The following is a 57,122-nucleotide window of genomic DNA, read 5'->3' as shown; positions in this document are numbered from 1 at the left end:
GGCCGTGAATCTCACATGGAACAAAACCACGGGCGCAACGGCAACCCCGCAGGTCGGCGATCGCACCGACGACCCCGACGTGCTTTTCGCACGGGCTATTTCGCAGCTTGCCGCTGCACAACGACGACTTTCAACGAGCAGGTAGGACGACATGGCAATCACAGGATCTGGTTTCGACGGCACCATGAACGAGGCGCAGTTCGCCAAGCTGATGAACCTCGCCGGGGTGCGGTCTGCGGTGAGTAGCACGGCCGATTTTGCGGCGACTCAGGTAACAGGCATCCGCTCTGTTTCAATTTCTGCCGGTGACGCATATGTGCCGGGGGTTGTGGCTACCTCTACCGCTGCGGAAGTGGTGGCATTCTCGGCGCCAGCAGCAGGACAGTGGCACCTGATCGTGCTGCGCCGCACGTGGGCGACGAACGTGTGTGAACTGGTTGCGGTTACCGGTGGAGCCACCTCGTCCACAACTCCGAGTAAGCCGCCGACCACTTACCCAGCGATCAACTCCACCCCCGGCGTGATCGATGATCAGCCATTGTGGTGGGCGTGGGTCAACGTTACGAATACGAACGTCGCACTTTACGACCTGCGGGAGATGGGAATTGACGCGCGACTCGCTGTCACAACTGCTGTAATCACGGAGATTGCATCCAGTTGGAGCATTGCTAGCCAGGACGTTACACGACAAAACGGATTAGTCACGGCGTGGATCATCGCTACCAAGTCCTCGGCGTTCTTGGGCGGAGACGTGATGTTCACTATGCCGATCGGATTTCGACCGCACATCGACTCAGCCACCGGAGCATGGTCGGGCATCGGCGGCGCACCTGGACCGTGCGCTGTGGCATTCAGCCCATCAGGCGACGTGGCAGTGTTCGGGCAGAGTGGCAGTAACACGCAGGTCCGCATGACGCTCGTGTACCGGGACGCCTAATGCCCCGCATAATCCTCGCCGCACGTGGCCGCATAACTACCCACTTCCGGCAGGACATCGGCCGCGGATTCCTGCACAACGGCATCGACCAGGGCCACGGCAATCAGACCGCCGCCGACCTTAAGATTCGCGCGCCTGCTGCTGGTGTTGTCGTGTCGGTCGGCAGGCAGGGCAGCTACGGGTTGCGCATCGTCATTCGGCATGACGACGGATGGCGCACCCTACTCGCTCACCACGAGAAGCAATTCGTGACGGTCGGGCAGCGAGTCGAACAGCGCGAACTTATCGCCGAGATGGGCAACACCGGCACCAAGTACATCCACAGCCACCAAGAGCTCTGGGACGCTGACGGCACACAGCTCGACCCGCTTGAACACCTCGGCTCTGCGCTCGCATCCGCAACCCGCATCGCCCTCGCACAGCCGGTCACACGGCAGATCGGATCATCAACCATGAAGGTCATTCTCCACACCACGCACGCCTCGGACGGCTCAGGCAAGGTCACCGGGATCATGCACTACAAGGTGGGCGAGTTGACCGTGCGCCCGCTTCCTACGCAGGCCGAGCTTGACGTTGCAATCGCCGTCTACGGCCCCGCAACGGCGGTAGACGATGCCCGCTTCGACTCGTTTGTCTCGACGGTAAACGACAACCTCGCCGCCATTCGCGCATGAGTTGCCGGCATAATCCGGCGAACACCTGCCCGTGCGGTCCGAGCTGCGACTACTGCCGCCATGCCTGAGTGGCTACTGACGGCGATCGTCGCCGCCATTGCCGCATCGGGCGCATGGTTCACATCTCGCGTCACCGGTCGCGCCGGATCGTACGGCCGCATCCGTGACCTAGAGGGCCGCGTCGATCTGGTCGAACGGCGCAACCAGATCCTATGGAACTACAACCGGCAGCTGATCGATCACATCTACCAGGGCTCACCGCCCCCACCGCCCGTAATGCCCGACGGCATCATCTAAGGAGACCTCATGACCGCCACACCTACACAGGTAGCCCGCCCGTGGACCGCTACGGCCCGAACAGTTCTTCAGGCAGTAGCTGGTGCCATCCTCGGTGCAGCAGCCCTAGTCGCCGCTGTAGCCGTTCTCGCGCCGCAGTTCCTCGAGGCGGTCGCTGCGATCCTGCCGCCTGAATGGCTCGCATGGGCCACTGGTGCTGTGGCAACCATCGGCGCGGTTGCTGGTGCGTTCGCTCGCATCATGGCGATCCCCGGCGTGAACGAATGGCTCACGAAGATCAAGCTCGCCGCGTAAGACCTAGTACGACAATGCCCCGCTGCTCAGTCCTTTGGATTGGGTGGCGGGGCGTTTTCTTGGTGTGACCAGTTCGGGGAATGTAGAAAAAGTTCGATCGAGAAGGGATTGAGCGCTAATGGCTGAGGTAATGGCTTGACTACCCGATATTTTCGACCTGTTTTAGCCAGCATCCGAAGCCCTTGCATCCCATATAAACACTAGCAAGCAGAGAAAGAGCCGCCTGTCAGAATCGAACTGACGACCTTCTCATTACGAGTGAGATGCTCTACCAACTGAGCTAAGGCGGCGTTACCAGAACGCCCCATAAGGCACTCGGTGACACAGCAGTCAAGCCTAGTCGTTTCTGCGGGTGATTCTGTACACCTCGGCGAATGACGCATCCACGCGGTCCGTCAGCGGGCTCGCTCCAGCGCCTGCTCACCAGCACCGCCAGGCTAGACAAATGGCAGCCAGGACCACAGGGTGAACACCAGGGCGCGCTAATATCGCGCGGTCTGGTCCGGGCGAGCGCCGGCGCATCCGCCGTACGACGTGGCTTGCTGGTCTGCTGTACGTGGTCTTGAGGTCGCGCAGATTCGCCGTGCGCCTGCCGAAGAGGTTATTTCACAGCATGCAAATCTGCTCGGGTCAGCACTGCGGGTCGGATGCCGGCACGATGCCGTCGACGAGATAGGAGTCAACGGCATCGTTCACGCAAGAATTCGACTTGTTGTAGGCGGTGTGCCCCTCACCCGTGTAGGTCACCAGGCTGCCACTGTCGAGCTGTTCGGCCAGTTGCTGCGCCCAGACGTACGGGGTTGCCGGATCGTTGGTGGTGCCGACAACCAGAATGGGTGCCGCCCCGGACGCGTGAATTTCGGTGCGTTCGCCGGTGAACTTGTAGGGCCAATTGGCGCAGCCGATGTCGCCGAAGCTCATGAACGGGCCGATCACCGGTGCCGCGGCTTCGAGTTCGGCGGCCTGGGCGCGCATCACGGTCGGGTCGGCGTTGTACGAATAGTCGATGCAGTTGATGGCCATGAACGATTCGGTCGAGTTGTCGGTGTAGTTGCCGTCGGCGTCGCGGCCGTTGTAGGCATCCGCGAATTGAAACGCGCCCTCGGCGCTGCCGTGCAGCACGGTATCCAACATTGTGCTCAGTTGTGGCCAGGCTGTGTCCTGGTAGAGCGGGTAGATGATCGCCGTGAGTAGCGCGTTTCCGCCGAGTTGACGGCCGTCCTTGGCGGTGATGGGGCTCGCGTCCACCGAATTCAGCAATGCGCCGATCGTCGTCATCGCGCTGTCTACGCTTCCTCGGAAGGGGCAGTCCTTGCCCGCGAGACAGTCAGTGAGGTAGGCACGCAGGGCGTTTTCGAAACCCACCGCCTGGGTCTTGGTCACCTCGAAATTGCTGGTCGACGGGTCGACAGCCCCGTCAAGCACAAGACGGCCGACCTTCTCGGGAAAGAGTTCGGCATAAGTGGCGCCGAGAAAAGTGCCATAGGAATAACCGAGGTAGTTCAGGTGGGTATCGCCAAGCACCGCGCGCAGCAGATCCAGGTCGCGGGCGGCGCTCTTCGTGTCGACCGTTCCGAGCAGCGGCCCGGTCTGCTGGGCACATGCCGCCGCGAAGGCATCCGAGGAGGCCGTGAGCTCGGCAATCCAAGCATCCGTACCGCGCTCTGCGGTCGTCAGCCCATAGACGTACTCATCCATCGCCGCGGAGTCGTAACAGGAGACCGCCGAGGAGCGCCCGACGCCGCGGGGGTCGAAACCCACGATGTCAAAGCTCGCCTGCAGGGTGGCGTCCGTCGCATAGTCGAGGGAATCCTTGATGAAGTCATAGCCGGAGCCACCGGGCCCGCCTGGATTCACCAACAGCGAGCCGATTCGCTCGTTGCCGGTGGCGACGTGACGTACCAGGGCGAGCGATATATCCCCGGCGGTCGGGTCGGTGTAGTCGAGCGGCGCAGTGGCCTTGGTGCACTGCAGTTTCTCGCCACAGTCCTTCCACTGCAGCACTTGGCTGTAAAACGGCTCAAGGGTGTCCTTCACCTGCTCGCCGGTGGGGGTGGATTCGGTGGGTGCGGAATTCGTCGCGAAGAGGGTGGTGCATCCGCTGAGAGCGAGTGTAAGGGCCAGGGCGGCGGCCGCGATACTGGTAGCGCGATTGCGTCGGTTCAACGTGTTCCTTTTCCTAGCGTGAAGCGGATGCTGCGGTTCAGGCTACCGAAAGCGGCTGGGAGTGGCTGTGGATGAGGTCACTGCGGGTGACATTACTGTGGGCGACGGATCGCCGACACGAGCATCGCCTCGAGGGCGAGGGCCGGGGCGACGTTGGATTGAATACGCTGGCGTGCCACAGCAATCGCGTCCATCGTGGCGACCGTGGCTGCTGGAGCGCTGGACACACTCGCCGTACGCAGCTCGGCGAGCAACTCACGGTTGATCACAGCTTGTTCCCGGACCAGCTGCACCATACAGATGTCCCGGTACAGCGAAGCAAGGTCAACCAGAATGCGGTCGATGCCGTCATGCAGGCTGCGTTTTGCCCGCCGCTTTTGGTCGTCTTCGAGATCTTTGATCTGGCCGCGCAGCCCCGGTGGTACGGATTGCCCTGTTTCGATTCCGAGCGAGCGCAGCATCCCGTCGCGCTCCGCGGCATCCAGCTCGAGGGTGATCGCCTTCGCATCGTCACCCGCGATCGCGAGCAACCGGGCAGCCGTATTGACGGCCGACGACACCGAACGGATACCGAGGGCCGCGCGCAGGGTCTCCTCACGTCGTGCCCGCGCATCCGCATTGGTGGCAAGCCGCCGGGCCATGCCGATGTGGCTTTGGGCGAGCCGGGCACTGAGCTCTGCAATGGCCGGGTCGACTCCGTTGCGGCGCACGAGCAGGTCGGCGACATCAGCAACACTCGGGACGCGCAGGCGCACGGTGCGCACGCGGGACCGAATAGTGGGAAGCAAGTCTGCCTCGCTGGGCGCGCACAAAATCCACACCGTGCGTTCGGGTGGCTCTTCGAGAGCCTTGAGGAGCACGTTCGACGTGCGCTCGACCATGCGGTCGGCATCTTCGACGACGACGACCCGGTACCGACCGACCGACGGCGAGTACTGTGAGCGGGCGACGGCCTCCTTGACGGTCTTCATCGGGATGATGACGCCCTCAGTACTGAGCACACTGAGGTCGGGGTGGGTGCGCGCGTCGACCTGGCGGGCCGCCGCACGGTCGCCGTCAGGGGTACCAGGGCTCAGCAGTGCCGCCGCGAAAGCAAAGGCAAGGTTGGAGCGACCGGAACCCGGCGGGCCGGTGATGAGCCAGGCGTGCGTCATGGAAGTCGATTCGGCCGTGGCGGAACCGGTACCGGACGGTGCCCGCTGCGCCGCTGCCCGAAAGATGGCGATCGCGTCGGCCTGTCCCGTTAGGTTGTCCCACACTGCCATGAGTCAAGGGTAACCCGCCCCGCCGACACCGCCGCCGACGCGCCTCCCCCGCCTCCCGGGCCGGAACGCGGACCCGTGGCGATGGATCATGGTTCCGGTCGCGCAGGGCAGTAGTCGGCTCCGACGGTTACAGGAGGGGCGCCACCCGTGCGCGGATGCTCGCGGCGATATCTGCGGCGGGGGCTGCGGCATCCAGCACCAGGAACCGGTCGGGTTCGGCGGCTGCCAATTCGAGGAACGCAGCGCGCACACGGGCATGAAAGTCGTTCTTCTCAGCCTCGAGCCGGTCGAAGACTTTATCGTCGGCATCGAGCCGGGCCCGGGCTGCGCGCGAGTCGAGGTCGAGCAGCACGGTCAGGTCGGGAAGCAGACCTTCGGCCGCCCAGAGCGACAGGTCTCGCACCTCAGTGGCGCCGAGAACTCGCCCGGCCCCCTGGTAGGCAACCGAGGAATCCAGATAACGGTCCTGCACGATCACGTCACCGCGGGCGAGCGCCGGACGCAGCTTGGTACCCACGTGCTGGGCCCGATCTGCTGCATAGAGCAGCGCCTCAGCGCGCGGGTCCACTTCGCCGCGGTGGTGCAGCACGATCTCGCGAATCCGGGTACCGACATCCGTTCCCCCAGGCTCGCGGGTGCGCACGACAGTGCGCCCCCGCTCTTCGAGCCAGTCGGAGAGCAGCTGCGCCTGCGTAGTTTTACCGGAGCCGTCGCCGCCCTCGAGGGTGATGAACAGACCGGTCACGACGCCGTCGGCGTGACCGTCGTCGTGGCAGCGGATTCAGCGGCCGAACTGGCCGATTGCCTCACGGCCGCTTTCTTGACGGCCGGCTTCTTCAGGGCCGGTTTTTTGACCAGGGGCGTGCCGTTCAACGCGGCCTTGGCTGCCGCGTTTGCGGCCCGAGTCGCGGCCGCCTTCTTCGCGGTAGCCGCCTTCGCCGCTGCGGTCGGTGCCTTCTTGACTGCTGGCTTCTTGACGGCAGCTTTCTTGGCCGGTGCCTTCGTGCGCGGCGCGGCCGGACCTTTGGCCCGCTTGTCGGCGAGCAGCTCAACGGCCCGGTCGAAGTCGATCTCCTCGATATCCTCCGACTTGGGAATGGTCGCGTTGGTGACCCCATCGGTCACGTACGCGCCGAACCGGCCGTCCTTGATCTTGATCGCCTTGCCACTTTCGGGGTCGGGTGCTTCGAATTCCTTCAGCGCACTCGACGCCCGGCGGGCACCGTACTTCGGCTGCGCGTAAAGCTCGATCGCGCCCGGCAGGTCGATGTCGAAGATCTGGTCTTCGCTCGTGAGCGACCGGGTATCTATGCCCTTCTTCAGGTACGGCCCGAACTTGCCGTTCTGGGCCATAATCTCGGCGCCGGTCTCCGGGTCGAGCCCGACCATGCGCGGCAGGGCGAGTAGGCGCAGCGCCGTTTCGAGGTCGACGGTGGCCAGGTCCATGGATTTGAAAATGGATGCTGTACGCGGCTTGTCGGCGGCGGCCACCTTTTTTGCAGCCGGCTTGCGCTTAGGCTTCGCGACGCTGACCTCGCCGGTGGCGGGGTCGATCGTTTCGACGGGGGCAGCCACAACGACCGGAACATCGGATTCTGCTGCTGCCGGCGTGAGCTCTGTGACGTACGGCCCGAATCGGCCGTCTTTCGCGACGATTTCCTTTCCGTTCTCAGGGTTGAGTCCGATCACCCGGTCCGTGACGACGGGGGCATCGATGAGCTCACGAGCTTTGGTCGCGGTCAGTTCGTCGGGGGCGAGTTCCGGCGGAATATTGACTCGGCGAGGCGGGGCATCCGCTGCCGCGTCGGGGTCGATGACCTCGAGATAGGGACCGTACTTGCCGATACGCAGGGTGATGTCGTTGCTGATGGTGACCGAGTTGATCACGCGCGGGTCGATTTCGCCGAGGTTGTCGATGACCTGGCGGAGGCCCCGGTGCTTGTCGCTGCCGAAGTAGAAACTGGTGAGCCAATCCAGGCGGTTGGCTTCGCCGCCGGCGATACGGTCGAGGTCGTCCTCCATCTCGGCGGTGAAGTCGTATTCGACCAGATCGCCGAAAAACTCTTCAAGCAGGCGCACGACCGAGAACGCGATCCAGTTGGGAACGAGCGACTGCCCCCGCGGCGTGACGTAGCCACGCTCGGTGATGGTCGAGATGATCGAGGCGAACGTCGACGGGCGGCCGATGCCGAGCTCTTCGAGCTTCTTCACCAGGCTGGCCTCGGTGTAACGAGCGGCAGGGGTCGTTTCGTGACCCTTGGCCTCGAGGCTCTGCAGGGTCAGGTTCTGGCCCTCTTCGAGCGGCGGCAGCTTGGACTCGGTCGCGTCCGTCGAAGCGTTACGCTCCTCGTCCTTCGACTCCTCGTAGGCGAGCATGAACCCGCGAAACGTGATGACGGTTCCACTGGCCGAGAATTCGGCGAGCGCGCCCGACGCGGAGGCGTGCTCCGATGTGCCGGTCGGGCCGGCCGCGATAGTGACGGAAGCGGTCGAGCCGGTGGCGTCCTTCATCTGCGAAGCGACGGTGCGCTTCCAGATCAGGTCGTACAGCTTGAAATCATTGCCACGCAGGCTCGACGCGAGCGACGCCGGGGTACGAAAAGTGTCGCCGGACGGGCGAATGGCCTCGTGCGCCTCTTGGGCGTTCTTGCTCTTGCCCTTGTAGGCGCGCGGGGCCTCCGGAACCGTCTCGGCGCCGTAGAGCGTCGCGGCCTGGGTGCGGGCGGCGGTGAGAGCCTGTTGTCCGAGTGATGGCGAGTCGGTACGCATGTAGGTGATATACCCGTTTTCGTACAGCGACTGGGCAACGCTCATGGTCTGGCGGGCGGTAAAGCGCAGCTTGCGCGCCGCTTCCTGCTGCAGGGTCGACGTCGTGAACGGTGCGGCGGGGCTGCGACGATAGGGCTTGGAGGTGACCTTGGTCACCTCCAGCTTCACGCCGGGGCTTTTCAGAGCGATCGTCAGGGCCTGCGCGGCGGAGGCGTCGAGGGTGACGGCCTTCACGCTGGGCTTCAGCACACCGGAGTCATCGAAGTCGCCGCCGGTAGCAATTCGCTCACCGTTCAGTCGTACGAGCTTCGCATCGAACGCCTGGTCATCCTGCGAAGCGGATGCCGCCAGTCGCGCGAGCAGATCCCAGTAGCCAGCGGAGACGAACGCGAGGCGCTCCTTCTCCCGGTCGACGACGAGGCGGGTCGCGGCGCTCTGCACACGGCCGGCGGACAGGCCGGGGCCGACCTTGCGCCACAGCACCGGGGAAATCTCGTAGCCGTAGATGCGGTCGAGGATGCGGCGAGTCTCCTGCGCGTCGACGAGGGCGGTGTCGAGGTCGCGGGTGTTGTCTTTGGCAGCGAGGATAGCGTCTTTTGTGATCTCGTGGAAAACCATGCGCTTGACCGGAACCTTGGGCTGCAGCACCTGCAGCAGGTGCCAGGCAATGGCCTCGCCCTCGCGGTCCTCATCAGTTGCGAGCAAGAGTTCGTTCGCATTCTTGAGGGCCCGTTTGAGCTCACTGACGGTCTTCTTCTTGGCGTCGGAGACCACGTAGTACGGTTCAAAGCCGTTCTCCACGTCGACCGAGAAGCGTCCGAGGGCACCCTTTTTGAGCTCAGGCGGCAGGTTTTTCGGCTCGATCAGATCGCGAATGTGACCGACCGAAGACAACACCTCATAGCCGTCGCCGAGATACGCGGCGATCGACTTCATCTTGGTCGGTGATTCAACAATGACCAGCTTCTTAGTGCCTGGCACCAGACTCCTCTTTATACGTGGTGACCACATGATGGGCCAAGGCACACCATACACACCGGAATGGAGTGCCCGCCTAATCGACGGGCACGTCTCGGCGCGTCACGTTCGCGCACACGGCGCTCCCAGCCACCGCCCAGTTCGCTCTGAGCGAGGTGCAGAGCAACCCCAAACCCTTGCTGTTTGCCTGGCTCAGTGCAGAATAGTCCTATGGGTACAATGACGGCCACATACACCGCGAAGTTGACAGATGGCCCCCTGCAGGGCAAAACAATCACCACGACCTTCCTCGACTCGGGCGATCCTCGGCCCCGCATCGAAATCCCGGCCGACTCCGGCAAACGCTATCTCTACGCGCGCGGCGCCGGCCTGGAGTTTGAGGATTCCGATTCCCCCGGTCGCCCGAGCGCGGTCGAGTACCGTTACCTCGAAGCGCTCCTCTCCTAATTCGTCCCGGCCCGGCTTACCGGGCGTCTCATCAGGGCGGCGGCCCGGCCCGGGCACTCGCGACGATATCTATGCCCTGCACCCGCCGCCCCACCGAAACGGATGCGATCAGCCCCGTCACCGTGCAGCGCGTCACGGTAGTCCCATTCAGCGCGGCCACTGCCTGCGCGGCCTCGCACGGGTACCCCGCGATCGCGCCGGAAGCGGTATCGGCGGCGGCGAGCGCGGCGGCATCGGCCGCGCTCGCGACGGACCGGCCGACCGTGAGCAGTCCGAGTATTAAGATGACGAACGTCGTCAGCAACACGGTGGCAGCGAGTACCGCGAGGGCGAGGATCGACCCCGCTCCCCGCTCGAGCACCTTCCCGGCGGGGTCTGGCGCGTTCGTCGTGTCGTCGCGCGCGGTCATTGGCCGCCGGCCAGGGCGCACGAGTGTGCCTCGAGGGTTAGCCCGGCAAAAATCCCCGGCAGGCTGTGCGCGGTAACTCGAGCACAGACGAAATCGCCGCGGCGCTGCGAAGCCAGGCTGGCCCCCGGCACGCTTTGGAGCACGAGGCCGGTGGCGCGCGCTGCCGTGTCGCCACGGGCCAGCGCACGCGCGGCGCTGGCAGCGGCATCCGTCAGCCGCACTTGCACGCCGACCACCTGCACAGCACCGAGGCAGCAGGCCAGAACGAGCACGACCGCTGGCAGCGCCGTGGCGAATTCGGCGGTCGTGCTGCCCCTGCTACGTGCGCTACCCAATGCTGAGGGCACGTCGCACCAGATCGGTGAGCATTCCCCGCACCTCGTCGCTGCGCAGAATAACGATGAGCAGCCCAGCGAACCCGACCGCGGCCATCGTGGCGACAACGTATTCCGCCGTCGCGGCTCCGGCTTCGTCAGCCAGGGTTTTCAGGGTGGTCTTTGTATACACAGACTCGTCTCCTTCGGCGTCCATCGACGCGGGTTGGGCGGCACGAGCATTTTCACTCTGCTCCCATCCGTCGGCGCACGCCTCGGTATTCGCTCATTTGTGGAGAGTTTCAGAATGTCATCAGGGTGGAGGAGAGCACGCTGAGCAGCAACGGCACCACGCCCACCAGCATGAACGCGGGCAGCACACAGAGGCCGAGCGGCAGCATGAGCGTCACCGAAAGAGTCGCGGCCCGTCGTTGTCCCGCGCTGCGGGCATCGCGACGCAGCTGTTCGGCCTCGCTGCGCAGCAGCTCTGCTGCGGGAACTCCCGCACGCGTCGACAGGCCCAGTATCCGGTCAGCGGAACCACCATCAGCGCCGGGGGCAATGCCGTATCGCTCGGCGGCTGCCTGCACTAACGCCCGCGAACGGTCGATCGACCCGCCACCGGACATGGCAATTGCCATGAGTTCCAGCCGCAGCCCCGGCGTCAGGTCGGGAGGCCCCGCCCGGCGCACCAGGGCACGATTCCAGCCTGCTGCGGCGAGCATCAGGAGAGCGCCGCCACCTAGACAGACCAGCCCCGGCACGGTTAAGAACAGGGTGTGCACGGAATTGAAACCCATCAAACTGCCGAAGACGACGCCGATCACCGGCAGCACCATCACCAGTCGTGCCGTGGCCCGCGGCGCGGCCAGCGCCACTTCCAGATCGCGCTGCACCTGGGCGAGTTCGCGCAACGACCCAGCGAGCTCACGCAGGCACCCGGCCAGAGGCGCACCAGCCTGTGTGGCCACCTGCCAGGCCGCGGCGAGTCCGAGCCAGGCGCTCTCGGCCTGGCCCGCCGCATCGCCATGTCCCCGCGCAGGCCGCCCAGCGGATGCCCGCGCGTCGACGATCCTCGACGCAATCTCCCGGCGTTGCCGGCGCGCCTGGCCGGCGATCGCATCGGCCACGCTGTCACCCCGAGCCGCGGCGCGCGCTGCAGCACAAAGGATAGGTGCGGTACCCGTACCCGCGTGCTTCGAATCGGCCGCCCGGGGCGTGATCGTTGCGGCAACCGGAACCGCCGTCGCGTCCTTGGCGGGCAAGGACCCCTGCTTTCCTCTAACCTCCCGACGAACTGCCCTCACCCGTCTACCCAGCTCCGGCGGCAAGTCGACACTCTGCCGGTCAGCACGAGGCGCTCCAGCCGCAGCCACGTCGTGCACCGGTAACAGATAACCCCAGGCCGACACCGGGGAAACACCGGCCGACAGCAGCACGGCCAGCCGCTGTGTGACCGCGGCGACCTCCTCGATCGGCGGTACCGCATCAGCCCGGCGCATCGTCACACGTTCCCTGAATCGTGGCTGATCGATCTCGGAGCATCAGATCGCTTCGATCGAGAGACGGTCACGGCCGTCGAGGGCGAATCGGCCGACCGCGTCAAGCCTGCGCACCCCGTCGGTGCGTTCCAGGTGCAGCACCAGCCCGATGGCGCTCACCGTCTGCCGAGCAACTGCCGAAGCGCTCATTCCGGCGAGTGAACCGAGCGCCTCCAGTCTGGCCGGAACGTCTTCGAGCGAATTCGCGTGCAGCGTGCCCGCTCCCCCGTCGTGCCCGGTGTTGAGCGCGGCAAGCAGCTCGCGAATCTCCGACCCGCGGCACTCGCCGAGCACGAGCCGATCCGGACGCATACGCAGTGCCTCCCGCACCAGCGACTCCAAGCCGATACGCCCGGCCCCCTCCAGGTTGGCCTGCCGGGCCTCGAGGGCCACAACGTGCGGATGCCGAATACGCAGCTCCGCCACGTCTTCGATCGCCACGATGCGTTCGTCGGCGGGCGCTTCGCCCAACAAGGCCGCCAGCAGCGTAGTCTTTCCACTCCCTGCTGCACCGGTGATGAGCAGGTTCTGGCGGCCGTGCACCGCAGCACGCAGCCGATTCAGCCGGGCAGCACATTCCTCTCCCTCGCCAAACAGGCCGGCGTCAGCGAGTGCGCTGAGGCTGCGGTCGGCAGCGTGCGGCAGCCGAATTGACAGCAGTGTTCCCGTGCTCGATACCGGCGGGAGCACGGCGTGTACCCGAATCCCATCGGCCAACCGCACGTCGACGCATGGACTCGCCTCATCGATGTGCCGCCCGCCAAGTGCAATCAGGCGCACAGCCAGCTCACGTACCTCGGCCTCGCCGAGGTGCCAGGCCGGCACGAAGGCGAGACCGTGTCCGGCGTCGATCCAGAGCCCGGAATCCCCATTGACAAACAGGTCCGTGATGTTCGGGGCTGAGGCATAGCCAGCCAGCGGACCCAGCGCGCGCACGTTCGGGCGATCATTGCCGACCACTGCCGAGACTGCGGTCGAGGCTGCTGCCGCAGCGCCGACCCGCGACATGGTGCCAACGGCATCCGTTGTCGTCGTGCGATGCCGAGCGAAATTCGATGATGGCCGTGCAACGATCGAATGTGAAGTGTTCGACCGCGCTGCCCAGGGATCGTCCACGGCGGTCGAGGATGGCGCAGCAGATGCCGGTACCACGTAGGACCGCACGGCAGAACCCGGCACTGCAGAAACCGGCCCGGCAGCAACCGGCACGGTAGAGGCCGGTATGGCGTAGGACGGTACGGCAACGAAAGGCTGACCCATGCCTCGACGGTAGGGCAAGCCGGCCCGATGACAGTTCCCTCGGCACTATCCGTGGACAGCCGGTGGGCCGACGCATCTGGGGAGGAGCCACACCAGTGTGAATCCCTGAGCACAAGCTGAATTGCTCAATCGCTTAAAAAAAGGGGCGGCACCTATTGGGGGGAACAGGTGCCGCCTAGCACCACGCAGATTGGGGGGAACCGTACGCGATGCCGGTCAAAACTTTCGTTCAGACGTGATTTAGTTTACGCAGACGTGCCCAGATTGCAAGTCCAATGTCCTCATTTGTGCTGACACTCGACCGGGGGGTACAAAATCACCCTAAACCGAGGGTTCATTTCTCCGTATCTCGTTTGTGTATACAGAGATTGACCGGAAACCGGTAGGGTTCACTTGAGCTGGCAATGTCCTGCATGCACGTACCGCAAAGGAGCGAATTACACATATGACGGTTAAAATTGACACCCTCCTGCACGAATCGCGTCGATTCGCGCCCACTGCCGAGTTCGCCGCACAGACGACAGCGACACAAGACCTGTACACAGTCTCGCAGAAGGACCCGGCCACGTTTTGGGCTGATCAGGCCCGTAATCTACTGCACTGGCACAAGCCATTCACCAAGACTCTCGACTGGACCAATCCGCCATTTGCGAAGTGGTTCGAAGACGGCGAACTCAACGTCGCGTACAACTGCCTCGATCGTCACGTTCTCGCCGGCAACGGCGACCGTGTTGCGCTGTATTTCGAGGGCGAGCCCGGTGATGCCCGCAGCTACACCTACTCCGAATTGACTACCGAGGTCAAAAAAGCCGCCAATGTGCTGATCGGGCTCGGCGTCACCGCCGGCGACCGTGTGGCCGTTTATCTGCCGATGATCCCCGAGGCTGTCATCTCTATGCTCGCCATCGCCCGCATCGGAGCCGTGCACTCGGTCATTTTCGGCGGGTTCAGCGCTGAAAGCCTGCGTTCCCGCATCGATGACGCCAACGCTGTGCTCGTCATCACGGCCGACGGCGGCTACCGCAAGGGCAAGATCAGCGCCCTCAAGCCGGCCGTCGACGCCGCCCTGCAGACCAACGATTCCTCGGTGAAGAACGTGCTCGTGGTCAAGCGCACCGGCCAGGACGTGCAGTGGAACAACCGCGACATCTGGTGGTCCGATGCCATGGAAACAGCCTCTCCCGAGCACGAGGCGGAGGCTTTCCCCGCCGAGAACCCGTTGTTCATTCTGTATACATCGGGCACGACCGGCGCGCCCAAGGGTATCCTGCACACGAGCGGCGGCTACCTGACCCAGAATGCGTTCACCCACCAGAACGTGTTCGACCTCAAACCCGAAACGGATGTCTACTGGTGCACCGCCGACGTCGGCTGGATCACCGGACACAGCTACGTGGTGTACGGCCCCCTCGCCAATGGCGCGACCCAGGTGCTCTACGAAGGCACCCCCGATTCTCCGCACACCGGTCGCTGGTGGGAAATCATCGAAAAGTACAAGGTCTCGATTCTGTATACAGCGCCGACCGCCATTCGTACGTTCATGAAGCTGGGACGCCAGATTCCCCAGAAGTTCGACCTGTCGAGCCTGCGCGTGCTCGGCTCGGTAGGCGAGCCCATCAACCCCGAAGCGTGGATGTGGTACCGCGAGGTCATCGGCAGCAGCCTGACTCCGATTGTCGACACCTGGTGGCAGACCGAGACCGGATCGATCATGGTTTCGGCTCTCGCGGGGCTCACCGAGACAAAGCCGGGCGCGGCGCAGGTGCCGGTGCCCGGAATCACGATCGACGTGCTCGATGACGACGGCATGCACGTTGGCTACGGAAACGGCGGACTCCTCGTGGTCACGCAGCCGTGGCCGGCCATGCTCCGCGGCATCTGGGGCGACCCGGAGCGCTTCAAGGAAACCTACTGGGACAAGTTTGAGGGCACCCTCGGCGCAAAAGACGGTCCACTGTACTTCGCTGGCGACGGCGCCCGACTTGACCACGACGGTGATATCTGGTTGCTCGGCCGCGTCGACGACGTGATGAACATTTCGGGACACCGCCTGTCCACCGCCGAAATCGAGTCCTCCCTCGTGGCGCATTCCCTCACGGCTGAAGCCGCCGTGGTCGGTGCCGCCGACGAGACCACCGGTCAGGCGGTCGTCGCGTTCGTGGTGATCAAGTTCAGCCAGGCCGAGATCGCATCGCACGAGGACATCGTCAGCATTCTGCGGGCCCACGTCGCCCAGCAGATCGGGGCGATCGCCCGCCCGCGTGACATCTACATCGTCGACGAGCTGCCGAAGACCCGTTCCGGCAAGATCATGCGCCGCCTGTTGCGCGACGCGGCTGAGGGGCGCGACGTCGGGGATGTGACGACCCTCGCCGACACCATGGTGATGAACACCATCACCGCGCAAATGAAAAAATAGCCAACCACTACCTGCACAACCAACGACGGCCGTCTTCCATTGGCACAAGGCGGCCGTCACGCTTTCCCTCCCGAGATCATAACTCCTGCAATTCCCAGCAGCAGTTCGCCAGTTCCCCAATTTTGCAGGGGCTGTTTTGAGCAGTGCGCTCATTGTGCAGGAGTTATGCACGTTCCCGCCCTGAAACCAGCCAGGGGTCCTACTGTGTGGGCATGACCGAAGCAGCGGCACCCGTGCGCGGTCGCCTGGGCCGGCTCGATGCGCTGCGGGGAGTGGCCGCCCTCGTCGTTCTGGCGCACCATGTGTCCATGACGGTGCCGCAGATCGCCGCAGCCTACGAGTCGAGCGTCGGCGTCACGCTCTTTTCCGCTGGGTGGTGGGCCACGCTGTCCCCGCTGAAGGTTTTGCTCGCCGGGCCCGAGTTCGTATTGGTGTTCTTTGTGCTGAGCGGTTTCGTCCTCGTGCGTTCCCCGCTGGCCGCCCGCGAGTCCGGCCCCCGCTATGACTGGAGCGCCTATTACGTGCGCCGCGTCATCCGTTTGACCGTCCCCGTCGTGGTGTCAGTGGGCCTGGCGGTCGTCTGGATTGTTTTGGTGCCGCGCACGGTCGGCGCGGCGGGCGGGCCCTGGCTGGCCCGGCAGGACACGCCAGACCTGGGCCTCGGCAACCTGCTGCGGGAAGTCAGCCTAATTGGCGAAACCCGGCGGCCCGACATCAATCCGCCGCTGTGGTCCTTGGTCTGGGAAATGTGGTTCTCCCTGCTGCTCCCGGTGTTCGTAGCCCTCGCAGCGTTCACCCGCAAACCGGTCAGTCGCCCGATTCGCCGCATTCTGCTCTGGGTTGCTGTGCTGTGTGCACTGGCCAGCATCGGCTATGTCACGACGACCCAGCCGCTCATGTACCTGCCGCCGTTCGCTCTCGGCGCCCTTCTGGCGGCAAACTACGACGAACTGCGAGGCTGCAGCGACCGCCTGGTCGCGAGCGCCACTGGACGGGTACTCGGGTGGACGCTGACCGCACTCGGCCCGTCTCTGCTCGTGGCCTACTGGATGCTGCGCCCGCTGACCAGCGGAGTGTGGAGCGACGCTACTCTCTCGCTGCGGGTGACCGGGGCGTTTATGATCGTGGCAACGGTGGCTTTCTGGCCCGCCTCAGTGTCGGAGCGCGGCCGGGTTCGTGCGCCGAGGGCGCGCCCAGCACTCGACTGGCTGGGATCCATCAGCTTCAGCCTGTACCTCGTGCACTTTCCCATCGTGGTGGCTTTCGCAGTGCTCGCCGGACCCGGCCGCTGGTGGCTTGGCGCTCTCCTGTCGGTGCCGCTCAGCCTGGTCATCGCCCAGCTGATGACCCGGTTTGTCGAGCAACCGGCGCAGGTCCATGGCACGCGAGCCGGGGCATCCGTTTCCGGGCGAATGTCCCGGCTCGCGAACCGTCCGTAGGCGCGGGTCAGCTACGCAAACGCAACAATGAGCTCGACCTCGACCGGGGCGTCGAGCGGCAGCACCGCAACACCCACGGCGGAACGGGCGTGGCGGCCGATGTCTCCGAAAATCTCGACGAGCACGTCAGAGGCACCGTTGACGACGGTCGGCTGACCGGTGAACGCAGTGTCGGACGCGACGAAGCCCGTGACTTTGATCACTTGGGTGATGCGGTCGAGCGACCCGATCACGCTCTTGATGGCGGCGAGGCCGTTGAGCGCGCAGGTGCGGGCATACTCCTGGGCGTCGGCAGCCGGAACGAGGCCGTGGCCGTCGCCGACCTTGCCAGTGGCGGGCAGCGCGCCAGAGACCATGGGCAGCTGGCCGGCGGTGTAGACGAAACCATTGCTGATCACGGCGGGCAGGTACGCGGCGACCGGCGGAACGACGCTCGGCAGTTCGATGCCCAGTTCGGCCAGGCGTGCTTCGATATGCGACATGATTATGCGTCTTCCTTGGGGGCGAGCGGGCGTTTCAGGTACGCAACCAGGCCGCCTTCAGGGCCGGTGACGACCTGCACGAGCTCCCACCCGTCAGAGCCCCAGTTGTTCAAAATGGCGGCCGTGTTGTGGATCATCAACGGCGTTGTGAGGTACTCCCAGGCGGGCATGTGACTCCTATTGAGGCGGGTATTCAGATTTGTCGCTTACGCTCAAGTGTATGTCTGCCAAAAATCGAACCGTGAGCGGGGCTCTGGGGGGGTTCCTGGGTCTCGTCGGAATGAGTGCCGTTGCCGGCATTCTCGTGACCGCCGCCGTCGCCCCAGCTGTCGCCCTGTCCGGCATGGCCGCTACGAACACCATCAACGTGTTCGACAGTCTGCCGGAGTACCTGTCCATCGATCGGCTCGCCCAGAAGAGCAACATCTACGCGTCCACCAACGCCGAGGATCCGGTAGGCACCCGCGTGCTCCTCGCCTCGTTCTACGAGCAGAACCGGGTCGATGTCCCCTCCGACGCGATCAGCCAGTTCGCCAAGGACGCTGCGATCGCCGGTGAAGACCCGCGGTTCATGGAGCACGGCGGCGTAGATATCCAGTCCAGCTTCAACGGTGCCGTGCAGACCCTGGCCGGCGGTGAGACCCGCGGTGGTTCGTCGATCACCCAGCAGTATGTCAAGAACGTGCTCATTCAAAAGTGCGCGGTCATGACCGATGCCGACGAGGCAGCTGCGTGCTACGACGATGCCACCAAGCCCACCGCTGACCGCAAGCTGCGCGAAATGCGCCTGGCCATCGGTATAGAGAAGAAGTACGAAAAAGCAGATATTCTGCGCGGCTACCTCAATATCGCCGGCTATGGCGGAACGGTTTATGGTATCGAAGCCGCCGCGAGCTACTACTTCAATACCACCGCGCTGGCCCTGACGCTGCCGCAGGCGGCGAGCCTGGTATCGATTGTGAATAACCCGGTCAAGTTTCAGCTCGACCGCCCCGCCAGCGAGACCAACGGCGCGGCCAACGGCTACGCCAACAATAAATCTCGGCGCGACTATATTCTCAAGGAAATGCTCAAGTACGACAAGATCGCTCAAGCCGACTACGACGCGGCCGTCGCGACGCCGGTCGAGCCCGTCATCACCGTTCCGAGCACCGGCTGCCAGACCGCCGGCGATAACGCGTTTTTCTGCGACTATGTGATCAAGATCCTCAAGAACGATGTGACCTTCGGCGCTACCGAAGAGGAACGCCTGGCCAACTTCGCTCAGGGCGGCTTCAACGTCTACACCACCCTCGACCTCGACCTTCAGTCCACCGCCGTCGCTGCGCTCAACGCCAACGTTCCCAAGACCTATAACGACTGGAACATCGGCGGCGTGGTGTCCAGTGTGCAAGTCGGCACGGGCAATGTTCTGGTCATGACCCAAAACAAGGACTACAGCCAGGATCCGGACGTTCAGGCCACGGGCGCCAACTACACGAGCCTCAATTACAACACCGACTTCGCCTACGGTGGGTCGAGCGGGTTCCAACCCGGATCAACCTACAAGGTATTTACGCTGGCCGAGTGGCTCAAAGAAGGCCACGCTCTGACCGAGCGCGTCGACTCCCGGCGCAAGTCCAACTGGGGCAACTTTCAGGACAGTTGCCTCGGCGTAAGAAACTACGACAACGACGTGCCGCCCTTCAACCCGCGCAACGACTCCAACGAGGCCGGTACCAATTATTCCGCCTTGCAGTCCACCACCGGCTCGATCAACACGGGTTTCATCGGTATGGCCAAAAAGCTCGACCTGTGCGGCATTCGCAAAACGGCCGAACTCTTTGGCGTGCACCGGGCCGATGGGACCGACCTCAAACAGGGCGCCGCATCGGTGCTCGGCACCAACGAGATTGCACCGCTGACCATGGCGGCGGCTTTCGCCGGAATCGCCAACAACGGCATGACCTGCACTCCGGTCGCGATCACGAAGATGATCAGTTCCGATGGCACCGAACTTCCGATCCCCGCGTCGACCTGCACGCAATCGGTTGAACCCGGCGTTGCAGCGGGCATGCAGTACGCCATGAAAACGGTCATGACCAATGGAACAGCCACAGCATCCAACCGCAATACATCTCCCCGACTTCCCATGATCGGTAAGACCGGCACCACTGACGGCGCCAAGGACACCTGGATGAGCGGCGCCACCACCAAGGTTGCCACCGTCGTCGGCGTGGTCAACGTCGGCGGAAACAACTATAAGAATCAGCGCAGCGGTAGGAACAATTTGTTCGGCAAGCAGGCCGCCACGGCGCGCCACCGCATCTGGCCGATCGTCATGTCGGCGGCCAACGCGAAGTACGGTGGAGACGACTTTCCCGAGGCGTCGTCGAACGTGATCAACGCGGTGTCCGTTCCGGTTCCTGACGTGCGCGGCAAGTCGATGGCGGAAGCTAAGACTACCCTCGAGGCGGCCGGCTTTTTGTTCGTCGACGGTGGCGCGACCAGTTCAGAGCTGCCCGCCGGAACCGTGGCCAGTACCGATCCGGCCGGCGGGTCGGCATCCACTCGCGGTGCCACAGTCACCGCGAGTTCAAGCGATGGCACGGGAGTTACGATCCCCTCAGTGATCGGCAAGAACGAAGCGGATGCGCGCAGTACTCTGACCGCCGCTCCCTTCGGTTTCACCGTAGCCAAGACTGAACAGCCAACCACGAACAAGGCGCAGGACGGTAAGGTCATGGCTATCCAGCCGGGCGAGGGAACGGCCGGCCGGCCCGGCGACGCCGTAACCATCGTCATCGGTAAGTACACGGCGCCTGCCCCCGCACCCGCACCCGCCCCCGCCCCCGCCCCCGGTCAGGACGATGGCGGCAATAACGGCAATAACGGCCAGAACGAATGACCGCACTTCGCCCCCTCGGCGAGGGTGGACGACTCGTCGGCGCGTTGCTGGCGTCGGCGGGCGCGGTTGGCCTGACCGCCTTCGCCTGGGGTGCGCTCGTGGAGCGGAACCGTTTCACGCTGCGTGAGGTGAACGTTCCGGTGCTCGCGCCGGGGTCGACACCTATTCGGGTGCTGCACCTCTCCGACCTGCACATGGCTCCGTGGCAGAAGAACAAGCAGGAGTGGGTGCGCAGCCTCGCTTCCCTGAAGCCCGACCTCGTCGTCGATACCGGTGACAACTTAGGTCATGAAAACGGCGTCAGTGGCATCGAGTACGCTCTCGCACCGTTCCGGGGCATTCCCGGCGTCTTCGTCAACGGCTCCAACGACTACATCGGACCGCAGGTGAAGAATCCGTTCACCTACTTCGGCGGGCCGTCGAGCCGGCGCACCGTTCGCCGGGAAGAGCTCGACACCGATGCGCTGCGCCGCGTGTTCGCCGATCTCGGTTGGACGGATATCAACAACGCCGCCGATTCTCTCGACCTGAAAGACACCCACGTGGAGTTCTTCGGCGTCGATGACCCGCACATCGGGCGGGACCGGCTCGACCTGATCACGCGTGCGATCGACGACCTGCGGGCCAACGATCCGCTCGGCGACGACGTCTGGCCCGACCCTGAAGAAGCCGCAGCCCCGCGGTCCACACTCACCGTCGGTGTTGCTCACGCGCCCTACCAGCGGGTGCTGAACTCTTTTGTCAACCATGGCGCCCAGCTGATTCTGGCTGGCCACACCCACGGCGGCCAGGTCTGCGTGCCGGGTTTCGGCGCGCTCGTGACCAATTGCGATATTCCGCGGCGCCAGGTCAAGGGCTTGAGCCTGTGGAACCATGGCTTGCGTACGGCATTTTTGAACGTCTCGGCTGGCCTGGGAACTTCTATTTACGCACCCGTACGCTTCGCCTGCCCGCCCGAGGCGACGCTGCTCACGCTCACCTCCGCCTAACTGCCGACTCAATTCGTCGGGGAAGGGTGAGAGCGCCTATACTGAGTGAGGCCCACGGGCCATCGGGGTATGGCGCAGCTTGGTAGCGCGCGTCGTTCGGGACGACGAGGTCGCAGGTTCAAATCCTGTTACCCCGACCGCAGTAGATACTAATGGCCGAAAGTACAACACAACCCCCCAATCCAATCGAGTGGGGGGTTGTGTTGTACGCTCACCTGTCGGCACCGGCCTTACTCCTGCCGGGGATCGCCGGGAGACCGGCGCGAAACGGATCTCGCGCATGATTTCTCAGCCCGCCGCCCGACGGCGTCCGACGTGCCACGTCGGGCGTGGCAGGCCCTGATCGTGCTTCTCGCCGGCATGTTCATGGCGCTGCTGGATACGACCATCGTGAACGTTGCGCTTCCGAGCATTCGCACGAGCCTCGACGCCAGCGAGGCCACTCTGTCGTGGATTATCTCCGGCTACGCCCTCGCCTTTGGCCTTGCGCTCATCCCGGCCGGCCGGGTCGGCGATCGCTATGGCCACAAATGGGTCTTCTTCATCGGCCTGGCACTGTTCACTATTGCGAGTCTCGCCTGCGGTCTCGCCCAAAACGACCTGCAGCTGATCATCGCCCGTGTTATGCAGGGCCTGGCCGGAGGCGTGTTCGTATCGGCGATCACCGCCGTTATCCAGCTGATGTTCCCACCGATGGCCCGAGGCAAGGCCTACGCCATCATGGGCTTGGTCATCGGCGTCTCCTCCTCGCTCGGCCCCATCGTCGGCGGCCTGATCATCGAGGCCTTCGGCGTCGACAACGGCTGGCGCCTGGTCTTTTGGGTGAACCTGCTGATCGGCGTACTCGCCCTCGTCGCCACCGTCTTTCTCCTGCCCGGTGGCGCCGCACTCCCCCGAGCCAGACAGGTGTCCCGTACGGGCACCGACTGGCTCGGACTCGCGCTCATCTCCGCTGGCCTGGTCGCCTTCCTGGTCCCTCTGATTGAGGGCCAGGATCACGGCTGGCAGCTCTGGAGCGTTTTCGCCCTCGCTGCCGGCGTACTGCTCGTGGTGGCTTTTGGCGCCTGGGAAGTCTCCGTCGCGAAACGTGACCGCAGCCCACTCGTACCTCCGCACCTGTTCACACACCCGGCATTCACCGGCGGAGTCATTCTCGCGCTCCTGCTCGTCTTTGCCCTGCCGAAGCGCGTCTTGGACAAGAGCCCGGCCGCAGCCGCCGAGTAGTGCAAACCCGATTAGTAACCAGGAGATGTCATGACCGCGATTCAACGACGTCGACACAGGCGGCTACGTGGCTGCGCCCTGTGGGTCATGCTGGCCTACCTTGTCGCCCTCACTCTGATCGCTTTCTGGCCCACGCCCGTCGACCGGAACGTGCACGGGTCGATCGGGGCTTTCGTGACCTGGCTACACGGGCACGGGATGCCGAATCGGTTTGGCTACGACACCATTGAGTTCACCGCCAACATCGCGCTGTTCATTCCTATCGGCCTGCTCGTCGTGGTGCTCGCCGGAGCGCGGCGCTGGTGGCTCGGCCCGGTGATCGGCGCCCTGATCAGCGCCATGATCGAGCTCGGCCAGGTCCTTTTTCTGCCCGAGCGCTTCGCGACCGTCAGCGACCTCGTAGCCAACAGTCTCGGGGCGGTATTCGGCATGGTTCTGGCGCTGATCGTGCTTCGTCTCGCTCTGGGGCCGCGCCCCGCGCGCCGCACAATCCAACGTCGATAACTGTCGGATTGGACCTCGTCGATTCACTCTGCTAGCTTATGCAGCATGGACCGTCGAGGGTTTCTCACTTTGTCAACGGCTGGCGCAGCTACGCTGGGTTTCGGTGCGCTCGGCGCACCCGTCGCGTTCGCTGCCACCGCCCCGAAACTACCGGGAGAGGTGTCACGCCTCTCCAACGTGCTTACCCAAAAGGGGAGAAAGCTCTACGACAATATCGAAGTAGACATCGGCGGTGATCGGGCCCGCCTGTTCATTCCGCAGACCATCTCGATGAACTCGGCGAGCGCTGTCGGTGCTGTCTGGTTCTACCATGCAGCATCCAGCTCGCACAACGCGCTCAACGGCGGGTACAAGTATCCCGGTGAACTCGTTGTCGATCAGAACACCATCGCCATCTGCATCAATGCCTCTGGCGCCCAGTACACCAACTCCATCGCCACGACGGCGCAGAAAAATGCCTGGACCTACCTGAGCGCGCTCTACACCGTGCGCCGCAATTTTCTGCGCGCCACCTCCTTTGGCGGATCGCTCGGCTGCTACACCTATGGCAAGAAGCTCATCCCGTACATCCGCGGCCTATACCTGGTGAACGGGCTCTATGACAACGAGTGGCTCTACGCCTACGACACCAAGAACCAGGCGCGCGTCGGAGACGCCTACGGCAACGATCCCGCCCTGATCAAGGCAACCAACCCCGCACGCATCAGCGCGACACCCTGGACCAACAGCCGGGTCAAGGTGCTCGTCTCCGATGACGCCCACCCCGATAACGTCGTCCTGCCGAGCAGAAACGGCCTCGCCCTGATCAATAAGATCAAGCCGGTCGCCGCCGATACCCAAGTGATGTACCACACGCTCGGCCACGAGACGCCGGGCTTTGCCCACACCGACATGATCAAAACCTTCGCTCAGTGGTCGATCTGATAGGGAGGTACCAGTGGGCAGCGAGATCGATCGCACCAGAGTCGACTGGGTCGACGGCGCAAAGGGTATTGCGATTTTACTCGTCGCCCTGGCGCATGCGGTGCAGTGGACAGTCCTTTCCGGCCTGGCCCCCGAACTGTGGAACAAGATCAACCTCGTCTTCATCGTGTTTCGCATGCCGCTGTTTTTTCTCGCCTCCGGCCTGTTCGCCGCGTCGATCATCACACGCACCTGGCCCACTCTCTGGCGCACCCGACTGAGCCTGCTGGTCTGGGCGCTGCTGCTGTGGACAGTCATCCGCTTTGGCTATTTCTCCCTGCTGCCAAACCCCGCGGGCTTTGACGAGACCAACCCGGTCGATCTGCTGCTCGCCCCGTTGCGGCCCAGCAACGGCCTATGGTTTCTCTACGCCCTCGCCCTGTTCTTCATCGCCTCAAAACTCATGCGAAACCACATCGACTGGCGAGTGCAAATCGGCGTCGCTGCCGTGCTGTCGGCATTGTTCTTCGCTCGCGCTGACACCGGTAACATCGCCTGGAACGGCATCGGCCGATACTTCGTGTTCTTCCTTCTCGGCTGCTACCTGCGCGAGCAGATCCTGACCTTCGTCAATCGGCCCAGCCGGTCGGGCGCCCTCTGGCTCGGCCTCGGTTTCGGCGTAACCTTCCTGGTACTGGCCGGTGTGATTCTCATCGTCGACGCCCGGGCACCGTTCATTACGGGTACCCTCATGCTGGTGAGCCTGCTGGCCCTCGGCGCCGGCCTCCTCGTGGCCCGGTTTCTGGTGGGGTTCCGGGCGTTCGACTGGCTGACCTACGTCGGCCGCAACACCCTCCCGATCTACGTCGTGCACGTTTTGTTCGTCTCAGCCTTGACCAGCCTGCTGCTGCTCGCCCGCGGCCAGACCTGGCTCGACCACCTCGGCCCGGTACTGCCCCTGCTCGTCGCCGGTGGCGCGGTCGCCGCCTCCCTGGCTTTCTGGCACCTTGTGCGCGACCGTCCGGTGCTGCGCTACGGATTCGCTGTGCCGGCCTGGTTCTCCGGTCGCGCTCCCGCGGGGAGCGTAACGGGGAAAGCGGCGGCGTCCGTTTCGGCCGAGGCGGCAGAATCCACAGAGCGGATGCTGCCACGAAGCGATTGAGACGAGCTCGCCGGCGACAGCGCGTGCTGGTCGTGCTCACCGGCCTGGCGCTCCTGATCGCGGGGCTTCTGGCCGTCACCACTCGGACCGTCATGTTTCTGCGCGAGGATGCGCCACACCGGGCCGAGGCCATCGTCGTTCTTGGCGGACTCGGCAGCGCAGCCGTCGTTGCGAAAGCCGTGGACCTCGCCGAATCCGGATACAGCGGCAGGATTTTCATCTCAGACGCATTCGGCGGTGACACTCGCCCGGCACATCTCTGCGCGCGAGCCGTTCCGATACCCGGCACGATGATCAAAGTGCAGTGCTTCGACGCGCACCCGACCACGACCCGCGGTGAAGCCGAAGCGATTACCGCGTTCGCGACCGTCCACGGATGGAATCGGGTGATCGTGGTCACCTCGAGCTACCACGTGAGCCGAGCCCGGGTGCAGATTGGCCGGTGCTACGCCGGTTCCCTCGCCGTGGTCGGCGCCCGGCAGCCGATGGATCCGCTGAAATGGGCTTACCAGTTCGTCTACCAGAGCGCCGGTTTCGTCAAGGCGTGGATTACGCCGGCTTGTTGACCTGAAACCCCTCGGCGATTGAGTCGACCCGCTGGCGGTACGTTTCGCCGACCATATCAGCCTCGGCCGGCCACCCGGCAAGCCCCGCGTGGAACTCGGGCCAGTTCTTGATCGGACGGGCCGGAACGCCGGCCACGATGGTGCCGTCCGGCACGGATGCGGTGACCACCGACCCTGCTCCCACCACGCACCGGTCGCCGATTCGCACGCCCGGCAGCACGGTGACACCGGCACCGATGAAGACGTCGGAGCCTACCCGAATCGGCGCAAACCGGTAGCGGCGGCCGCGCTCATCCCGGTAGAGCCAGCCGGATCCGTCATGGGTGATGAATGTCACGCCAGAACTGATCGTCACGCGATCACCAACGGAGATGAGCCACGGCTCCGACGTGATGATGTCGGAGAGGATGCGGCATCCGGCGCCGATCTGCACACCCAGGGCACGCATGGCGTACACCCGGCCCCGGGTGCTTCGCTGAAATCTATAGGCAAGACGGGAAAATTTCACCGTAAAACTCCACTTCTTTGGTGATTCAGGCTTTCAGCGACCCGCTCAAAGTATCGGTTTTCGGGCGGCCGCGCTGGCGCTGAGGAAAATTCACGTGTTATCGTTGCCGCTACTCCACTGGCGCTGCGCGACACCCGATCCATCCACTGCGCCACTACAATCCGAGGCGGCCGATGTTCGATTCCACTCTGCGCCGATTGCGCAGCACGCCGGTCATCCTGATTGCCCTCGCCGCCCTTTTCGTCATTGTGGCGAGCATGGTTCTGCCGCGATTCATCACCACCGTCGGCATCATTCCATTGACCCTGCTCGGCTTCGCCGCCGCCACCACCCTGTTCCTCCTGCCGGCGCACATCCTTCCCGCCGTAGCGCTGGTCACGTTCGCACTGATTCCGGCCCGCATCCTGCCGCAGGACGGCCCAATCGGCGCCCTGCCGCTGACCACCATGATTATCGTGATCTGGGCATTGCGTCGCCTGCTCCCCACGAAAACGGATGCCCAGCCCGCGACGCCATCCACCCCCTTTCGGTCAGCCACCCGCTACTTCGCCCTGATCTTTTTGGTCTGGACGCTGTTCACCCTCGCGCGTACGCCCGATCTGCAGGCGAGCCTCGGCTGGACGATCAGCTTCAGCGCGGCCGTTCTCCTGCCCCTGTGTATTGGCACCAGCACTCGGGAGGCGTATTGGATTCGCCGCACCTGGCTACTGCTCGGCGCCTGGCTCGGCGCCTACGCCGTCCTCGAAAGCGTGTTGCGCTTCAATCCGATCTGGGGCACCCTGTTCTCGGCGCTCGGCCTCACCGACCATCAACACTGGTCGGTGTATCGGGCCGACGCATCGTTCGGGCATCCGCTCTTCGCCGCCCTGTTCCTGGCCGTGGCTTGTGCACTAGCCATTGGCATCTGGCTACAGGAGAGTTCCAAACCCGCCCTGGCCGCGGCCGTTTTCAGCGGTCTGGGCCTCGTCGCGACCGTCTCGCGCGGCGCCATTCTCGCCGCGGCAATCGCCGTCGGCTTTGCGTACACGGTATCGCTCCTGCTGCGGGGCGAAAAGCGCTGGGGTAAATTCTCCCTGCTCGCCGTGCTCATGGTCGTCGCGGTCGTGGGATTGTTCCAGTTCGATGCGTTCACCGCCCGCAACAACTCGGTCGAAGCCGAACTCTCGTCGCAGGCCCGCGACCTCGGCGTCTGGGTGTCAGTGCAGGCAGCCAACCTCACCGGCTGGATCGGCTCGGGCCCCGGCACCTCGGGCATCACCGGGCGGATGTTCAACGACGTCACCATCGAGAATTCGCTCTTGCAACTGCTGATCAGCCTCGGATTGCCCGGCGTCGGACTGTTCCTGCTGATGATCGGCTCGGCCGTCGCGCACGCGCTATCGCGCCGAGCCGTCGGCGCGGCAGCTGCGCTCCTGGCGTACACCGTATGTATTGCCGGTTTCAACGCCATCGACGCCCTGCGCCCGATGCACCTACTGCTCGGCTGCCTGCTCATCCTGGCCCTGAATCCGACGCGAGCGGATGCCGCTGGCCCACACGAACCCGGTCGTGCGGTGAGCGCTCGGAGGGGGTCCGTGCGCCCCAAACGGGGGTACGCGAGGCTCTAACGCAGGAAAGACTCGCACGCTACGCTAAACCGATAGATTCTCAGTTAATTCCGGTTCTCACCGGTCCGTGAGGGGTATGGACGTGATTACTACAAGGGCGAAAAATATCACCGTGTTGCAATCGCTGAGTCCGCCGGATGGCACCACGCGGTACGTCAATCAAGTGGTCGACGGCGCACCGCCCGCCGTGACCATGCGATTCTTTTCTTGGCGCACTGCGCTGCTCGGCCGCTATGACGTACTTCACGTGCACTGGCCGGAGCTGCTCATTCGCGCCCCGCGACCGCTGAAGGCGCGGCTGCGTCGCGGCGCGCTCTACGCGCTACTGCTGCGCGTGCGAATGCAGCGCATTCCGATTGTGCGCACCGCACACAACCTGACCCCGCACGAAGCCGGCGCGAGCGCCGAAACACGCGCGCTGAACGCGCTCGACGCCCGCACTGCACTGGTAATTCGTCTCAATCCGACCACACCGGTTGAACCCGAGTCTCGGGCGGTCACCATTTTGCACGGGCACTATCGCGACCGTTTCAGCGGCATGACGCGGCCCGAATCGGTGTCAGGGCGCCTCCTCTATTTCGGCCTGATTCGGCCGTACAAGGGAGTTGAAACGCTGCTGCAGGTGTTCCGGGCACTGCCGGTCCCTGACCTGACCCTGCGCATAGTCGGAAGACCATCAAGCGGGCTCGAAACAGTCATCGTCACCGAGGCCGCGCAGGATTCGCGCATCAGCTCGGTGTTGCGCTTTGTCTCCGATGAAGAATTGGTGGCTGAGGTCGGATTGGCCGAGCTGGTTGTCCTGCCCTATCGCGAAATGCACAATTCGGGCGTGTTGCTCGTAGCACTCTCGCTCGATCGATCGGTGCTCGTGCCGTCGACGCCGTCGAACCTCGCCCTGGCCGACGAAGTCGGGCCCGACTGGATTTACCTCTATGACGGCGAGCTCACAGCCGAGATTCTCGGCGACACCCTCAAGCGGATGCGTGCCGCCGGCGCCCACCGGCGCCCACAGCTTTCCGGACGGGATTGGAAGACGCTCGGCCTGCAAAGTTATCAAACCTATCTGCGTGCCTTGCAGCTGACTGGGCGCACGGTGCGCGCTGGGCGGAATATCCGTTGACCGCGACGATGCCGCCTCACCCTCCCGACGTTCCCGGCGTTCCCGGCGTTCCCGGCGTTCCCGGCGAGCCTCGCTCGACGGCGGGTCTCGGCCGCGCCGCGGGGCGGGGGGCATCGACCACCCTGGTCGGCCAGCTCATTCGCATCGGCGTGCAGCTCGGCGGCATCGTCGTGCTTGGCCGACTACTCGATCCGAGCGACTACGGGCTGGTCGCCTCCGTCGCCGCGATCATCGGGGTCGGCGAGGTGCTGCGCAACTTCGGGCTGTCATCAGCGGCCATTCAGGTGCGCGACCTGACCCGGCACCAAAAAGACAACCTGTTCTGGATCAACAGCCTGATCGGGCTTGCACTCATGCTGCTCGCGGTGCTGTGCAGTCCGCTCATCGCCACCCTATACGGCGACGATCGACTCGTGCTGCTCACCCAGGTGCTCGCCGCAACGTTTCTGCTCAACGGCCTCGCCACCCAGTTTCGTGCTGATCTCAACCGCAATTTTCACTTTGCCGCCCTCACCGGATCGGAGATCGGCGCTCAGGTCGGCGGCCTCGCGGTTGGCATCGTGATGGCGCTGAATGGTTTCGGCTACTGGGCTCTGGCTGGGCTGCAGATCAGCCAGGGCATTCTGACCATCATCATTCTCGTTCCGGTCACCAACTGGTTTCCCGGCTGGTATCACCGCACCACGCCCATGCGCCATCTGATCGTTTTCGGGTCGAACCTGGCCGGCACACAGTTGCTCGGCTATGCCAGCCGCAACACCGACACGGTTGTGATCGGCGCCACGCTCGGCGCCGGCCCGCTCGGCCTGTATAATCGGGCCTTCCAGCTACTGCTGCTGCCGCTCAACCAGATCAACGGTCCGTCCACCCGGGTGGCCCTGCCGGTGCTGGCCCGATTGCAGGACGACCCACCCAAGTACGACCGGTTCATTCTGCTCGGGCAGACCATCATGCTGCACGCGGTCACCATGGTGCTCGCTTTCTCCTGCGCCCAGGCCCTGCCGATCATCAGCATCGCCCTCGGCAGCCGCTGGCTCGGTTCGGCTCCGATCTTTCAAATTCTCGCTATTGCCGGGTTCTTCGAGGCTGCTGCCTATGCGACCTACTGGGTGTTCCTGTCAAAGGGTGCCACCAAGCAGAACCTGTATTTCGCCCTCACCACCCGGCCCCTGCTGGTGGTGTTCGTGCTGGTCGGTTCACTCTGGGGCGTTTACGGCGTCGCTGCCGGGTATTCGATCGGCGTCGCGCTGATCTGGCCGATCGGCCTGTGGTGGATCAGCCGGGTGACGAATGCCCCCGCATGGTCGATGTTCCGAGCCGGCGCGCGCGCTGTTCTCGGCTACGGTTTCGCGACCGGAATCAGCTGGACCTCCGTGCAGTGGATCCCGATCGATCTGCCATTCGCGCGCGTCGCCCTCGGCGGGGTCGCCTTGCTCGCGGCGGTCGGCTTCGTCATGCTGATCTGGCCGACCTTTCGCCGGGATGTGCGCGGGATCACCCAGGCCCGCAGCTTTCTGTGCTCCGCGAAATCGTCGAAAGAGGGCCCCGTCGGCGCGACCGTTGACACCGATCACCCGGCGTTTGCCCCCACCCCCTCTCGTGTCCGAAAAGCAGGGCGCACCCACCTGCGCATCATCCGCCGGCTGGACCGGGTGGTACACGGCCTGGCCGCGGCATCCACCCTGCCCTTCCTGCGCGATCGTGCCGCCCTGAAACGCGCGACCAACCGGCTGCGCCCGTTCGATACGCGCAGTGAGCGCGCTCACGTGCTCGTCGCCCCACCCGGGGAGGGCAATATCGGCGACCAGGCCATGGTCGAAGCCTTTCTCGAAAATGTGACGGGACAAGTTCAGGTGCTCGTGCGGCGGTCGACCGACGTGCAGATTCCGTCGCAGCATACCTGGCGGGCGCAACTCGTTCCGATTCCGCACCTGATCTACGGAAAGGGGCGGGTGCACCGGCAGGCCATGGCGATGCTGGCCCCCGTACTCCGCAGCGCCCTGTCACTGACCGTGATTGGCGCGGATATTATGGACGGCGCATATAGCGTGCGTGCCTCCGCCCGGCGAGCGGATGTTGCGAGCCTCGCGCGCAGCGTCGGCGTGCAAGCGCGTATCCTCGGCTTCAGCTGGAACGGCCACGCCAACGTGGGGGTGCGCCGGTCTCTCGCCCGGGCCGGGCGAATGGGAACGCGGTTACAGCTGCGCGACCCCACCTCCAGCGAGCGCGCCCGCACCGATCGATTCGACACCGTGGTCGACGTCGCCGACGCCGTGTTCGCGGCCCGGACCAGCTGCACTCTCGCCAAAACGGAATATCTCGGAGCCACGCCGGCCCGCTATGCCGTCGTGAACGCTAGCGCACTGGTCGGCCGCAGTTTCGACCAGACCACAGAGTACGCCCGGATCGTGACGGCACTCCTGGAGGCGGGGCTTCAGGTAGTGCTGCTGCCGCACGTCATGCGCGCCAGCGGCGACGACGCGGCCGCCTGCCGGGCCGTGTTCGATCGCCTGCCCAATACCGACGGGGTGATACTGGTGAACCGGTTGCTGACCCCGGCCGAAGTGCGCGGATTGTGTGCCGGCTCCGAAATCGTACTGACCGGGCGCATGCACCTCGCCGTGCAGGCCATGTTCCACGGGGTTCCCGCCGTTGCGCTGTCCACCCAAGGCAAGGTCGCGGGCATGATGCGACTCTTTGACACGCAGGAACTGTGCATCGAGCCGGGTGGCGACCTGGCTCGACGCATGATTCCGGTGGCGCTATCGGTGCTGGCCGATCGGCAGAGGTATCGCGACCGTTTGGCTGCGCGACTGCCCGAGGTGCGGCGCCTGGCCGCCCTGAACTTCTCGGGGTTGCCGAATGCCACGCATTCCCATCCCCCGGCCCTCACGGCCCCGAGTCCGACTTCCCACAGACAAGGTCCCGCATGACGCTTTCCTCGCAAACCCCACCCGACTATGCGCGCGGGGATCCCGCCCTGCGCCGCATCCTCTTCGTGATTCCGTCACTGCACGGTGGCGGGGCAGAATTTGTGGCCCGCACCTGGATGGGCTGGCTCGCCGACCAGGGCTACGAGGTGGCTGTCGTGCTGACCTCCGCCGCAGTGAAGCCGGAGTACCTACCCGATGGCGTGGCGTCATCCTCCCTGTCCGGGCAGCGCGGCCACCTGCAGAAGGCCACCGCGCTTCGGCGGCGCCTGCTCGACTGGCACCCCGACGTGGCGATATCGCTGCAGGCCCACCCGAACCTGGTGCTCCTGACCGCTGCCCACCTGATACCGGCCCGTCTGCGCCCCCGCGTGCTCGTAAGTGAACGCAACCTGGTATCGCTCGGGTTACCCGGATCGAATCTTGCCCACCGGGTGAAAATCTGGTTTGCCAAGCGCCTGTATCCGTGGGCCGACCACGTGATCGCCATTTCGCATCCGGTCGCCGCTGAGATGATCGCCGCTTTCGGAGTGCGCGGTGACCGCATCACCGTCGTCGCCAATCCGGCAACGGCAAAACTACGCGGCACCCGGCGTGGGCTGGGCACGACGGCGGCCCATGTGCAGGTCGGGGGCGACGACGGCACGGAATTGGTCGAGCCGGGGGGAACCACGATCGTGGCGCGATCCGAACGCCGCCCAGGATCAGGCAATGGCATTCAAATTGTGCTGGCCTGCCGGCTCGTGGCGCAGAAGCGGCCGCTGCTCGCGATCTCGGCCGCCGCCGAGCTTGCCCGTCGCGGCGTGGATGTCGAGGTCGTCTCGTTCGGTGGCGGTCCCCTGCTCAACGACGTACAGGCCGCGGCTCGGCAGGAGAACGTGGCCTTTCACCATCGAGGCTGGGTCGAAAACTGGTTCGACCACTTCGCCGACAACTCGGTGGCGCTGCTCACCTCGAGCCGGGAGGGTTTTGGCAACGTGCTCGTTGAAGCGGCTGCGGCCGGCTATCCCTCGGTCGCCGTTTCGGGGGCGCTCGGGGTAGCGGATGCGATTGTGCCCGGCATCACAGGCGAACTCGCGCTGTCCGCGCATCCGGCGGACCTTGCCGACGCCATTCTGCGGGCGGTGGATCTCCCGCTCAAGCACATCGAACCCTGGCTGGCTCGGTTTTCGGAGGAAGCGAGTGGCAGCGACCTGGAACGGGTCTTGCTGCGGGTCGTGGAACGCGCATGAGAATCTTCGCCTCGGCTATGGGCCAGATCGACAATGTCGGCGATACTGTGCTGCGACGGGCCTTTCTCGATGCACTTCGGGGCGCCGGCGAATTGCAGGTTTTCGTCGGCGCCCGATCGGACTTCTACCTCAGTGGGCTCGGCTTGCACGACGAAGACCGGGTGTATCGCACGAGCGCAGAATGGCGACGCGAGATTTCGCGGTCGACTCTCCGGGAGGCATCCGTTTACGCTTTCAACGCTGGTGAAATGGAATTGCAGCGGGCCTATGCCCTGCGCTACGTGCGTCTTGCGCCCCACCTCGCGCTCAACCGTCTGCGCGGCGGGCACGCCGTGCACGCCGGGTTCGGCGTGCGGCAGAAGACGGGCTGGCGCATTCCGGTGGCGGCGACACTGCGCCTGTGCGACCTCGTGGCCTGGCGTGACGCCTACAGCCGCTGCACGATGGGCCTGGGTCGCATCGCTCCTGACTGGGCCTTTGCTCCGGGGGCAGCAGATGCCGATCTCCTCGCGTCCACCGCTTCTCGCCCACTACTGGCCGTATCGGTGCGCTACAACGGACGGCACCCCGACGATGCGTGGCTGGCGGCACTGCGCGGCCTGGCCGAGACCCTCGAACTCGAGATCGTGGCGGTGTCGCAGATCGAACGAGACGGGCCGCTCGCCGAGGTACTGGCCGACAAGCTCGGCGGCACGGCCATGGTCTGGGACGGTCCAGACCATCTCGTTCAGGAGCAGAAACTACGAGCGGTCTACCAGCGGTCACTGCTCGTGGTGACCGACCGACTACACGCTGCCGTGATCGGCCTGACCGAGGGCGCACTGCCGCTCGTGATCGCCGATACGGGCCCGTCGAAGGCGGCTCGCACCCTCGACGCGGTCGGTATCAAGGGCGCCACGATCGGCTGGACGCTACCCGACCCCGCGGCATTCGAGCGCCGGGCTCGCGACGTCCTCAGCCGCCGGGAGCCGATTCTGCGCCACGTCGTCGAGGCGCGCGCTTCCTTGCGGGAGCTGACCCGCTCCATTGGAAGGCTCACCGCATGACCGGGGCACACGCTGCGGGCTCGCCGGTTGTCAGCATCATCGTGCCGGCCTACAACGCCGCCGAGTTTCTGGAGAGCGCCATTGAACGACTCCTCGGCCAGACCATGGACGATTTCGAGGTCATCGTGGTCGACGACGGCTCAACGGATACGACGGCTACGATCGGCGCGCAGGCGGCTGCGGCAAACGCCGGCGTGCATTACTTTCGCCAGGAGCAAAATGGCGGTGTCGCGCGGGCGAGGGCGCGGGGGGTGGCCGAGAGTCGGGGCGAGTTTCTGTGGTTTGTCGATTGTGACGACGAGTGGGCTGACTCTGCGCTGGAGAAACTCGTGGCGGCGGCCAGGTCTACGGGCGCCGACGTGATCGTCTGCGGTGCGGCGTATGTCTACCCCGGCCGGCGGCGCCCGCTGGTTGCGCCTCTTCTGAACAATCCGATCACGGGCGCAGAGGCTTTTGTCCTCCTGCTCGATGGCGAGCTGACCGGGCACCTCTGGAACAAATTGTTCCGCCGTTCTCTTACCCGCGAGATCGAGTTCACCCCGACCCGGGTGCACTCCGACCTGGCCATGGTGGCCCAACTGTTCGCTGCGGCCGATCGCGTGGCGTTCATCAGCGACTCGCTCTATTCCTATGTTGTGCGCGGTGGGTCGATCATCCGTTCGGGGTTGCGCCGGGCCGAATCTCTCCTGCTGGTCGAGCAGGCCGTCACGAACGCGGCTATCACCCTGGATACCCGCATCATCGGTTCTAACTCCTACGGCTACTTTCGGCTGCGCTACGTGCTGCTCTCCGGGCTGAAGGACGCGCTGACCGGCCCGTATGATGCCGACGAACGGGACGAGATCGTCTCTGAGCTGCGTTCCCGCTTGACCTGGCGGCTCGTGTTGCTAGCCGCGCGCCGTCGCGATTGGAGGCGGCTGGTGCTAGCCGGCACGGCAAAGCTGAGTGTTCCGCTGCATCGTCGGGTGCTGCGCCTCACAACCGAGCGGGATGTCGCCTGACCTAGCTTGATTTGTCGGGTTGAAACTCATCGGCGGTGACGGGTGCGCCCCTCCCAACAAGAGCAACCGGGTTAATCCCAGAATCTTTCGTGTGATTTTCAGCACTTTCACAGGAAAGTGAATCTGATTCGACTTTGGCTCTCGATAGACTCCGTTCGATGTTCCATCCGAGCAGTTCTCTACGATCTCGGTCTAGCAACAGTGAACACGCGTCCCATCTCGTAACGACCAAGCCAGTAACCGGCGCTCAGGAGAATCCTCACCCGCGACACCGCTGTCCGTACGCGACCCCGACTCCAGAGAGGACCATCGTGCCCTTTCTTGGCAACCGTCACCCCCGCACACCCGCTTCCCGCACATCCCCCCGCCCACGCGCATTCGCCCGCCACACCGCAATCGCCGTTGCCGCTTTCATTGTCGTCATCGGTGCCGTTCTCGCCTCCCTGACCATCCCCAGCCCGGACGGCGAGGCCGCTGCCGCCCCTCCACGCACGATCATCGACAGCTCCTCGGCAAGAATCAGCTACACCGGCTCCTGGCGCAGTACGCGCAACACCGCCGACCGCGGTGGATCCGTGCGGTTTCAGTCCAGCGCCGGCAGCGCATCAATGACGTTCACGGGAACAAGCGTTGCTTTCATCACACGCACCACGAAAAGTTCAGGAAAGAGCACCGTGTCGATCGACGGCAGGGTCGTCGCGACAGTGAACGCGTACTCCGCGCAAACCGTGCACCAGAAGACCGTGTTCCGCACGACGACCCTCTCGAGCGGTACCCACACCATCAAGATCACTCGCACCGGCAAGCGTGACGTACGCGCGAGCGGCACCAACAGCATCGTGGACGCCTTCGTGGTGAATGCCGCGACCAGCCCAGCACCTGCGCCAGCACCTGCGCCGGTCCCTGCGCCGGTCCCTGCACTCGCGCCGTCGCCGGCCGTGCACCGCTACGTCGACTGCCCCACCGCCACGACGACGGTGCACACCGTTGACGAACTTACTGCGGCCGTCGACCGCGCCCGCCCCGGCACCGTTATCAGGATGGCCCCCGGAACCTATCGCGGCCAGATCGACATCCACGCCAATGGCACCGCTGCCGATCCGGTCTGGGTCTGCGGCTCGCGCGACGCCGTCATCAACGTGGGCAGCATCCAGGACAACCACGGCATCCAGATCAAGAACTCGTCCAACCTCGTGATCGCCGGCATGACCGTGACCAACAGTCTCAAAGGCATCAGCGTCATCGGCGGCACGAACGTGACGATCGCCAACACCCGCATCGACCACATCGGCTACGAGGGCATCCACCTGCGTGCCTTCACCACCGACAGCACCGTGGTCGGCAATACCATCTCAAACACCGGAATGCGGGACGCACCCTTCGGCGAGGGCATCTACATCGGTACGTCCGAAAACAATTGGTGCGACCAGACCAATTGCCGGCCCGACCGCACCGACGGCATTCTTGTGCTTGGCAATCAGATCAGCCTCACCGGTGCTCAGCCGATCGAAGTCAAGGAGGGCACGTCCAACGGCGTTGTTCGGGACAATGTGATCGACGGAGCCAACGGCATGAGCGATGCCGAAGAGTGGGTCAAGGTCAAGGGCAACAACTGGATGATCTATGACAACAGCGGCTCCAACAGCCCCCTGAACGGCTTCGCGGTCAACGGAAGCGTCGCCGGCTGGGGTCTTCACAACACTTTTACCGATAACTCGGGTGCGGTGAACGCCGGCGGTTACGCCTTCTTCGTCCACGAGAAGGGCAGCAAGGGCTCCAGTAACACCACGGTGTCGTGCTCAAACTCGGTCACCCGTGCCGGGCAAGGATTGACCAACATCGCCTGCACTCCGTAGCCGATTGCACACGACCCTCAGCATGCCCGCGGAAGCGCCGGGGGTCGTTTTTCGTTCGACCGCAGGTTCAGCATTCTGCATCGCGACAAAATTCAACAGTATGAATTTTACTCTAGGCACTTTCTCAGGAATGACCGATACCCGCTCCCGGTGACCGCGCGGCGCCGCCCGAAAATTCAGCCCCTACCTGTGGGACGTTGCCCACAATGGGCAATAGCACTGATCAGGACGAAATCGCCGAGGTCGTCTCAGTTTCTCGCTGACGGTTGCTCGACGCGACGCACTCTTTTTCGCGCGCGCTCGCGCGCTGCAGAGCCGCCGCATCCGCGCATTTTGCGCCCACAAACCCATTTACACACGGCAAACGCGCAGCAGCACAGACCCTAATTGACGACGTGATCACGGAAGCACCACCGCCACAAATCACGAAGGTCAGGTGCGTCGAAACCCGTCGGGTTCACGGACGTAACCATCCCGTCCTTGAACATTCGGAAGGTTTCATAATGTTGTTCCCCCGTGCTTCACGCCGTGCCACCATCGCGGCCGTCGTCATCGCCGCGATCGTACCCCTCACCGCAATGATCCCCCTCGGCGCCGCTTCAGCCTCCGCCGCCACGGCTCCCGCCGGCACCACGGTCGTCGACAGCAGCTCAGCGCAGGTGAAGTATTCCGGTACCTGGCGCACGACGGGCTCACCATCAGACAACGGCGGATCCATCAAGTATGCCTCGACCACGTCGAGCGCTTCGCTCACCTTCACCGGTTCAACCGTGGCCTATGTCACTCGCATGACCAGCAGCTCCGGCACGAGCGATATCGCTATCGACGGCAAGGTTGTCGCCACGGTCAACGGCTACTCCGCCTCAACCCGGTACCAGCAGAGCCTGTTCAGCACCTCGAACCTTTCTAGCGGAACGCACACCATCGAGGTCACCCGCACCGGCCAGAAGGATGCCCGCTCCACCGGCACCAACAGCATCGTCGACGCCTTCGTCACCCTGGCGCCTACCGGGACGAAGGCACCCGCAGCCGCACCGGCACCGGCGCCCGCTGCCACCGCTCCCGTGCAGGCTCCGGCCGGTTCGACCACCTTCGAGGGCGACTCCGCGTCGGTCACATACAACGGCACCTGGCGCACCTCCGGCTCGGCCAGCGACTCAGGCGGCGGAGTTCAGTTCACCACCACGGCGGGTAGCGCCTCGTTCACCTTCCAGGGCTCGAGCATCGCCTTCATCACACGCCTGACCAGCAGCTCCGGCACCAGCATCGTCGCGATCGACGGTACGAACGTCGCCACGGTCAACGGGTATTCTGCGACCACCGCCTACAAGCAGAACGCGTTCAGCACCACGAGCCTCTCGGCTGGCACGCACACCATCACCGTGACCCGAACCGGGCAGAAGGACGCCCGTTCCACCGGTACCAACAGCATCGTCGACGCGTTCATCGTGTCGGCCGTGCCAAGCACGGCGCCGACTCCGGCTCCGATCAGCACCCCGCGCTACGCTGACTGCCCCGCTGCCACCGTCAATGTGGCGACGGCCCGGGAACTCATAACCGCCGTCTCCCAGGCCCAGCCCGGAACCGTCATCAAGATGGCCCCCGGCACCTACAACGAGCAAATCAACATGACCGCGAACGGAACCGCGTCCAACCCGATCTGGGTCTGCGGACCGCGCAGCGCCGTGATCAACGTCGGCAGCATCCAGAACAACCACGGCATCCAGATCACCAACTCCTCCAACCTCGTGATCGCCGGAATGACCATCACCAACAGCCTCAAGGGAATCAGCGTCATCCGCAGCAGCAACGTCACCATTGCGGACACACTCGTCGACAACATCGGCTACGAGGGCATCCACCTGCGTGCCTTCACCACCGACAGCAAAGTCGTCGGCAACACCGTCACAAACACCGGCAAGCGCGACCCGTTCTACGGGGAGGGCATCTACATCGGAACCTCAGACGCCAACTGGTGCGCCCAGACCAACTGCCAGCCCGACAAGACCGACCGCACGCTGCTCATGGCCAACAACATTAGCCTCACCGGCGCACAGCCGATCGAGGTCAAGGAAGGTACCTCCAGCGGGATCATCCGCGACAACATCATCGATGGCGCCAACGCTATGCCGCGCGCTGAGGAATGGGTCAAAGTCAAGGGCAACGACTGGAGCGTGTACAACAACGAGGGTAAGAACAGCACCATGCACGGCTTCGCGGTCAACGGAAGCGTCGCCGGCTGGGGCCTCCGCAACATCTTCTACGGCAACACCACCCCGGTCGGAGCGGCCGGCTACGGCTTCTTCATCCACGAGCAGGGAACCAAGGGTGCCAGCGGCACTACGGTCTACTGCTCGAACATCGTTACGGCTGCGGGGTCCGGATTCTCTAACCAGGCCTGTATCTCCTAGCAACACGGTCTGATCGTCGGTCGAGCGCAGCCTTCCAGCTGCGCTCGACCAGCGGAAAGACAGCGGCCGCCGAATAGGTAGTCTCGAAGGCGGATCTGGCCAGATCCGCCTTTTTTACGCGCCAGGCGGCATCCGTTATCGCGTGTCTCAGCGCTGCCTCGAGCGAGTTGACGTCACCGGGTTCCACGATCACCCCAGCACCGTTGGCGAGCACGGCCGGCACGCCGCCGACCCGCGTCGCCACCACACAGTTGCTGCGAGCCATGGCTTCGAGAATGAACATCGGCATCGCCTCGTCGCGAGAGGGCAACACGGCGATCGCCGCACGCTCGAGCAACTTCATCAGTGCCTCGTGGCTGAGCGCCCCGACGAATTCGCCGCGCACCAGCGGAACGGCAGGCTGATCACCGATGGGACCGGCAATCACCAATTTCCAGAGCGGATGCTCGGGCGCGAGCCGCCGCCACGCCGCCACGAGCACGTCGATACCCTTGCGGACGCTGACCGCACCGCCGAACACCACGAGCGGTTCGATGTCGCGGCGCACGCCGTCGGCGACGGCGTTCGGTACAAGCACAACCCGCTCCCCCGGCACGAACTCAGCCGCCGTGTCGCGCGATTCGGCCGACAGGGTCAACACCACGTCGGCCGCGCGCAGGACGCTCCCCACCAGACCGGGCCGTTTTTCGGCGAAGTCGGTAAAAGAACTGCCGTGCAGCTGAGCGACCGTGCTAAACCCGCGCGCATGGGCGAGGGCCAGCAGCGCTCCTTCACGCGCGAAGGAACCACCCTGCGACAGGTGCGCGATCACGACGGTGCGCTCGGGCCGGGACAGACGCAACACTTTCCAGAAAGCGGACATGGCAAGCCAGGCCGCCCGCGCCCCGCCAGTGCCATCGCGCGAGGACACCAAACGCAGGTCGAAATCGGCGAAAGAATGTGCCAGATAGCCGTTGACGACCTGACTCATACCGCCGGCGACCTCACCGCTGCGCCCAATGTGCACCGCTGTCAGCCGTTCCGCCGGCGACGCCGGGACAATTGGGACAACTGGGGCAACTGGGGCAATCGGAACGAGGGGCGTGCTTGCTGTGACTGATGGCGGTACAGCGGTGATCGGTTGTATCTCGATCGGCTCGGTATCGCCCGCGTCGGCGAGGCTCACCGCGCGCTCTCGCGGGTCAGCACCCGATCCAGCAGACGGCGCACGTTGTGCAACTCGTCCTGCGCCTCGGCCAGGCCGGCCAGGATAGCCATACGGCGGCCGAGCAGGTTCTGCAGCCGTTCAGCGATCTCGGCGGTGGTCAAACCCGCACTGACGATGCTCACGTCGTGTAGTCCGGCTGCAGCAAAATGCCGCGCAATCTTGTCGGACTTCGCGTCAACAAGGAGCGCGGCGGGAACCGCTCCCTCCGTGAGCGCGCCGACGAGCACGTGCAAACGATCGCTCACGGCAAGCGCGGCCCGCCGATAGAGCGTACGCAGACGCTGTTCCTGCTCGTCATGGCCGGTGCCGTTCCAGCGCAGCGCTTCGCCCCCGAGATCGGCCGCGAGTTGACTGCACCTCGTATCGTCGCGCAAGACCTGGGTGACACACCAGATCTGCAGACCGTGGTCGGCAGCGACTGCACGCACGGCGGCAAGCCAGGCGGCGCTCGGGTAGTCGAGGTCGGAGCGCATCGAGACGACGAGAAGGTCGCGGCACGCTATATCGACCGAATCGACACCCCTGCCGCGACGAGCAAAGGCAAGGTCGGGCATGACACTGCCCCGCCCGAGATACCCGGCCGTTGCTGCATCCCGCCACAACGACAGGTTCGACAGCGCGATCGAGGGTCCCATCAGTGCACGCGGCAGCGGCGCGAAGTTTCGGCTGCCCACACCGACCCGGGCGACGCGGCCGTGTCGGGCACGCACGAGTGCAAGCACCGGCAGCATGACGAGGTGCTCTTTCATGCCGACCAGAGTCAATTGAATCTCGCCGGGTTTGAATACGTACGAGGCTTGGCCGTGGGCCGCGCTGCGAAGCGCCGCCGCGTACCAGCATCGAAACGATCGATACTGCACGTCGCCCGGTGTGAGGCCGAGCCCCCTGGCATACCCGTCGGGTGCCTTACCGACATAGACGTGCAGCGGGCCATTCCCCCGTAACCAGTCGAGCAGTTGGCGACGCAGCAGAATGTCGCCGATGTTGTCGTATTGCCCGCGGGCGGGGACAAAAATTTGGCGCAGCATCCGCTCGGCTGGAGCCCCCTGACTCATCGGTCGCTGGGCAGCGGAATGCGCACACCGGTGTCGATGGCACGACCGGCCGCGAAGCGGATGACGTCGGCCGTCAGGTCGGGCGAGTCAACGGCTCGAGCGACGCCCAGGTACTCGGCCAGCTCCGCGATCTGCATCTGGTGGTCATCAACGTGTTCGCCGCGGTACTTGCGACGGGTCACGATCACGGGAAAAATACCCAGTTCGAGCAGCCCCATGAAGGTACCGACACCGGCGTGGGTGATGACGACATCGGAGTTCAGGGCAGCATCGATAAACTGCGCGGTCGGCATCATCTGGTGCACCCGGCCGGGAAGGCTGGTACGGTCGGTCGTGAAACCGAGCTGCCAGACCGTGCGCTCATCGGCCAGGCCACTCGCAAGAACTGCGTCGACGAGGGAATCGAAACGGTACCCCTCGATGGTGCCGAGTGTGACGAACAGACTGGGCCGTTCCGGCGCGGGCCGGATCAACGAATGATAGGTGGACAGCACGCTCGGGTGCGTCCGCCAGCGGCTGGTAGCCCAGGACGGATGCTGGGTGCGCACGCTGACCAGATGGCTGGCGGCGAGCATGCGTCCGCTGAGCGATGGCCCCTCGACACGGGAGACGCTCTCGATGTACAGGCTCGGCACGCCGCTGATCGCGGCCTGCGGCAGCGCCGCAACGGCAAGACCGGCGCCGGTACTCACGGCACCCTCGAAAGTTTCGTGCCTGAGCACTCGGCGCACGATGCTGGCCGCTCGCATCATGCCGAGGTAATCGCGGGGACGCACGTACGGCACATGGATACGCCGCTGGCCGGCCAGCAGCGACCGGCTTTGCACGGAATCAAAGGTGACCCAGAGCGAATTGGGTGAGGCACCGAGCCCCGGGGCCAGCCGCACCAGCTGGGCCAGGTGCCCGCCCGTGGAAGCGACGAGCAGGAGCTTTCGTTGCGGGGAGGGCGACGAATCGATCGGGTAAGACGAGTGCACGGACACTGAGTCTCCTTTTGGGTCAAGCTCTTGCAGAACTGCTTCGAACGCGCGCCGAACGCACTGGAACGCTGGTCCTACCAGGTGACGCGGGTGGCGCTGGCTGCTGTCGCGGCCTCGCTGTCGGACGGGGTCGAACGGCCCGATTCGTTCGTGTCCGCGCCGGTTGCTGGGGTGGCTCGGGGTGCCGGGCGGGCAGAGACTACGAAGCTTCCATCACGCACGAGCGCATCGGGACCACGGGTGGGAACCATGGCCAGCACGACGCCGAGGGGAGTTGTGCCGACAGCTTCCAGGGCGTCGAAGGCAGCCAGCAGTTCGGGCTCGCGCACCCGGTTGGCGCCGACGACCAGAATGGTGCCGCCGGTCCAGCGACTGAGCACGGCTGCGTCCGTCACTGCAAGCACCGGCGGGGCGTCGAGGAGCACATAGTCGTAACTGCTGCTCAGCACATCCAGCACCGTACCCATGGCTGTCGATCCAAGCAGTTCGCTCGGGTTCGTGGGAATCTTGCCCGACGATAGCACTGTAAGCGGATGCTGCGCGCCCCACGATTGTAGAGATTCCTTGAGTTGCACGTCGCCGAGGAGCACGTCGGTCAGTCCGTGCTCGGCATCGAGTCCGAGGTAGTCGGCCAGCCGGGGCGTGCGCAGGTCGGCGTCGATGACAGCGACCGTCGCGCCGCTCTCGGCCAGCACGATGGCAAGATTCACGAGCGTGGTGGTCTTGCCCTCGCCCGACACGGAAGAGGTCACGACGAGGCTGCGGCGGCCGGCATCGGCGTCGGCGAACTCGAGGTTGGTGCGCAGCACGCGAAACGCCTCGCCGCGGGCGGTGGGCGCACCGTTTGGCGAGATGATCGGGTTGGCGCGAGCTTCGAGCGGGATGCCTCCGAGTACGGGAACGACGGTCAGTCGCTCGATGTCGTCGCGGTTGTAGATGCGGCGGTCCAACAGGCCGAGGATGAATGCGGTGACCAGTCCGATCAGCAGCCCGATGAGCAGTCCGACGGCGAGGTTGAGGTAGAGCTGAGGCACCGCGGGGTTGTCGGGGACGACCGCCGGGTTGAGCACGCCGACTGTGACCGGGCTCGCACCGCCATCGGCGGGCTTTTCTATCTGATTGATGACGACGTCGGTGAAACTCTCCGAGACGGCCTGCGCGAGCTGCTGGGCGGCATTTGCCGTGGAAGCGAGAGCTCTGAGCTCAATGATGGCCGAGCCGGGCTGCGATGTGGCCGTGACCCGTTCGGCCAGGTTCACCGCGCTCTCATCGAGGCCGAGGCTCGCGATCACCGGGTCGAGCACACGGGGGCTCGTCGCGACGTCGAGGTAGTACGGCAGCTTTTGCACGACGAAGTTGTTGCCCTGCACGAGATCGCCGGGAGTTGACCCGTTTTGAATCTGTGCGGCGACGAATACCCGGGTGGAAGCCTGGTACTGCACGGGAGTGAGCAGGGCGGCTGCTGCTCCACCGACCACGCCGAGCAGGATGAAAGCAACGATGAGAATCCATCGCTTTCGGAGAATTCGAACCAGTCGCTTCAGTTCCATGGGCGCTTCTTCCCGCATGATCAATGCGTCGTGCTTCGGGTGCACGACGACAAGTCCCTATGTTGTCATAAAAATCCTCATTTTTGGACTGCCGGTATTGAGGATTTAATCAGTTGGTCTTGTGGAGTTGACTAAATTATCGATCAGAAACTGACGAATGCTCGCTCGTGTAGCCTCGTCGAGGAGCTCCAACCCGTGTTTTTTACCGGGTTTCACATCGAGGGTGACGGGTACGCCGACCGCTTTGAGCGCTGACGCCATGGCCTTGCCCTGTTCAAGGGGAACCAGTTCCTTTTGTGAAATGGCGATGTAAAACGGCGGATCGGTCTTGTCGACGGCGTACAACGGCGACGCCGCGTGGGCATCGGGACAGTCAATGAAGTCAGAGCAGCCGAGGTATTGCAAAATGGATGCCATCGCCGGTGTCGAAGGGTTGCCACGCAGAAGCCCCTGCTCGGTGAGGTCGACTGCCGGCGACATCGCCACGACCGCTGCGACCCGATCATCACCGGCCAAGCTGCCAGAGCCATTGGTGCCGATCGAGGAAGCGATGATCGCACCGGCGGAGCTTCCGAACAGTCCGATGCGTTCGGGGTCGATGCCGAACTGCGCGATCTGGGCGGGTTCCCGCAGCCAGGTGAGCGCTTCGGTGACATCGTTCACCTGTGCCGGGTAGGCAAATTTGGGCGCCAGGCGGTAATCCACCGAAAAGGCGGCGATGCCGCCATCGGCCAGCTCCGAGCAGAGCGCGTTCATGCCGCCGAAGTCTTTGGTACCGCTGTCGAAGCCACCGCCGTGAATGAGGATCATAGCCGCCCTGGGTGCTGTCTTACTCTTGGGCAAGCAGGCGTTCAGTAGCAGCTTCTGACCGAGAGCCGTGCCGTACTGCAGGTCGTTCTCCAGTACGACCGAGTCGCTGTGTGCACGCGCGGTCGGCCTGGTGGTGGCGGCGCATCCGCTCAGCACCAGACCGACAGCGAGCAGCCCGACGGATGCCGCAAACGCACGGGATTTTTTCACAACAGGTCACGGTTCAAAGGAGCCCGACGAGAAACTGACGCGGTCTGGCGTGTGCGGAACGGACTGACCCAGAGGAACGAGAACCGGCGCAGGAGCTTGGCGAGGTAGAGCGAGGCGACGAGCACAATGGCGGCGAGCAGGAACGGCAGGGCATTCCCGGCGCGTTCAAGCCAGGGCGATTCTGCGAACGGTGCCAGCAGCGCGAGGGCGCTGGCCACGAGAAACAGGTGCAATAAATAGATTTGAAAGCTGTATTGCCCGAGCGTGCTCATGAATTTCAACCAGCGCACTCGAACCAGCAGGGTGGCCAGGGTGACGCCCATCGCGACGGCCACCACGCTTTCGAGCAGGATCAGCCCCGGAACACGGGAGAGATGCAGCGGCACGATCAGCACGGCGAGCCCGAGATAGGCAGCGACAAGCACAGCCGCGTGCCAGACGCGCACTCGGGCGGCCAGCCGATAAATGACGTGGGGAAAGTAGACGGCGGTGATGAAGAAAATGAAATTGGCGGCGACGCGGTCCCAGCCGACGTTGTCGAGGTCGAGCACTCCCGGCGTCGTCGCCAGTGCTGCGACGACGCCGGCGAGAAGGAGTTGCAGCCTGATCGGCAGCTTCCGCAGAAGCCACGCGAGCAGGGTGAAAATGGCCAAAGCCCAGATGAACCAGTAGCTGCTGGTGGGCCAAACCGGCAGCAGGACGATGTTGAGCAGGTCGGTCGGGGACCGCTCGGTGCCGCGCAGGTGCGGCACGACGAGGTAGAACGCGACCCGGATGACCGACCAGAGCAGGTACAAATACACAAGCACGAGTAAGCGCCGGCGCCAGAGGTCTTTCAGGTTCCAGGTGAGCATACGCCGCGCGGTGAGTCCGGCGATGAAGAAGAACACCGGCATGGGAAAATAGGCCAACACGAGGCGCAACCGTGGGGTGCTGCCGGCCAGACCGAGGTCGTTGAGGAACAACGACGAGTGGTACAGCACGACGAGAATAATCGCCGCGCCCTTGGCGAAATTGATCCACTCGCGGTTCTCGGCCTGTATCTCTTTCACAAGCGAAATGTACACGAGAAAAACTCAGGATGATATCGCGACTGGTTTTTAGGGGCGGTCGTCTGCGAGCGGATCGGCCTGCAAAACCTGCTGCAGGGTGGCCGGCGCGCCTCTATCGACGATAACGACGGGCTGATTGTCGGCGGATGTTCCCGTGCTGCTGGTGGAAAAGCGAAAGATCGGCTGAGCCGCGCATAAGTCCTGCAATTTCACGGTCGCCACGACAAACACCCCGGAATTATGCGGATGCTCCTTCTCTCGTGGCAAAATTGCAGGAGTTATGCGCAGGGGCAAGGGCCCAGCGGTCAGCGGTCAGCGGTCAGCGGTCAGACGGCGACGTAGCGGGGAATCAGGTCTGTGAGCAGGGCCGCGGTATCGGGCCAGCCCTCGACGGCGATGCATTCGACGCCGAGGACCTTGACCGGGTAGTCATTGCCGTTCTCGTCGAGGCGGTCGCCGACGAACAGCATGTCCGCGAGGTCGACGCCGGTCAGGGTAGCCAGGCGTGTCATTCCATAGGCCTTGTCGATGCCCTGCCGGGTGATGTCAACGGACGTCGACCCGCCGGAGCGCACCTCGAGGTCAGGCAACAGGGCCTGCACGGCGCTTCGAAGAACGTTCTTCTTCTCACCGGCTGGGTCCCAAGCGATTTTAGAGGCGATCGGGGCCGCCTGGCCGAGCGCGGAGAAAGTGATCTGCGAGCCGCGATCTTCGAGGATGGGGCCCCAGGTGTCGCTTTCCCAGAAGCCGAGATCGCGAGCGGTCTGCTCAACGGCTTCGAGTGCGCGAGTTTTCTGGTCTTCACTGAGGTTCTCCGCGTACACTTGGCGCCAACCCTGCGAATCACTGCGGTAGTACTGGGTGCCGCAGGTCGGCATGAGGTGCAGCCGGGCTAGTTTCTCCGGACTGATCTCGGGCAGATTGTCGATGATCTGTGCTTGAAATTGCCCGAACTGGCCACCGGAGATGACGCACACCTCGGTGACGCCGAGCAGCTTGACGAGCAGGTCGATCATGATCGGGTCGAGCGCGGACTTGGACGGCGCGAGCGTATCGTCGAGGTCGAAGGCCACCAGGCGGGGAAGAATAGACATCAGCCCACTCTATCGGCGTGACTGCCGGAACCTTGTGCCGGGCGTATGGATGGCGAATTCGGTTGGGTCGCGTCGGCGCATGCGCGCTCGTCGCGATAGCGGCTGCGCTGCTGACCCGAAGGATGACGCGAATTGTTAGTCTGAAGGGGTGCGTACTGACTTTGACCCCGAGAATCTGCCGCGTCTTGATTTCTACCGCCTGTTGAACTCGCTCGTCGTGCCACGGCCAATCGCATGGGTGTCGAGCCGGTCGGCGACGGGTGTCGACAACCTCGCGCCCCATTCATTCTTCACCGTGGCATCCGTTTCGCCGGCCATCGTGCAGTTCACCTCGGTGGGTGTCAAGGACACTGTGCGCAATATTTTGGCGACCGGAGATTTCGTGGTGAATTTCACGCCGGAGTCGCTGTTCGAAGAGGTCAACGCGACCGGCACTGATTTTCAGCCGGCGGAGAGCGAATTCGACCGCGCCGGGCTCACCCGGGAACCGAGTGTGACCGTGGCCTCCATGCGGGTGGCCGAGTCCCCGGCGGCGATCGAGTGCCGCCTCCATTCCACGCTGGAGCTGGGCGATTGCACGCTCGTGTTCGGCGAGGTCACGCATGTCGCGGTGTCGTCAATGGTGCTGGACGGAGAGCATCCGCTTATTGAGAAGCTACGCCCGTTGTCACGCCTCGGCCTCGACGAGTGGGGAACCATCGGCGAGGTCAAGGCGATCCGGCGAATCCGCGCGAGTGACTGGCCGCGCGAATTTCGGCCGCGAGAGCGCTGATCATTCCGCCCGAGCGGATGATCGCGCCGGCTAGGCGGCCGGCGGAAACAGTGCCTCGGCGAGCAGCGGACCGAGCTGGGCGCTCGCCTCACGCACGAAGTGCTGGCCGTCGAAGAACACCGGCGTGTCGGCGATGAAGGCCGGGCACGTGTCGCCGACGCAGAGCCACGGTACAACGTTCACATACTGGGCGAAGTCACCGAATTGCTCGATCGCGCCCTGCTCGGTCGCCACGACCTTCTGGTAGAGGCTTGAGGGGCTGTAAACGCAGTCGGCGGGGGCGCTCGTGAGGGTCTTGCACTCGGCGAACGGGGTGCTGGCCGGCGGCGGTGAAAGCACAGCGACACGGTCGGTCGCCCCCTGCAACGCCGTGAGCGTGTCGGCGGTCGCGGTTTGCCACTCGGCGAGAGCTGCGGCGCCTTCGTTTCCGCTGGCGAGGCGCACGATGGATCCGGCCAGGCTCGACATGATGACGAGGTCGGGTGAGAGTCGGGCGACCTCAGCGTAGACCCAGGCGTGATGGTCGTCGCAGGTGGCGGCCGAGGCGTCGGAGGCGTTCTTGGGCGCCACCGAAATGTTCACTCCCGGGCAGGAGAACATGGTCAGAGACCGCACGTTGTAGCCGAGCGGTTCGAGGGCGGAGCGAATGGCGGGCATGTAGCTGATCGCCATGGAATCGCCGAGCAGCACCGCGGTTTTGGCCGCCGCTGGGTCGCCGTAGATGCAGTCGGCGGCGTTCTTCTCGCTGACTGAGAGACAGTTGTCGTCGACCCATTCCGGGGCGCCGGAGTTGTCGCCGAGCGCATCGAACGCCGGGATGGTCTCGGGCCACGCCGTTGCGGCAAGGGCCGCGGCGATGGTGGCCTGCCGAGTGGCCAGGAGGGTGGCTGGTTCGGTGGTTGTCTCCACTCCCAGGTCAGCTCCCGCTCCGACCGGGGCAAAGTTCGCGGACGGGCCGGACGGCGTACCTCCCCGCAGCGCGATGAACGAAACCGAGACGAGAACGAGAGCAACAACCACGAGGGCGCCGATCCAAGCCTGAACCGGGGTGATCCCGGTGCGGTTCTGCGAGATGGGACGGCGCATCTGTTCTCGCTTTCGGGTGACGGAGTTTTCGAGCCAGAGGGAGTGACGAATGGGGTTTTCAACGTAGTGAAAGGAGAACACCGAGAGAACGACCATGAGCAGGGCGGCGAGCGGCAGGTAGAGCGGGGAATCGGTGGCGAGGACGGTGGCGAGCAGAATCATGACCGGAAAGTGCCACAGATAGAGGGAGTAGGAGATCTTGCCGACATAGCGACTCACGGGGTTGGTCAGGGGGAACAACAACTGCTGTTCGGGCTGCCCGACGCCTGCGGCGATCACAAGGGCAGCTCCCGCAACGGGCAGCATGCCCCACGGCGCTGGAAACGGTGAATCTCGGCTGATCAGCACGAGGCTGGCGACGATGAGGGCAAGGCCGAGCCAGGCGATCGCCGGGCGCACCCGAAGGGGTAGCTTCGCTAAGCCGGGCGCGGCGGCGGCCACGAATGCGCCGATTCCGAGCTCCCAGGCGCGGGCTCCGGTGGAGAAGTAGGAGATGGCAGGGCTAGTCGCGGTTTCGAAAAAACTCCAGGCCAGAAAGGCGAGGGTGATGGCGCCGGTGGTCGCAGCGACGAGCGTGATCAGCACCCGGGCGCTCAGCGCTCGACGGCCGGCGAGGGCGAAGATGACGATGAGCAGAAACGGCCAGACGAAGTAGAACTGTTCCTCCACCGCGAGCGACCAGTAGTGCTGCAGGGGGGAGACGGCGTTGGTGGCCTGCAAGTAGTCGGTGCCGACTGCGGCGAAGTGCCAATTGGCCACAAACAGTGCCGAGTAGATTCCATCCCACAGGGTGCTGAGGGCCCGGGCGCTTGGAAGCAGCAGGAATCCGACCGCCACGGTGACGACCAGGACGAGCACTGAGACCGGCAGGATGCGCCGGATGCGCCGGCGATAGAAATCGACCAGAGAGATGCGGCCGGTGCGTGCATGTTCCTTGAGCAGAAGGCTGGTGATCAGGAAGCCGGAGATCACGAAAAAGATGTCGACGCCGACGAAGCCGCCGGATGGCCAGCCGAGCAGGTGGTCGAAAACGACCACGACCACGGCGACCGCGCGCAAGCCTTCGATGTCGCCGCGGAAGGTGCGGGTGGCGGATTTGCCGCCAGAGGGGCGGTCGGGTGCGCGCTCGCGCCGCCCCACGCTGGACTGAACGGACATGTATAGCCTCCGATTCGGGTTTCGGAACTGGTACGTGTTCGGCCCGGCCTTCGGGCACGCTCTGAGCTTATGACGTAATCTCAACTACTGAGGCAAACCTACCGCCGTAGTTTCAGTCAACCGCTAAGCGCTCCCGTGCTCCCCCCGGCTCTCAGCAACAGCCGGTGTTCACTGATTAGGGTTGAAGACCGATGACGTCCTGGAGGACTCCTATGAAGTGCCCAACCGATTCCGCCACCCTCGTGATGAGCGAACGTAGCGGTGTAGAAATTGACTACTGCCCGGAATGCCGCGGAGTCTGGCTCGACCGCGGTGAGCTTGACAAGATCATTGATCGCGCTGAAAAGGAATTCGCGGCTGCAGCGCCGGCCGCCAACGCGGCACCGGTGATTGTCGCTGTACCCCCGCAACAGCAGTATCCGGATGCTCGCACGCGGGCTCCACAGTACGGTGACCACGACCGCGACCGCGGGTATGATCGTGATCGCGACCGCGACCATCGGGATGGTTATCGCCCGAAGAAGAAGGAAAGCTGGCTCGGAGACCTTTTCGGCTAAGCCGTAAAGACTCGGAGTTAGTCATGACATGGAATGATGTTCGAACCAGTGCTCAACCATGTGCACACGGCTCGGTGACCATGGATGGCGCGGCGTGACTTCAGCATTTGCGTTCACGCTGGCCGGGGCATCCGCTCTCATTCTGCTGGCGCGGCTAGTGGTGCCCCAGCTCCCGCTGGCCCGGCGCGCGGTCAGACTGTCGGTAGTCGATGCCGTTCTGCTCGTGAGCGGCGTTGTCGGTTTGGCTTTCCACTGCGCGGCCATGTTTTATCGCACCATTTTCGACGGCGTGCCCCTTGGACCCCTGGTGGAGATGGTCAACGCCATGAATGTTGCGAGCATCATGCTGTACGTCGTTCCGGCGGCGCTGGTTCTGATGGGCATGCGGCGGCAGAATTGGGTGTCTCTGGCAGTTCTGGCCCTGGCCTTGCTCTTCGTCGGAGTCACTATGTACGCGGGGAGCCCGCTGAACGTGCATCTTGGCGCCATCTTTGCCGCTGTCGTCGTTCTCGTGAGCCAGATTGCGCTCTTCGCCATACCGCCGTGGCGACGAGCCGCAAAACCGTAGCGGGCGCGAGTAGCAGGGCCCGCGGCAGCGGCCATACGGGCGGCATCCGCGTGAGGGCCGCGACGCGCCTTCCCCGAAGCCAGATCGGAACGAGCCCAGGTTCTGCGCCCCACGGTCCCGGCGCAGAACCTCAATCGGCATCGTGGAGTGCCTGGGCCCACGTGCATAACGTGAGCCCAGACCGCATCACATCGAGGACGACACTTCAGACTACGGGCGACCGAGACCGTGGTAGGTCCAGCCGGCAGCACGCCAGGCCGCAGGGTCGAGGGCGTTGCGACCGTCGATCACCGTCTTCGATTTCACGAGCGAACCGGCCCACACCGGGTCGAGATGCCTGAACTCGGGCCACTCGGTGACGAGCACGACGGCGTCGGCTCCCTGCAGGGTGTCTTCGAGAGATGGTGAATACTGCAACTGCGGATGCCGCGCCCTCGAGTTATCGATGGCCTGCGGGTCGGTCGCCACGACGTCGGCCCCGAGGCCACGCAACTGCACGGCCACATCGAGCGCCGGTGAGTCTCGCACGTCGTCGGAGTGTGGCTTGAAACTCAGGCCGAGCACCGCGACCTTGGCGTTGTAGACGGCGTCGCCGAGCGCACCAACGGTGAGATCGACCACACGTTGACGGCGACGCAGGTTGATCTTGTCGATCTCCTTGAGGAAGGCCACGGACTCACCGCGTCCTAGCTCTTCAGCGCGCGCGGTGAAGGCGCGGATATCTTTCGGCAGGCAGCCGCCGCCGAAACCAACGCCGGCGCCCAGAAAGCGACGACCGATACGTCCGTCGTAACCGATGGCATCCGCCAGCTGCGTCACATCGGCGCCGGTGACCTCGGCGATCTCGGCCATGGCATTGATGAAGCTGATCTTGGTCGCGAGAAACGCGTTTGCGGCGACCTTGACGAGTTCGGCGGTGGCGTAGTCGGTTATGACCAGGGGGGTGTCGGCGGCGAGCGCCGTGGCGTAGATCTCGTTGAGCAGCTCTGTGGCGTGCTCGCCCAGTGAACCGGGGGCGACCCCGTAGACCAGCCGGTCCGGGCTGATGGTGTCCTGCACGGCGAATCCCTCGCGGAGAAACTCGGGGTTCCACGCCAGCGACGCGCCGCTTTCGGCTTCGATGAGCTCGGCGAGGCGCGCGGCCGTTCCCACCGGCACCGTGCTTTTGCCCACGACGAGATCGCCGTCGGACAGGTGCGGAAGGAGCGATTCGATCGAGGCATCCACATAGCGCAGGTCGGCACTGTAACCGCCGGGTTTTTGCGGAGTACCCACGGCAATGAAGTGCACCTTCGAGCCGGCAGCGTCCGCTATGTCGGTGCTGAAGCGCAGCCGGCCACTGTTCATAGCTGACATGAGAACCTCGGGAAGTCCGGGTTCGAAGAAGGGGGGCTTGCCGATGGCAAGTTGGGCGATCTTCGCGGCGTCGACGTCGATTCCGACGACATCGTGCCCCAGTTCGGCCATGGCCGACGCGTGCACGGCGCCCAGGTAGCCACATCCAATGACAGAAATTCTCATGTATTCCTCTCGGTCATCCCAGAGCATACTGGGCGCGGCACGTCGGCCCTATTCGAGGGTGTCCGCAAACGGATGCCGCCCCCCTTCCCGCCACTCCCCACCATCGGATGCCGCGATCACCGCTAAGACGTACGTGCCAGCAGGTACGCGTTCAGGGCATGCGTGAACGTCTGATCGGCCGGAAACGGGTCGCCATCGACGGCGACAACGGATACGGCCAGGCGCACGCTGGAGACGAGCCAGGCGGCATCCGCTTGGCGAAGTTCCTCGACGGTGACATCGCGATACTGTACCGACGCACCCTGCGCGCGCAGGTAGTCGAACATGCTCTGCTGCGTGGTGCCGTGCAGAATGGCGCCGCTCGGCGCGGGCGTGACGTACTCACCGCCGAGGCGCAGCACGACGCTCGAGGTGGGTCCCTCCATGACGAAGCCGTCCGTGGTGAGAAAGATGGTGTCGTCGCCGCCGCGACGGCGCGCTTCGCGAATTGCCGCCATATTCACCGCATAGCTGAGCGTTTTCGCGCCCATCAGCAGCCAGGGGGCTCGCTCGGCGACGCCACGCGGATAGCCGCGGTCGAGGGTGATTACGCGCACGCCGTTCGCACGCACAGTACTGAAGTCCACCGCGGCGACCGCGTGCAGCCAGGCTGTCGGTGCCGGACCGTGCTCGACGCCGCGGCTGAGCACGAACTTGAGCGCGATTTCACCCCGCTGCGGAATGCGCGAGACCGCGTACGCGATCGCAGCGCGCCACTGCTGCACGTTCGGCATCGGCAGCTCGCAGATACGGGCTGAGTTACGCAACCGGGTGATGTGCGGCTCAACCTCCTGCGGGTGGCCGTTGACGACGGCGAGGGTTTCGAAGATTCCATCGCCGCGCTGGGTGCTGAGCTCTCCCACGCGCAGAGCCGGGGCGGACGAGTCCATTTCGTGGAACGTGATGTCGAAGTCCTGCTGCAGTGAGTCAGCGGGCACAGGGTCGATCAAAAGAGTGAAAGGCAGTCTCATGTCCCGAGCCTACTTTGCCAAGCAGTCCCAGAATGCTCGGCACCGCGCACTCTGGTGAGCGGATGCCGAGCCAGCTAGCTCTGGAGAGCAACGATCGGGTTGCTGGTGGGCTGGTCCGAGCCACCGGTCGGTTCGACGGTGACGCCCACCTGATCGCCCGTGTGCATCGTGCCATCGAGCACGCGCCAGACCGTGCCGTCGCCGCTGGAATCGAAGGTTCCCGCCGAGGTCGCATCGCCATCGTTCATGTACCACAACTGGTAGTCCTGGTCACTGGGCAGCGCGGGCAGGTTGTCGACCAACAGCGCGGAGATTCCGAGCGTGTTAGACCAGACCAGAGTGACTTCCTGACCGTCAACGGTGGTGGTCGCAGCGCGCTGAGAGTCATTGGCTGCGTTGATTTGCGCGAGACTGGCCGCCTGCTGCGACTTGAACTCGTTGCTGTTGAGCGCCTGGCCGAGGGATATACCGCCGACGAATAGGGCGACCGCAGCCGCGATGGCCAGAATGAACTGCGACGGTCGCTTGAACCAGCGAGCCTGGGCCCGCTCGGTCGCCGTCGATGGGCGCGGCGTGCTGGAAGCGTTGCCGGAGTGGATGTCAGATTCCGGTCGCGGCTCGGCGGTGGTCCCCGCACCAGTTGCGGCAGGACCTTCGGTCCCCGGCGTTGCCGTCGCGACCGACGGACCGGCGGGAGATGCTCCCGGATCGGCGGCGGCAACATCCATCGCGGAGGGACTCGTGGTCCGCGATGCGGGCAGTGGTGGAAGCTGCGGCGTTGACGAGAGCATCGCCATGAGGTTGGCCTTGACGGCGTCCGAGGGCTGCACGGGTGCCACGGCGAGGCCGAGGGCCACCGCGATGTCCGTCAACTCAGCAGCCTCGATGCGCGCTTCCTTGGATTCGGCGAGATGCGCTTCGAAAATAGCCATGTCGTCGGCGTCGAGGGCGTGCAGGGCGTAAGCGCCGGCAAGATCGGCGGGGTTCTGCTCGTCGCTGCGGCTCATGATGCCACGCCCAATTCGTCGCGCAGGCGGATCAGCCCATCGCGGAGCCGTGTTTTCACGGTGCCCAAAGGAATCTGGAGCATGTCGGCGACCTCGCTGTGACTCAGCCCGCCGTAGTACGCGAGGCTGACAGCCTGACGCTGCAGTTGTGTCAATCGAGTCATCGCCTTCTCCACCCTCTCATGTTCGATTCGTACTTCAACGGTTTCGGCCACGTGATCGTAGGCAACGGCCAGGTCACGGATTCCAATTTTGGTATCGCGGTCACGTCCGGCCTGTGACGAGCGGATTCGGTCGACCGCCCGGCGGTGTGCCATGGTGAGAATCCAGGTGCTTGCACCACCACGCGATGATTCGTACCGTGCGGCCGACTGCCAGATCTCCAGAAAAATCTCCTGAGTCACTTCTTCCGACTGCGCGTGGTCAACCAGCAGACGCTTGACTAGGCCCAGCACCCGCGGGGCGATCTGGTCATACAGTTCTCCGAAGGCCGATTGATCGCCACGGGCCACTTGAACAAGCAGCTCCTCCTTGCTGGCAGGGGCTGGCGGCGCGAGATCTCCGGCGGAATCAACAGTCATAAGACCTAGCATGTCAGGTCTCGTCCCGTTCCATGACTAGGGTTCGGTACGAAGTCGCTAACGGATTGGTCGACCCGACAAGTAATCAGCGAAACAGAATGCTCGCAGCTGGGCGCGGGCGTCGCCTACAAGGTGGAGAGAATTGAGAAGGCCGGGCCGCAGAGCACCTCTCGGCGCGAGGCCGCTCGAAGCGGCGAATAATGGAACCCGGGATTACTGCGGCCCGACCAGATTCCAGTGTATTCGAACGAAGCGGTCGGCGTCGAATGTTCGCCGCGGGCGCACACGGACTATGTCATCGCCGTGGCAACGCCCGCCCGGCCCACCTGATGAAGCCCGGGCCCGAAGTTGCGGGACTACTCAAGCGAGTCGTGGCGCCAGAGGCGCGCACAGGCCGCGAACTCGGCGGCGGTCTTGGAGAAGCGCAGCGCGCGGGTGGTCAGCTCCGAGGAGCGGTGTGGCTCGGTCAGCTCGAGATCATCGGCGATGCTCGTGGCCCCGACCGCCGTGACCCGGCAATATGCGGCCCCGCGATCCAGCGCCACCGCGAAGTCTCCGGTGAATAATCCGCGCAGAATCTCGTCCGCGAGAGTCATAATCTCGGCGGGACCGGTGGGCAGGGCAGCGCCCGCGACCAGCGGATCGATCGTGGCGGCAGCATCCGTTCCCCGTTGATAAAGGTAGGCACAGCCTTCGGGGTCCTGCCGAATCAGCATGCGGATGAGGTAGATGCGCCAGAGCGCGCCCGGCAGGCTGCGCGGAGCGGCCCGTGACCACAGCTCGGCGACCGCGTCGATGCCATTTTCGTCCGTGTAGGTGACGAGGCGCTCGACCGTCTCGGGGTCGGGGTCGCTCCGCACGCGATTGAGCAGGGCCTGCGCGGTCTCGTGGGCGACCCGGCTGATAGCGGCAGGATCGTCACCACCCTGAAAGGCCTCGAATTTGTTTGCGGAGAACAAGGTGGGCTTGTGGAAGTTGTCGGCCATGGCGGTTCTCCTCGTTTCCGTGCGTAATCGGGTGGTGTTTTTGTCGCCCTTGACGCTACCGAGAAAAGCTGAGTGTGAATCCACGGTAGATTAGAGCCTACGGGCCTCTAGCTCAGTTGGTAGAGCAAAGGACTTTTAATCCTTGGGTCGTCGGTTCGAGCCCGACGGGGCCCACAATAATCGCGCAGGTTGCGCAGAAGATGCGCACCGAATCCCTCAGATTCTGTGCGCATCTTCGTTAGCTTCGACGGTCGCGCCGAGATTGCGAGTGCGAGTTTGCG

53 protein-coding genes and 3 tRNA genes (2 of these 56 running past the window's edge) are annotated in these 57,122 nt (G+C 64.4%); 28 read left to right on the top strand and 28 right to left on the bottom strand.

Annotation, left to right across the window (positions count from 1 at the left end; all coding sequences use genetic code 11):
• The 5 genes in view from CXY72_RS12545 to CXY72_RS12525 are tightly spaced (at most 60 nt apart) and all read left to right on the top strand, a layout consistent with a single transcriptional unit that may run on beyond the window.
• A protein-coding gene (locus CXY72_RS12545; RefSeq protein ID WP_104128000.1) for a hypothetical protein crosses the window boundary here: on the top strand, nt 1-145 show its final stretch. It extends 1,148 nt beyond the left edge of the window; the window shows 145 of its 1,293 coding nt (coding positions 1,149-1,293); its start codon lies off the left edge, out of view; its stop codon occupies nt 143-145.
• Between the two features lie 6 nt (nt 146-151).
• The gene (locus CXY72_RS12540) at nt 152-937 is read left to right on the top strand and encodes a hypothetical protein (RefSeq protein WP_104127999.1); all 786 of its coding nucleotides are present in this window, start codon (nt 152-154) and stop codon (nt 935-937) included.
• Nucleotides 937-1,611, top strand: a complete 675-nt coding sequence (locus CXY72_RS12535) for a M23 family metallopeptidase (protein ID WP_104127998.1) — start codon at nt 937-939, stop codon at nt 1,609-1,611. The genes CXY72_RS12540 and CXY72_RS12535 overlap by 1 nt, the downstream gene beginning before the upstream one ends.
• Before the next feature lie 60 nt (nt 1,612-1,671).
• A complete protein-coding gene (locus CXY72_RS12530; RefSeq protein WP_104127997.1) occupies nt 1,672-1,908 on the top strand; it encodes a hypothetical protein in 237 nt (78 codons plus the stop codon).
• Between the two features lie 9 nt (nt 1,909-1,917).
• Nucleotides 1,918-2,202, top strand: a complete 285-nt coding sequence (locus CXY72_RS12525) for a hypothetical protein (RefSeq protein WP_104127996.1) — start codon at nt 1,918-1,920, stop codon at nt 2,200-2,202.
• Between the two features lie 217 nt (nt 2,203-2,419).
• Here the strand turns inward: CXY72_RS12525 and CXY72_RS12520 are convergent.
• The 5 genes from CXY72_RS12520 to topA all read right to left on the bottom strand — a co-directional run bounded on the left by CXY72_RS12520 (nt 2,420) and on the right by topA (nt 9,383).
• A tRNA-Thr gene (locus CXY72_RS12520) sits at nt 2,420-2,492 on the bottom strand.
• A 340-nt stretch (nt 2,493-2,832) separates the two neighbouring features.
• A complete protein-coding gene (locus CXY72_RS12515) occupies nt 2,833-4,368 on the bottom strand; it encodes an alpha/beta hydrolase (RefSeq protein ID WP_104127995.1) in 1,536 nt (511 codons plus the stop codon).
• 92 nt (nt 4,369-4,460) lie between these two features.
• Nucleotides 4,461-5,633, bottom strand: a complete 1,173-nt coding sequence (locus CXY72_RS12510) for a DNA polymerase III subunit delta' (protein WP_104127994.1) — start codon at nt 5,631-5,633, stop codon at nt 4,461-4,463.
• Between the two features lie 127 nt (nt 5,634-5,760).
• Entirely contained in the window at nt 5,761-6,378 is a 618-nt protein-coding gene (tmk, locus tag CXY72_RS12505) for a dTMP kinase (RefSeq protein ID WP_233197806.1), read from the bottom strand.
• A complete protein-coding gene (topA, locus tag CXY72_RS12500) occupies nt 6,375-9,383 on the bottom strand; it encodes a type I DNA topoisomerase (RefSeq protein ID WP_104127992.1) in 3,009 nt (1,002 codons plus the stop codon). The genes tmk and topA overlap by 4 nt, the downstream gene beginning before the upstream one ends.
• A gap of 207 nt (nt 9,384-9,590) precedes the next feature.
• Here topA and CXY72_RS12495 point away from each other — a divergent pair, with 207 nt between their 5' ends.
• The gene (locus tag CXY72_RS12495) at nt 9,591-9,827 is read left to right on the top strand and encodes a hypothetical protein (protein ID WP_104127991.1); all 237 of its coding nucleotides are present in this window, start codon (nt 9,591-9,593) and stop codon (nt 9,825-9,827) included.
• A 31-nt stretch (nt 9,828-9,858) separates the two neighbouring features.
• On the opposite strand, the gene CXY72_RS12490 is transcribed toward CXY72_RS12495, so the two are convergent.
• The 5 genes from CXY72_RS12490 to CXY72_RS12470 form a co-directional block, all read right to left on the bottom strand.
• Entirely contained in the window at nt 9,859-10,236 is a 378-nt protein-coding gene (locus CXY72_RS12490; RefSeq protein ID WP_104127990.1) for an Rv3654c family TadE-like protein, read from the bottom strand.
• Nucleotides 10,233-10,583, bottom strand: coding sequence for a TadE family type IV pilus minor pilin (locus CXY72_RS12485; protein ID WP_233197805.1), 351 nt, complete (start codon nt 10,581-10,583; stop codon nt 10,233-10,235). The genes CXY72_RS12490 and CXY72_RS12485 overlap by 4 nt, the downstream gene beginning before the upstream one ends.
• On the bottom strand, nt 10,564-10,767 hold the full coding sequence (locus CXY72_RS12480) for a DUF4244 domain-containing protein (RefSeq protein WP_104127989.1): 204 nt from the start codon (nt 10,765-10,767) through the stop codon (nt 10,564-10,566). The genes CXY72_RS12485 and CXY72_RS12480 overlap by 20 nt, the downstream gene beginning before the upstream one ends.
• A gap of 85 nt (nt 10,768-10,852) precedes the next feature.
• Nucleotides 10,853-12,052 (bottom strand): type II secretion system F family protein, encoded by a 1,200-nt coding sequence (locus tag CXY72_RS12475; protein WP_146071164.1) that lies wholly within the window; start codon nt 12,050-12,052, stop codon nt 10,853-10,855.
• Nucleotides 12,053-12,094: 42 nt separating this feature from the next.
• Nucleotides 12,095-13,351: a TadA family conjugal transfer-associated ATPase gene (locus CXY72_RS12470; RefSeq protein WP_104127988.1), complete on the bottom strand. Its 1,257-nt coding sequence runs from the start codon at nt 13,349-13,351 to the stop codon at nt 12,095-12,097.
• Between the two features lie 445 nt (nt 13,352-13,796).
• Between CXY72_RS12470 and acs the strand changes: the two genes are divergently transcribed.
• Nucleotides 13,797-15,770 (top strand): acetate--CoA ligase, encoded by a 1,974-nt coding sequence (gene acs, locus CXY72_RS12465; RefSeq protein ID WP_104127987.1) that lies wholly within the window; start codon nt 13,797-13,799, stop codon nt 15,768-15,770.
• A gap of 212 nt (nt 15,771-15,982) precedes the next feature.
• Complete coding sequence (locus tag CXY72_RS12460) at nt 15,983-17,209, top strand: acyltransferase (protein ID WP_104127986.1); 1,227 nt, start codon at nt 15,983-15,985, stop codon at nt 17,207-17,209.
• Between the two features lie 11 nt (nt 17,210-17,220).
• On the opposite strand, the gene CXY72_RS12455 is transcribed toward CXY72_RS12460, so the two are convergent.
• Together CXY72_RS12455 and CXY72_RS19830 are read right to left on the bottom strand one after the other, a co-directional pair.
• Nucleotides 17,221-17,691: a RidA family protein gene (locus CXY72_RS12455; protein ID WP_104127985.1), complete on the bottom strand. Its 471-nt coding sequence runs from the start codon at nt 17,689-17,691 to the stop codon at nt 17,221-17,223.
• A gap of 2 nt (nt 17,692-17,693) precedes the next feature.
• Entirely contained in the window at nt 17,694-17,861 is a 168-nt protein-coding gene (locus tag CXY72_RS19830; RefSeq protein ID WP_199184035.1) for a hypothetical protein, read from the bottom strand.
• Between the two features lie 50 nt (nt 17,862-17,911).
• Here CXY72_RS19830 and CXY72_RS12450 point away from each other — a divergent pair, with 50 nt between their 5' ends.
• From CXY72_RS12450 to CXY72_RS12415, 8 genes are all read left to right on the top strand, one after another.
• On the top strand, nt 17,912-20,578 hold the full coding sequence (locus CXY72_RS12450) for a transglycosylase domain-containing protein (RefSeq protein ID WP_104127984.1): 2,667 nt from the start codon (nt 17,912-17,914) through the stop codon (nt 20,576-20,578).
• Entirely contained in the window at nt 20,575-21,567 is a 993-nt protein-coding gene (locus CXY72_RS12445; protein ID WP_104127983.1) for a metallophosphoesterase, read from the top strand. The genes CXY72_RS12450 and CXY72_RS12445 overlap by 4 nt, the downstream gene beginning before the upstream one ends.
• Before the next feature lie 63 nt (nt 21,568-21,630).
• Nucleotides 21,631-21,704: transfer RNA gene (locus CXY72_RS12440), tRNA-Pro, on the top strand.
• 178 nt (nt 21,705-21,882) lie between these two features.
• A complete protein-coding gene (locus CXY72_RS12435) occupies nt 21,883-22,791 on the top strand; it encodes an MFS transporter (RefSeq protein WP_233197804.1) in 909 nt (302 codons plus the stop codon).
• A 30-nt stretch (nt 22,792-22,821) separates the two neighbouring features.
• Nucleotides 22,822-23,295 carry a VanZ family protein gene (locus CXY72_RS12430; protein ID WP_104127982.1) on the top strand — a complete coding sequence of 158 codons (474 nt, stop codon included), beginning with the start codon at nt 22,822-22,824 and terminating at the stop codon, nt 23,293-23,295.
• Between the two features lie 45 nt (nt 23,296-23,340).
• Complete coding sequence (locus CXY72_RS12425; protein ID WP_104127981.1) at nt 23,341-24,219, top strand: twin-arginine translocation signal domain-containing protein; 879 nt, start codon at nt 23,341-23,343, stop codon at nt 24,217-24,219.
• Nucleotides 24,220-24,232: 13 nt separating this feature from the next.
• Nucleotides 24,233-25,360, top strand: coding sequence for an acyltransferase family protein (locus CXY72_RS12420; RefSeq protein WP_104127980.1), 1,128 nt, complete (start codon nt 24,233-24,235; stop codon nt 25,358-25,360).
• A gap of 23 nt (nt 25,361-25,383) precedes the next feature.
• Nucleotides 25,384-25,926: a YdcF family protein gene (locus CXY72_RS12415; protein ID WP_104127979.1), complete on the top strand. Its 543-nt coding sequence runs from the start codon at nt 25,384-25,386 to the stop codon at nt 25,924-25,926.
• On the opposite strand, the gene CXY72_RS20425 is transcribed toward CXY72_RS12415, so the two are convergent.
• On the bottom strand, nt 25,910-26,434 hold the full coding sequence (locus CXY72_RS20425; protein ID WP_146071163.1) for a DapH/DapD/GlmU-related protein: 525 nt from the start codon (nt 26,432-26,434) through the stop codon (nt 25,910-25,912). The genes CXY72_RS12415 and CXY72_RS20425 overlap by 17 nt on opposite strands.
• A 173-nt stretch (nt 26,435-26,607) precedes the next feature.
• On the opposite strand from CXY72_RS20425, the gene CXY72_RS12405 reads away from it, so the two are divergent.
• The 8 genes from CXY72_RS12405 (at nt 26,608) to CXY72_RS12370 (ending at nt 39,637) form a co-directional block, all read left to right on the top strand.
• Nucleotides 26,608-28,041, top strand: a complete 1,434-nt coding sequence (locus CXY72_RS12405; RefSeq protein WP_104127977.1) for a hypothetical protein — start codon at nt 26,608-26,610, stop codon at nt 28,039-28,041.
• Between the two features lie 112 nt (nt 28,042-28,153).
• The gene (locus tag CXY72_RS12400) at nt 28,154-29,161 is read left to right on the top strand and encodes a glycosyl transferase (protein ID WP_199184034.1); all 1,008 of its coding nucleotides are present in this window, start codon (nt 28,154-28,156) and stop codon (nt 29,159-29,161) included.
• A gap of 8 nt (nt 29,162-29,169) precedes the next feature.
• Entirely contained in the window at nt 29,170-32,094 is a 2,925-nt protein-coding gene (locus CXY72_RS12395; RefSeq protein ID WP_146071162.1) for an oligosaccharide flippase family protein, read from the top strand.
• Complete coding sequence (locus CXY72_RS12390) at nt 32,091-33,323, top strand: glycosyltransferase (RefSeq protein WP_104127974.1); 1,233 nt, start codon at nt 32,091-32,093, stop codon at nt 33,321-33,323. Before CXY72_RS12395 ends, CXY72_RS12390 begins: the two co-directional genes overlap by 4 nt.
• Complete coding sequence (locus CXY72_RS12385) at nt 33,320-34,369, top strand: polysaccharide pyruvyl transferase family protein (RefSeq protein WP_104127973.1); 1,050 nt, start codon at nt 33,320-33,322, stop codon at nt 34,367-34,369. Before CXY72_RS12390 ends, CXY72_RS12385 begins: the two co-directional genes overlap by 4 nt.
• Nucleotides 34,366-35,370, top strand: a complete 1,005-nt coding sequence (locus CXY72_RS12380; protein WP_104127972.1) for a glycosyltransferase family 2 protein — start codon at nt 34,366-34,368, stop codon at nt 35,368-35,370. The genes CXY72_RS12385 and CXY72_RS12380 overlap by 4 nt, the downstream gene beginning before the upstream one ends.
• A 311-nt stretch (nt 35,371-35,681) precedes the next feature.
• Nucleotides 35,682-37,226 carry a right-handed parallel beta-helix repeat-containing protein gene (locus CXY72_RS12375; protein WP_104127971.1) on the top strand — a complete coding sequence of 515 codons (1,545 nt, stop codon included), beginning with the start codon at nt 35,682-35,684 and terminating at the stop codon, nt 37,224-37,226.
• Nucleotides 37,227-37,729: 503 nt separating this feature from the next.
• Nucleotides 37,730-39,637, top strand: a complete 1,908-nt coding sequence (locus CXY72_RS12370) for a right-handed parallel beta-helix repeat-containing protein (RefSeq protein ID WP_104127970.1) — start codon at nt 37,730-37,732, stop codon at nt 39,635-39,637.
• Here CXY72_RS12370 and CXY72_RS12365 read toward each other — a convergent pair.
• From CXY72_RS12365 to CXY72_RS12330, 8 genes are all read right to left on the bottom strand, one after another.
• Nucleotides 39,615-40,802: a glycosyltransferase family 4 protein gene (locus CXY72_RS12365; RefSeq protein WP_104127969.1), complete on the bottom strand. Its 1,188-nt coding sequence runs from the start codon at nt 40,800-40,802 to the stop codon at nt 39,615-39,617. The two genes, CXY72_RS12370 and CXY72_RS12365, sit on opposite strands and share 23 nt — an antisense overlap.
• Nucleotides 40,799-41,899 (bottom strand): polysaccharide pyruvyl transferase family protein, encoded by a 1,101-nt coding sequence (locus CXY72_RS12360; protein ID WP_146071161.1) that lies wholly within the window; start codon nt 41,897-41,899, stop codon nt 40,799-40,801. Before CXY72_RS12360 ends, CXY72_RS12365 begins: the two co-directional genes overlap by 4 nt.
• A complete protein-coding gene (locus CXY72_RS12355) occupies nt 41,896-42,882 on the bottom strand; it encodes a glycosyltransferase (protein WP_199184033.1) in 987 nt (328 codons plus the stop codon). The genes CXY72_RS12360 and CXY72_RS12355 overlap by 4 nt, the downstream gene beginning before the upstream one ends.
• A gap of 71 nt (nt 42,883-42,953) precedes the next feature.
• On the bottom strand, nt 42,954-44,429 hold the full coding sequence (locus CXY72_RS12350) for a polysaccharide biosynthesis tyrosine autokinase (protein WP_158252558.1): 1,476 nt from the start codon (nt 44,427-44,429) through the stop codon (nt 42,954-42,956).
• Nucleotides 44,430-44,534: 105 nt separating this feature from the next.
• The gene (locus CXY72_RS12345; RefSeq protein ID WP_104127966.1) at nt 44,535-45,449 is read right to left on the bottom strand and encodes an alpha/beta hydrolase; all 915 of its coding nucleotides are present in this window, start codon (nt 45,447-45,449) and stop codon (nt 44,535-44,537) included.
• On the bottom strand, nt 45,446-46,501 hold the full coding sequence (locus CXY72_RS12340; RefSeq protein WP_158252557.1) for an acyltransferase family protein: 1,056 nt from the start codon (nt 46,499-46,501) through the stop codon (nt 45,446-45,448). The genes CXY72_RS12345 and CXY72_RS12340 overlap by 4 nt, the downstream gene beginning before the upstream one ends.
• A gap of 48 nt (nt 46,502-46,549) precedes the next feature.
• Complete coding sequence (locus CXY72_RS12335) at nt 46,550-46,723, bottom strand: hypothetical protein (RefSeq protein WP_158252556.1); 174 nt, start codon at nt 46,721-46,723, stop codon at nt 46,550-46,552.
• Nucleotides 46,724-46,827: 104 nt separating this feature from the next.
• Entirely contained in the window at nt 46,828-47,595 is a 768-nt protein-coding gene (locus tag CXY72_RS12330; RefSeq protein WP_104127963.1) for an HAD-IIB family hydrolase, read from the bottom strand.
• A gap of 148 nt (nt 47,596-47,743) precedes the next feature.
• Here CXY72_RS12330 and CXY72_RS12325 point away from each other — a divergent pair, with 148 nt between their 5' ends.
• The gene (locus CXY72_RS12325; RefSeq protein WP_104127962.1) at nt 47,744-48,367 is read left to right on the top strand and encodes a flavin reductase family protein; all 624 of its coding nucleotides are present in this window, start codon (nt 47,744-47,746) and stop codon (nt 48,365-48,367) included.
• Between the two features lie 30 nt (nt 48,368-48,397).
• On the opposite strand, the gene CXY72_RS12320 is transcribed toward CXY72_RS12325, so the two are convergent.
• Nucleotides 48,398-50,611 carry an acyltransferase family protein gene (locus CXY72_RS12320; RefSeq protein ID WP_104127961.1) on the bottom strand — a complete coding sequence of 738 codons (2,214 nt, stop codon included), beginning with the start codon at nt 50,609-50,611 and terminating at the stop codon, nt 48,398-48,400.
• Between the two features lie 212 nt (nt 50,612-50,823).
• On the opposite strand from CXY72_RS12320, the gene CXY72_RS12315 reads away from it, so the two are divergent.
• On the top strand, nt 50,824-51,168 hold the full coding sequence (locus tag CXY72_RS12315) for a zf-TFIIB domain-containing protein (protein WP_104127960.1): 345 nt from the start codon (nt 50,824-50,826) through the stop codon (nt 51,166-51,168).
• A gap of 94 nt (nt 51,169-51,262) precedes the next feature.
• A complete protein-coding gene (locus CXY72_RS12310; RefSeq protein WP_146071159.1) occupies nt 51,263-51,736 on the top strand; it encodes a hypothetical protein in 474 nt (157 codons plus the stop codon).
• A 210-nt stretch (nt 51,737-51,946) separates the two neighbouring features.
• Here CXY72_RS12310 and CXY72_RS12305 read toward each other — a convergent pair whose 3' ends face one another.
• From CXY72_RS12305 to CXY72_RS12285, 5 genes are all read right to left on the bottom strand, one after another.
• Nucleotides 51,947-53,257 carry a UDP-glucose/GDP-mannose dehydrogenase family protein gene (locus tag CXY72_RS12305; RefSeq protein ID WP_104128068.1) on the bottom strand — a complete coding sequence of 437 codons (1,311 nt, stop codon included), beginning with the start codon at nt 53,255-53,257 and terminating at the stop codon, nt 51,947-51,949.
• Nucleotides 53,258-53,379: 122 nt separating this feature from the next.
• Nucleotides 53,380-54,267 (bottom strand): aminodeoxychorismate lyase, encoded by an 888-nt coding sequence (locus tag CXY72_RS12300; protein WP_104127958.1) that lies wholly within the window; start codon nt 54,265-54,267, stop codon nt 53,380-53,382.
• Nucleotides 54,268-54,341: 74 nt separating this feature from the next.
• Nucleotides 54,342-55,274 carry an anti-sigma factor gene (locus tag CXY72_RS12295; RefSeq protein WP_104127957.1) on the bottom strand — a complete coding sequence of 311 codons (933 nt, stop codon included), beginning with the start codon at nt 55,272-55,274 and terminating at the stop codon, nt 54,342-54,344.
• Nucleotides 55,271-55,867, bottom strand: a complete 597-nt coding sequence (locus tag CXY72_RS12290; RefSeq protein WP_104127956.1) for a sigma-70 family RNA polymerase sigma factor — start codon at nt 55,865-55,867, stop codon at nt 55,271-55,273. The genes CXY72_RS12295 and CXY72_RS12290 overlap by 4 nt, the downstream gene beginning before the upstream one ends.
• A 344-nt stretch (nt 55,868-56,211) precedes the next feature.
• Nucleotides 56,212-56,841 (bottom strand): DNA-directed RNA polymerase subunit beta, encoded by a 630-nt coding sequence (locus CXY72_RS12285; RefSeq protein ID WP_104127955.1) that lies wholly within the window; start codon nt 56,839-56,841, stop codon nt 56,212-56,214.
• A gap of 101 nt (nt 56,842-56,942) precedes the next feature.
• Between CXY72_RS12285 and CXY72_RS12280 the strand changes: the two genes are divergently transcribed.
• Nucleotides 56,943-57,015 (top strand) — tRNA-Lys (locus tag CXY72_RS12280).
• A gap of 64 nt (nt 57,016-57,079) precedes the next feature.
• Here CXY72_RS12280 and CXY72_RS12275 read toward each other — a convergent pair.
• Nucleotides 57,080-57,122, bottom strand: the 3' end of a protein-coding gene (locus CXY72_RS12275; RefSeq protein ID WP_158252555.1) for a MarR family winged helix-turn-helix transcriptional regulator. It continues 467 nt past the right edge of the window; 43 of the gene's 510 nt are visible here — the last part of the coding sequence; its start codon lies beyond the right edge, outside the window — the gene reads right to left on this strand; its stop codon occupies nt 57,080-57,082.

The sequence above is a fragment of the Cryobacterium sp. Y57 genome (genome assembly GCF_002929505.1).
In the GTDB taxonomy this organism is placed as follows: Bacteria; Actinomycetota; Actinomycetes; order Actinomycetales; family Microbacteriaceae; genus Cryobacterium.
Note: the sequence above shows the minus strand (reverse complement) of the source record. Positions and strands in the feature narration are given on the sequence as shown.

Excerpts from the sequence above, each read along its gene's own strand:
- CXY72_RS12535 (WP_104127998.1), top strand. The coding sequence starts at position 937 with ATGCCCCGCATAATCCTCGCCGCACGTGGCCGCATAACTACCCACTTC.
- CXY72_RS12320 (WP_104127961.1), bottom strand. The coding sequence starts at position 50,611 with ATGTCCGTTCAGTCCAGCGTGGGGCGGCGCGAGCGCGCACCCGACCGC.
- CXY72_RS12285 (WP_104127955.1), bottom strand. The coding sequence starts at position 56,841 with ATGGCCGACAACTTCCACAAGCCCACCTTGTTCTCCGCAAACAAATTC.
- CXY72_RS12530 (WP_104127997.1), top strand. The coding sequence starts at position 1,672 with ATGCCTGAGTGGCTACTGACGGCGATCGTCGCCGCCATTGCCGCATCG.
- CXY72_RS12525 (WP_104127996.1), top strand. The coding sequence starts at position 1,918 with ATGACCGCCACACCTACACAGGTAGCCCGCCCGTGGACCGCTACGGCC.
- CXY72_RS12385 (WP_104127973.1), top strand. The coding sequence starts at position 33,320 with ATGAGAATCTTCGCCTCGGCTATGGGCCAGATCGACAATGTCGGCGAT.
- CXY72_RS12495 (WP_104127991.1), top strand. The coding sequence starts at position 9,591 with ATGGGTACAATGACGGCCACATACACCGCGAAGTTGACAGATGGCCCC.
- CXY72_RS12540 (WP_104127999.1), top strand. The coding sequence starts at position 152 with ATGGCAATCACAGGATCTGGTTTCGACGGCACCATGAACGAGGCGCAG.
- CXY72_RS12290 (WP_104127956.1), bottom strand. The coding sequence starts at position 55,867 with ATGCTAGGTCTTATGACTGTTGATTCCGCCGGAGATCTCGCGCCGCCA.
- CXY72_RS12390 (WP_104127974.1), top strand. The coding sequence starts at position 32,091 with ATGACGCTTTCCTCGCAAACCCCACCCGACTATGCGCGCGGGGATCCC.
- CXY72_RS12425 (WP_104127981.1), top strand. The coding sequence starts at position 23,341 with ATGGACCGTCGAGGGTTTCTCACTTTGTCAACGGCTGGCGCAGCTACG.
- CXY72_RS12470 (WP_104127988.1), bottom strand. The coding sequence starts at position 13,351 with ATGGGTCAGCCTTTCGTTGCCGTACCGTCCTACGCCATACCGGCCTCT.
- acs (WP_104127987.1), top strand. The coding sequence starts at position 13,797 with ATGACGGTTAAAATTGACACCCTCCTGCACGAATCGCGTCGATTCGCG.
- CXY72_RS12300 (WP_104127958.1), bottom strand. The coding sequence starts at position 54,267 with ATGAGACTGCCTTTCACTCTTTTGATCGACCCTGTGCCCGCTGACTCA.
- CXY72_RS12490 (WP_104127990.1), bottom strand. The coding sequence starts at position 10,236 with ATGACCGCGCGCGACGACACGACGAACGCGCCAGACCCCGCCGGGAAG.
- CXY72_RS12380 (WP_104127972.1), top strand. The coding sequence starts at position 34,366 with ATGACCGGGGCACACGCTGCGGGCTCGCCGGTTGTCAGCATCATCGTG.
- CXY72_RS12330 (WP_104127963.1), bottom strand. The coding sequence starts at position 47,595 with ATGTCTATTCTTCCCCGCCTGGTGGCCTTCGACCTCGACGATACGCTC.
- CXY72_RS12455 (WP_104127985.1), bottom strand. The coding sequence starts at position 17,691 with ATGTCGCATATCGAAGCACGCCTGGCCGAACTGGGCATCGAACTGCCG.
- CXY72_RS12480 (WP_104127989.1), bottom strand. The coding sequence starts at position 10,767 with ATGGACGCCGAAGGAGACGAGTCTGTGTATACAAAGACCACCCTGAAA.
- CXY72_RS12445 (WP_104127983.1), top strand. The coding sequence starts at position 20,575 with ATGACCGCACTTCGCCCCCTCGGCGAGGGTGGACGACTCGTCGGCGCG.
- CXY72_RS12315 (WP_104127960.1), top strand. The coding sequence starts at position 50,824 with ATGAAGTGCCCAACCGATTCCGCCACCCTCGTGATGAGCGAACGTAGC.
- CXY72_RS12370 (WP_104127970.1), top strand. The coding sequence starts at position 37,730 with ATGTTGTTCCCCCGTGCTTCACGCCGTGCCACCATCGCGGCCGTCGTC.
- CXY72_RS12430 (WP_104127982.1), top strand. The coding sequence starts at position 22,822 with ATGACCGCGATTCAACGACGTCGACACAGGCGGCTACGTGGCTGCGCC.
- CXY72_RS12295 (WP_104127957.1), bottom strand. The coding sequence starts at position 55,274 with ATGAGCCGCAGCGACGAGCAGAACCCCGCCGATCTTGCCGGCGCTTAC.
- CXY72_RS12360 (WP_146071161.1), bottom strand. The coding sequence starts at position 41,899 with ATGAGTCAGGGGGCTCCAGCCGAGCGGATGCTGCGCCAAATTTTTGTC.
- CXY72_RS12450 (WP_104127984.1), top strand. The coding sequence starts at position 17,912 with ATGTCTGCCAAAAATCGAACCGTGAGCGGGGCTCTGGGGGGGTTCCTG.
- CXY72_RS12395 (WP_146071162.1), top strand. The coding sequence starts at position 29,170 with ATGCCGCCTCACCCTCCCGACGTTCCCGGCGTTCCCGGCGTTCCCGGC.
- CXY72_RS19830 (WP_199184035.1), bottom strand. The coding sequence starts at position 17,861 with ATGCCCGCCTGGGAGTACCTCACAACGCCGTTGATGATCCACAACACG.
- CXY72_RS12460 (WP_104127986.1), top strand. The coding sequence starts at position 15,983 with ATGACCGAAGCAGCGGCACCCGTGCGCGGTCGCCTGGGCCGGCTCGAT.
- CXY72_RS12305 (WP_104128068.1), bottom strand. The coding sequence starts at position 53,257 with ATGAGAATTTCTGTCATTGGATGTGGCTACCTGGGCGCCGTGCACGCG.
- CXY72_RS12350 (WP_158252558.1), bottom strand. The coding sequence starts at position 44,429 with ATGGAACTGAAGCGACTGGTTCGAATTCTCCGAAAGCGATGGATTCTC.
- CXY72_RS12475 (WP_146071164.1), bottom strand. The coding sequence starts at position 12,052 with ATGCGCCGGGCTGATGCGGTACCGCCGATCGAGGAGGTCGCCGCGGTC.
- CXY72_RS12405 (WP_104127977.1), top strand. The coding sequence starts at position 26,608 with ATGTTCGATTCCACTCTGCGCCGATTGCGCAGCACGCCGGTCATCCTG.
- CXY72_RS12510 (WP_104127994.1), bottom strand. The coding sequence starts at position 5,633 with ATGGCAGTGTGGGACAACCTAACGGGACAGGCCGACGCGATCGCCATC.